The following is a 57,671-nucleotide window of genomic DNA, read 5'->3' as shown; positions in this document are numbered from 1 at the left end:
TTTTCCCCTGCTAAAGATATCCGTAAGTTCTGCAGAACCTCTTTTTAGCTCAATCTGGTAAATAAGATTTTCAGGGTCCACAAAACGGAGATTCTCCTGGAGCCATTGCTGGGCCGTACTGACCGCAAGCTCGGGAACATCAATTTCTATTCCCTGCGCTTCAAAAGTCGCCCTGTCCCCGATTATAAGTCTCATAGGGCTTACAATTTTTCCTCCGCCTAATTTTCCTTCCACTTCTCCTGCAACGAGCATTCCTTTGTCTATATTATAGTGCAGGATAGTCCCGAAAGTTTCAAGGTATTTCTGGCTAAGGTTTACTGAAATTTGTTCCATTATGGCATCACAGATATAGTCCGGATGTCCCAGTCCTTTTCTCTCGACAACCTCAACTCTCTGGCGGTAAACTTCAGGTGCTTTTAATTCTTCTATAACTATATTTCTCAAACTCTTACCCCCAACTATCTTAGGCACAGTTTCTTGAATCTACAATTTCATAAGGCTTGATGATGAAGTCATCTACTTTTCACTGAGATTCACAGCTTTAGTACAAGCCTGAAGATAATTCCCCTAATTAAACCCCAAATTATTATCTGATTTAATAAGCCTCTAATCTCATTAAATCTCAGACTTTTTATATTATCATAGCTTCCAAAAAATAGAAACATTTAGATAAATTCTATTTCTTCTGATGATCCTTCTTTGCCTTTGTCTCTGCTTTCTGACTCTGGCTCTTTTTCACTTTCCGGAAGATGCTTCAGGTACTCCTGTATCATCATGGGAAAAACATTTGCAGGCACAAAGCGGACCCCAAGCTGTTCGGCCCACTTTTCAATCCCATAATCACTTGCAATAACTGCGGCATCAAGCTCCTTGGCAAGGATGAGAACATCAATATCCGGAGCACTATCAAGAATTCCATATCTCAGGGCAGCCCTATATTTATTCCTGAATTTACCAATGATTCCCCCGATTACTTCCCTTTCAACCTCTTCCTTATATTCTTTTTTCTTGTTTTGTGGATTCTCCATAAAGAGACATTCAGTAGCAGCCTCCCATATCGCATCTTCTGCTACTCCCATTCCCCTGTTAATTCTATCCCGCATATAAGCAACATATTCATGAAATATTTGAGAAGTTACGCTAACTCTATACCTATCCGGAGATTTTTTAACAAGCCAGGTATCTATTTTAGCCACAACTTCTCTGTCACAGCCATTACGGCTAGCAAATTCATACATCTCTTTATATACTGACGGATAGGGCACATAACAACTTATCCCGAAATGCAGACGAGCATCGGCTATTAGGTCAAGGATAGCTTTCATTCCTTCGCAAAGAGAAGAATAGCCCATAACCTCACGCGTCTGCAGGTCCGTTAATGCTGTAGTATCCAGCACAAATCTCTGCTTGAGCATTTTTTTCGAACCCTTTTGTATAATCTTCTTTATCGTCTTATGTATTGATCAAGGATAAATAAGATTCTTTGTTTTATTTTCTTTATTCCCTCATATTTTATTTACTCAGTAACTTACATTTTGTTTATACCAGCTTTCATTCAGTTTACTCCTAACTTTTTTCTGGTTATTTGCTAGCTTTTATTCTGAGTATTTACTAGTTTTTCATCTTTTTTATATTTATTTAGTAATCTTTTATCTATTATTCACTTAGTTATTCACTTAGTTTTTGATCAAAATCAATAACTGTATATAGTTTTAAGGCATATATTTCCATAGGGAAGTTAAAACCAGAGACTAGAAAGCGATTTAAAACGTATTTTTGTAATGTATCTTCTAATATTGTTTCGACTTAAATGCGGAAAGTATTTTTAAGAACACTTTAATAAAAACATTATTATGTTCCTTCGCATTGTTTGCTTTTTCAGCTCTGGGCCGATCTTCTCGGATTGAGAAGCTGGCATTAGGCTGTCAGCAGGTAAAACACAGCTCAATGGTGTAAAAAACTGAGCCGGATTGGACACCTCAAAATAGCCCGATTCGGTATGAGTATGGGTAATAAGCTGAAAATGGGGAATATGATTTGAGTGCAAACACGGAGATATTGAGGCCTTGTGTAGGCTCAGCACAGGGATTGGTGAGAAATCCTCTGAACAATGGAGGCGACACAATGAAGGAGTATTGTAATATTTGTGGTCGGGAACTGCTGGAAGACGTACTGGTTGTGGACACCAGCCTGGATATGAAACCAATAAAGTTCAAAGAGGTTCACGGGGATAAGTCCGATCTGATATGTATTGAGTGTGCAATTGACTCGGTTGAAAATCCACCTTTCGTATGTTCGAGATGCGGCCAGCCAATCGAATTTAACGAAAAATTCTATGTATTCAGAGAAGCAACCACAAAACCGGGCGGCCCTAAAGTTAACTTTAAAGAAACGTGCCTTGATGACAAATACGTTTGCAGCACATGCTTTTGTGAAATAATGAGCCCTGAGAGTGAAGAAGAAAGGGTCTAAATGAAAAACCTTTCTGTAAACTTAACCTCCTCTACCTGAATTTTTTAGTCAATTAGCAGGAATTGGATAACAGTTCCTGAGAATATCATCCGCGCAGTACAGAACTGAAAACTCAGTTCTGTCACTTTTTTCTAATTATTCTCAGATTTTTTGTTTTCTTCACTACTTTTTAAACTTCCTGGCTTGAAACAAAGTAATATTTTAAAATACTTTTTCAAGGAACCTATCCGCAGATGCATGAATTTTAATTTCATTAAGCATAAATATTAATCTTATAAAAGTAGAGTATAACTAGTCTGATGAATAGTCTAGTAAATGGCTGACTTCGACAGGCCTGAAATTCTATTAATTCTTTCTGTTGAATTATTCAAAACTTCGGGGGTAGTTAATTGAACGGAAGCAATGTGATCGAAATTGAAGATGTGACATGGGGAGAAGTGGTAGAAAGCTCTAAAAAGCCAGTTATTGTTATGTTCTACAGCCCTACCTGCCCCTATTGCAGAGCTATGGAACCCTATTTTATGAACTATGCAACGGAATTCAAAAATTCGGCAGTCTTTGCCCGCATAAATATTGAAACAAGTCCCTGGACTGCTGAACGGTACGGAGTTCAGGGCACGCCTACGTTTAAGTTTTTCTGTCACGGAAGGCCTGTATGGGAGCAGGTAGGCCAGATATATCCTTCTATTCTGAAAACTGCAGTTGAAGATATGATCAATTATGGAGAGGAATGCATAAGAAAAAGCACTCCAATTGGACAGGATATCACAGGATACGCGTGAATCACCCTATCTGAAGTATGGGCATTTTCAACTTTTTTAGCTCTCAATGGGTATTTTCAAGCTTTTGCACCCTCAAGTGGGTGTTCTCAAATTCTTGCATTTTTCAGTTACCATTTTTCATGAACTTTTCTCGTATAGCTCTTTATTTACGAGTCCGTAATCGTCAAAGGCTGTACCGAAGCTTGTGAGAATGCTGAGAGTTGTACTCAGGAGGGTTGAGACATAGATTGCGACCATAATAGTAATCTGATACTTAATGGCAATCAGAGGACTTGCTCCTCCAAGGATTTGTCCTGTCATCATTCCAGGCAAAGAGACAATCCCAATAGAATAGATGTTTGCAAGAGTAGGCTTGATTGCAGCCCTTAGACTTTTTCGTAGGTATGGGATAACTGCCTCATACCTGCCTGCTCCAATAGATAAGCTGTAAAGGTAACGATTTTCGTTTCGCTTTATATCGTTATAAAAGTCACCTATCCCTACCACGTTTCCTCTAAGAGCATTTCCAAGCAACATTCCCGCTATAGGGATTAGATAGCGTGCGTCAAGGAGATTCTCCAGATTAATCACGAATTTATTGACATATAAGAGAATCACCAAGTTTGAAAATGCAATGGATATAATAATGGGTAAAAAGAGTTTTTTTACATTCAGGTCTGCACTTTTTATTGCCGTATAGGACGCAAAGAAAATCATTAAACCTACCCAGGCCAGGTTCAAAAGCCCATTATTCAGGTTAAAAATAAAGTTCAGAAAAAGTCCTGCAAAAAAGAGCTGGATTGACATCCTGAAGACAGCTTCCAGAGTGCTTTTTTCGAGTTCAAGCCGAATTTTTCGGCTTATGAAAATCGGAATTATTAGTAAGAAAAAACAGAAAATTAATGACGTATAGCTTATATCATAAATCGGCATTTTTCAGTCTTCTTGGGTTTTGTTTTTTGTTTATTGTTTTATTTATTGTTTCGTTTATCACTTTGTCTGTCATTTCTTTCATCATTTGTTTATTGTTTCGTTATCATTTGTTTGCTGTCTCGTTATTATTTTATTTCTTATTTTGTTTGAGTGTTGGTTCTGGAAGTTTACCAGGATTGGGTTTCAAGATCTATTATTCTCATCCAGTCGCGTTCCCACTCCTTATCATGGGAGACGATCAGAAGGGTCCAGTCTTCTCGCGCAAGGAAATAATCTGCAACCTTCTTTTTTAATTTCGCGTCGAGAGCAGAAGTAGCTTCATCAAGCAAGTATATGTTCCTGTTCAGGAGAAGGGCAATGAGGATTCCTACCCGCTGTTTTTCTCCCCCAGACAGCTCTTGGAAATTCTTCTCAAGAATATTGTCTTCCAGCTCCAGCTCCCGCATAAAAGTCCACAATTTTTCAGAGTCAAGTTTCTCTTTATTTGCTCTGTAAGAAAAGATTTCGCCTAACAGGTTTTTAACCTTTCCTTCCCCAAGATCGGTATCCTGTACTACATAAGCGATTTCCTTTCGAGCCTCCCAGCAGGTTTTGGAATCGATTACCCGGTTCCGGAAATAGAGGGTTCCTTCCGAAGGTTTTGTAAAGCCAAGCAGCATTTTTAAAAGGGTGGTTTTTCCTACTCCGGATTTTCCCCTTAAGAGGATTTTTTGATTTTTCTTTACGGTCAGGTTGAAACCTGAAAGTACCTTTCTATTACCAAACGAAATCCCTATACTCTCGTATTTTATCAGTTCGTTATTTATCAGTTCGTTATTTAATGGCTCAACAGACATGTTCTTAAATATTAATCCTGGGAGATATTAATATTACATGGTTATATCTGGCCTGAGGTTTCTACTTATTAATCCGATATCATATGTTTTATTATTTTTTAAATGCTTAAGAATTTTTAGAATACCTAACAATTTTTCCGAATATTTAAAATTCTCAGAACGCTTAATTTCCGGTAGGATTTTATTCCAGACAGGTACTCTTGATTATTGCATTTTCACTTTAGGCCGGGATGTGTAAAGAGAAAGTTTATCATATACTATGTGTTTCAAGTAAACCTACATCGGTTCAAAATAATCTAAAATTGAAAATTATCAAAAATAGGTCCTATCAGGTCCTATCATATCTTTTCATGAGGGAAATCGAATGGATTGCAATACTCCAAACAAAAAACTTTCGACCCCAATCAAAGCTGCAAAGATCAATCCCGGCATGAGTGTTGACGATCTTGTCAGGGAATACAGAGGCTGTGCCTTCGGAGCAGGCAGGCTTGCTGAGGCCGTAGATATTTATTATGAGATGCTGGCTTCCGAAAAAACTACGAAATTTTTCGGGCTTGCAGGTGCCATGACTCCTGCAGGTATGAGGAACATTGTTGCGGATTTGATACGCGACGGCTATATCGACGTGCTTGTCACAACCGGAGCCAACATGGTTCACGACACGGTTGAGGCTCTAGGTCTTCACCACTATAAGGGCACGGATTGTGCAAATGATATCCAGCTACGGAACGAATGCATAGACAGGATTTACGATGTTTATCTTCCTGACCAGCACTTTACAGACCTTGAAGAATTTCTACAGAGTGTCTATGCCGGGCTCCCGAAAGAAAAGCTCTCGATCCGGCAGGTGCTTACCGAGATTGGGAAAAACCTTGATGATGACTCCTCTATCCTGAAAACCGCAGCAGACATGGGTGTACCTGTGTATTGCCCTGCCCTTCCTGATTCGGTAATAGGGCTTCAGGCCTGGTTATATAAGGAAGGAAATCCTATGCATGTGGATGCCTTTGGGGATATGCACGAATTTATGGAAATTTGTTATGCGGCTGAGAGTGCAGGCGCCCTGCTTCTTGGGGGCGGAGTTCCGAAAAATTATATTCTGCAGTCCATGCTTGTGACTCCCAGATCCTTTGACTACGCAATTCAGTTGACAATGGACCGCCCTGAGACCGGCGGTCTGAGTGGTGCAACGCTTGACGAAGCTCAGTCCTGGGGAAAGGTAGGAGAAAACGCAAAATCCGTAACTGTCTACGCAGATGCAACTATTACTCTCCCGCTCATGGTTGCAGCTGTGCGTACACGCCTTTCAAAGAGGTGATTTTATGGAAAGGAAAACTTGTATGATTCTTGCTCTGGATGTTTCCGATAGGGAAGAAGCTCTTAAAATTGCAGAAGATGTCTCGGAATTCGTGGACGCTATAAAGATAGGTTATCCTCTCGTGCTTGCTACCGGGCTTGGAATTATCAGGGAACTTGCCGAATTTGCCCCTATAATAGCCGATTTCAAGGTTGCCGATATTCCCAATACCAATCGCCTCATCTGCGAGCAGGTATTTGAAGCAGGAGCTGACGCCGTCATTGTTCAGGGCTTCACAGGTCGGGACAGCCTTGATGCCTGTATAGAGGTTGCTTCCGAGTATAGAAAAGATGTGTTCGTGGTAAGTGAAATGAGCCACCCGGGCGGAGCCGAATTCCTCCAGCCTGTCGGAGAAGCAATTGCAAGGATGGCAGCCAAAGCAGGAGCTTTCGGCCTTGTTGCCCCGGCGACCAGACCTGAAAGAGTAAGAAAGATCCGAAAAATTATCGGCGACAAACTAACTATCATCTCGCCTGGAGTTGGCGCTCAGGGAGGAAAAGCGTCTGATGTGATTGCTGCAGGAGCAGACTGGGTAATTGTAGGAAGAAGCATCTACAAGGCGGAATTCCCAAAAGAAGCTGCCCAGCAAATTGCTAAGGAAATTCAGGCTGAGCTCCGGGGAGAATACTAAAAGAATATTTTTCTCTGGAAGAGGTAGCTATTTTAAAATACACTTCTAATCTCAACTACGTGCCTGTGATGAAAAATCTGGCTGATTTCATGATGAGCCCTATGAGTTCTGAGGCACAAAAATTGAATATCTCGTTAATTACTATCCTCATTGAGTTGGTACTGAGTCTATTACAAAACCAGCTTTTTCTAAAACAGTAAGAATTCCAGAATTATTTTTCATGATCTACAGCTTGCTTGACTATTCCGAATACAAGATTTTGGAAACAAGATTGAGTTCTGGGATCTGCTCAATAACAAGCATTTGATGTAGAAATGAGTTTGTCACGATAGAAAATTCATCGTCGTTTGTGAAAATAGATAAAAACATTCTATCCTCCAACTAAAAAATGTAGTTGGTCAAGACAGGAGTTACAATAGTTTGAGTAGGTAATACTTTTATATGATAAGCTCAAGTTTATTCAAAAATACTATATTTACTGATAAAACTAAATACTTATCCAATTTTTATTAAAAATTCACTGAGGATAATTAATGAATACTCCAAGTCTATGTTCAGATTTAATATTCTTACTTAAAATGTCCGGTCACTTAAATACCTCTGCTCCGGCTCCAGAGGAGTAAAATAAATGGTAGAATCTTTACTGGCATATCTCGATGTTCTTATTGGCTTTGGCATTTTAATTCTTACTATTTTCTACAGATTTGACTTTCCTCCTGTGCTGGGTTATCTTGTAATTGGTATGCTATTAGGGCCTTATGGAATCGGCATTCTAAGTGGGGGAGAGCTTGCAGACTTAAACTCTGATCTTGGTGTAATCTTTCTTCTTTTTACAATAGGAGTTGACCTTTCCTTAGGGGAACTCTGGAAAATGAAAAAGGATGTAATGGTCGGGGGAACTCTCCATCTGCTCTTTACAACAGCAATGGTTTATGTTGTATGTTCATCTCTAGGATTTAGTTCAGCGACCTCTACCTTTCTCGGTTTATTAATTTCACTTAGCAGTACCGCGATAGTAATTAAAGTATTTCAGGACAGAAATGAAGTCAATACTCCTCATGGGAAAACTTCGCTTGCAATTCTGATATTTCAGGATCTTGCGATTGTACCTCTGATGTTGATCACTCCGATACTTGCAGGAAATTCAGTGAGTTTTGACGGAGCCCTTCCAAGTATGCTGTTCAAAGGCTTGCTCATTATTCTGGTTTTTGTTCTGAGCGACAAATTTCTGTTTCCCTGGATATTTTACCACGTAGGTAAGACTGGAAGCAAACAACTCTTTCTAGCCAGTGTTGTATTTATATGTTTATCAGCAGCAGTTTTTACCTCGAGTATCGGACTGTCGACAGCTTTAGGAGCTCTTTTAGCCGGGATTATTATGTCTGGCTCCGAGTACAGCCGGCAGGCAATGGGTAATATTTTACCCTTGAAAGACACATTTATGTGTTTCTTTTTCGTGTCTGTAGGCATGCTTCTGGACATTAATTATTTACTTGACAACCTCCCGATTCTTGTGCTTGCAACAATCGTCCTGATTGTCCTAAAATCAATAGCTGGAGTTGTTGTAAATTTCATTCTGGGAGCTCCTCTCCGTACAACTATATTGACCGGACTTGCACTTTCACAGGTAGGAGAATTCTCTTTTGTCCTTTCCAGTTTAGGAATGGGATATTCACTCCTGACAGAAGAGATTTACCAGGCATTTCTGGCGGTTTCAATCCTTACCATGGGTGCTACGCCCTTTTTAATTAACGCTTCTTACAAGCCTGCTGATTTCATTGTCAGAAAGGCTTCAGAGACGGCTTTCGGCATGAAACTTGTAAATGGTTTTTGCTCAAGTTCTCTTCAAGAGAAGACAGATGTCGAACCTGAGATTAAAGACCACATTATAGTCGTAGGTTTCGGTTTTTCCGGAAAGACAATTTCAAAGGCTGCAAAAACCGCAGGTATCCCATATATTATCATAGAATCAGACCCTGAAACGGTCAAGCAGGAAAAAATGAAAGGGGAAAATATACAATATGGAGATGCGGTGCTTGGGGCTGTACTGGAGCATGCGGGAATAAAGAATGCAAGGGTTCTTGTAATCGGGATCTCGGACGAGGCTGCTACAAGGAGAATAGTCAAGAAGGCAAAAGAATTGAACCCTAACGTCTGCATTATTACCAGAGTACGGGACTTACAGGAAATGAAATATCTCAATACCCTTGGTGCAGATGAAATTATTCCCGAAGAGTACGAAACCTCAATAGAGATCTTTTTCCGCATACTGAAAAAGTATCTCGTTCCACAGGAAGATATCGAAAAGCTGGTTAACGATTTGCGAGCTAATGGCTACTTGATGATACGAAAACTGACTGTCGATACAGGTGTTAATAGCGGATTCAATCTAACGGATGGACTTCCAGGAGTCGATATTCAGGTTGTTAAAGTAGGAGAAGGATCATGTTTCGACGGAAAAAGCCTGTCAGATCTAGAATTAAGGAAAAAATATGGAGTGACAGTCCTTTCTATTCGTAGTAATTCGAAAATGATCTATGTTCCTGATGGAAACTCCCTCCTCTATGCAAGAGATGCCTGCGTTCTTTTAGGAAAACCCGAGGACCTTTATATTGTCAGAAAGCTCTTTGAAAATATTCACGAATAAATATCATTTTCTTTTCATTTTTTCTTTGGTATGAAAGTTGTTTTTATTGAACCGGGAGCGCAGAGAGGCACAAATCCATTCTTTACAGGCTGTCCGACAATAACTACTGGTAATTATCCAATTCCTTATTTTTTTGATTTAAAGGCTCTATATACCCTATTTTTTACATGTTTTTGACCTGAAATTGAATTGTCGGACAGCCTGTTTAGGGTGGGGTGGCCGCCCACAATTTGATTTTGCATTTTATATGTTTAAATCCTATTAAAGGAAGTATTTTTAATTCAGCAGAGTAAATTACTGGGATAGGTGAACTGGATATGAGAATCGCAGTGTGCGGGAAAGGAGGAAGCGGAAAAAGCACAATTTCGGCTCTCCTGGCAAAAGAATTGGCAAAAACGAAAAATGTGCTTGTGCTTGATATTGACGAATCCAATTATGGGCTGCACAGCCAGCTAGGAATGGCAGCTCCACGTGACCTTATGGAGTATTTTGGAGGGAAGAAAGGCTTTAAAGAAAAGCAGAAGGCCCCGAAAACCACTCAATTCTGGGGGCTTGCAGCTAATGGGGGTAATGAGGGACAGCCAACGCAGCAGAAATCCCGGTTTTTTAAAAATAGGTGGAGTTTCTCCGACCTGCCGCAGGAATTTGTTGAAGAAAAGGACGGCATCAGGCTAATGGCGGTTGGCAAAATCCATGATTTCGGAGAGGGCTGTGCCTGTCCAATGGGAGTTCTGACCAGAGAGTTTCTTGAAAACCTTGACCTGGGAAAGGACGATCTCGTAATTGTGGATACCGAAGCCGGAACTGAGCATTTCGGGCGCGGGGTCGATAAGGACTTTGACATTATCCTTGTGGTTGTTGACCCTTCCTACGAATCTCTCAAGCTTTCAAAAAAATTCGATGAATTTGGCGCTCAATGTGGATGTAGGGTTTATTTTGTGCTTAATAAGGTTGAACCCGATATAAGGGAAGATATGCTGGCGTCGGTGAATTGCGTGAATGTCGTGGCTGAAATTCCGGAAAGAAGAGAGATTTTTAAAGCATCTCTTAAAGGCGAAGAGCTTGATTTCGAGCTGGATGAAATTAAAAAGCTTGCAGAATTTCTCAGGAAAAATTGAGTTCTTTATTTATTAGTCGGACTAGTTAGCCGACTTTTCTATTTTTCCCTTATTTGTTAACTGATCGTGCAAGAAAAACTTCAGGGTACTTATCCGAAAGTATATTATTGATCGTGTTATTTGAATAATACAGAAAGGACAGCATATTTCGTTTGCTAAGCTGTACTTATAGAACTTCGAATCTGCTGTCACTAATCGATAAGAATATTCAAATTTGCTGATATCTCTCAATAAGAATATGTTTAATCTGTTATTATAACGGTATTTTTTTCCTGTATGAATACTGGAGACAATAATTATGACAATGCGTGAGTACATGCTTGGAAACGTAGCAATCGCCCGCGGGCTTCTTGAAGGCGGCGTGCAGGTTATTGCAGGCTATCCCGGAACTCCGTCTTCGGAAATTATAGATACGCTTGCAGCCCGAGAAGACCGGGATTACCATATAGAATGGTCAGTTAACGAAAAGGTTGCAATGGAAGTCGCAGTAGGAGCTGCCTGGACAGGCGTCCGTTCTGTGGTGACAATGAAGCATGTCGGACTGAATGTTGCAGCCGATCCTTTTATGACACTTGCATATGCAGGGACAAAGGGCGGGCTGATTGTAATCGCTGCTGATGACCCGTCATGCCATTCCTCCCAGAATGAGCAGGATACGCGGCGCTACGCCCAGTTTGCCCTTGTGCCATGTTTTGATCCCTCAACCCCACAGGAAGCCAAGGATATGCTGCCCTATGCTTTTGAGTTTTCCGAAAAGTTCGAGGTTCCTGTGATCTTCAGGCCAACAACCAGGATTTCGCATGGAAAATCTGATATTGAGCTCGGAGAAATCCCCGTCGAAAAAGCGGCTCCTAATTTTGAAAAACTTCTGGACCGCTGGGTCATGCTCCCAAAGAACGCTCGTCTGCGCCATACGCATGTCCTTTCTATCCAGCAGCCCATTGAGGATGCCCTTGCTGAATCCCCCTGGAACTCCCTTGAGCTGAAACCCGATGCAAAATTCGGAGTAATAGGTGCAGGTATTGCCTCAGTGTATGCAAAAGAAGCACTTGTGGAGCTTGGACTTGAAGTTTCTTATCTTAAAATCGGAGCTTATCCGGTTCCAAGAAAGCTTATTCTCGAGCTGCTTGAAACCGTAGATGCCGTGCTTGTGTTCGAGGAACTTGAGCCCATCGTGGAAGAACAGGTAAAGATGATTGCACAGGAAGCCGGAATTGAGGTTTCGGTGCTAGGAAAAACTAATGGTTTTGTACCGAGAGAAGGGGAACTAAATGTAAGTGCCTTCCTTGAGACTCTAATGAAAACTTTCGACCTTGAGATCGAAACCGAACCTTCAGATATGGCTCTTGAGCTTGCTTCCCGTCCGCCTGCTCTCTGTGCAGGTTGCTCTCACAGGGCAACTTTCTACTCCATGAAAAAGGTCTTTGGAAACGATGCGATTTACCCAAGTGACATTGGCTGTTATACCCTTGGGATCCAGAATGGGACAGTTGAGACAACACTCTGTATGGGCTCAAGTATCAGTGTTGCCTCAGGGCTTTATCATGCAGGGGAAAAGCGGCCTATCTGCTGCTCTATAGGGGATTCAACCTTTTTCCATTCAGGCATGAACTCGCTCTTGAATGCGATTGTTAATAAGGCGAATATCACGGTTACTATTCTAGACAACCGTATTACAGCCATGACCGGGCACCAGCCAAATCCGGGAGTCGGCTATACGGCAACAGGCGAGCCAACTGTACAGGTCTCACTTGAAGAACTCTGCAAAGCAATGGGTGCAGGATTTGTGTCTGTTGTCGATCCTTACAGGCTTGAGGAAACCCAGGAAGCTTTTAAGGCTGCAAAGGAATTTGAAGGCGTAGCTGTGGTTATTGCCAGGCAGCCCTGCGTGATTTCAGGTAAAAGGGCAGGTATACGTAGAGTCCCGTATGTTGTTGATCCTGAAAAATGCGAAGGCTGTAAGCAGTGTGTGAAGTTCGGCTGCCCTGCAATTGAGTTTAACGAAGAAAACAAATGTGCTGTGATCACAGCCCTTTGCAGTGGGTGCGGGGTCTGTGCCCAGATCTGCAAGTTTGAGGCTATTCAGGAGGTGAAGAAATGAGCCAGGCTGAACGAAAGAGCTTTGACCTTCTTATTACAGGGGTAGGTGGACAGGGTGCAATCCTTGCTTCGGACATCATCGGAAAAGCCGCAGTTACTGCAGGGTTACCCATTCGGGCTGCGGAAACTCACGGCATGGCCCAGCGCGGAGGCTCGGTTGTAAATCATATCCGAGTTGGGAAAGATTATGGATCAATGATCCCGAAAAAAGGTGCAGATCTTCTACTAGCTCTTGAGCCGATGGAAGCAATCCGGTATCTGGATTTTCTGAAGGATGGCGGAATTATTATAGTAAATACGCATCCCATAATTCCTGTAACTGTTACTGCAGGCCTTACAAAATACCCGGAAGTCTCAGATATTCTTGACGTCCTTTCTGAAAAGTACATAGTCAAAGCCTTCAATGCCGATGAGCTGGCTTTTGAAGCCGGGAACAGGCTTGCAATGAATGTTGTGATGGTTGGGGCAGTCTCGGGCTATCTACCTATCTCAAAAGAAACTTTGCTTGACAGTGTTAAAGCCCTTGTGCCACAGAAAACAATTGAAATAAATCTCAGGGCTTTTGAAGCAGGAAGGCAAAAAGTAGAGGAAAGCTAAGCCTTTCCTCTTACTCCTTTGTAGTGATGAATGCACTTCCTACGGAATTTACGTCATTTTGATGGGTGCGTTAATTGCAAAGTCATCTTTTTGTAAATCTCTTTAATTTTCTTCATACATTCAAGCAAATTCCTAATGGATTTGTGAATCCCGTTTCAGAACTAAAGTTTCCCACATATGATATAATATACAAACCTGCGATACAGACTTAATATACAAACCTGTGGTACAGACCTGTATTTTCGAAAACCCTGTTAATTAATCTGGAAGATGGAAAATATAATTTAGTAATCTTAATAAATATGTCCTAGAAGAAAACTTTTTTATACTATTGTGGTATTGTACTTTTCTAATATAACATTATTTTAATTGATTTGCAATACCTACAAGCAGGTATCTTCATCATTTAGAAAAAGTGTTTTATCGGTAGAGGGTGTTACTATGTTACTAAGCAGTATGTCATCTAGCATGATTTCTTCAAGCGCTGCCGCTTCAAGTGCAATTTCAATGATAACAACTCCTGGACTTCCTCATTATGGGGCTGCAGTAGTTGTTGGACTTATAGCTCTCCTTTCTCTCAAAGAGGTTCTTTCAGCATCTGAGAAATGGAACAAGTATCTTAATAACTCTTTTAATCTGGCAATTTTTCCTTTGCTTCTGAGCTTTGCGGCAATTGTCTATTTCAAGGTTAATGCTATCATCTGATTGCAACTTTACAGAGTATGATATTTACTTTTCCTTTTTGTAGAAATCGGCAGTTTTAATGCTTTTATTCTTTTCTGAGAGGTTTCCTCTCAAAAAACTTGTTTGACTTCTAATTCTAATAATTCTTCGATTGGTATTACAATTGTTCTCATTCTCAGACTTATCTTTGATTTACAGGGTCGGCAACTCTTCAGATTTGTTTGCATCTTAGATGTCTAAGTTTAAAAAAATTGACTTTGTAAAAATAATAAACTATCATGCCCTGACTCCAGGAAGTTTTGATAATACCAGAAATCAAGGCTGTAAAAGTACCTCTAATCAACTTAAAATTGATTTTTGAATATCTCAAAACCCTATCCAGCCATTCAGGTAGTAATGGGGCAGAATCCCGAAAAGGAAGACATTGATAAAGCCGTGAAGGATAGCAACAAAGGGCAGACTTCTTGTTTTGTAGAAAGCAAAGCCTATAAAAATTCCTATGAAACCTGTATATAAAACTTCGTAAAAGGTTCCGTATCCTGAGTGCATGAACCCGAAAAGAATACCTGTAATTATCAATCCTTCTCTTATACCGAGCACATCTTCAAGTCTGGTCTGAAGAATTGACCTGAAAATAAGTTCTTCGGTTAAGCCTACAAAAAAGACCATTATAAAGGCGAGTTTTAGCAGGTTTCCGATGGAAAGGTCAGGGATCAGGTAGCCTGAATGGATGGTCATGTATTCTCCAAGCCCAAGCAGAAGGCCCAGCGGAATCGAAAGGATCGTATAAGCTAGGAGATTTTTTGAAGTAATCCCTATATGCTCAAAGGAGTTTCGCTGATGCATTACTATGATTGCCAGGGGTATCAAAAGAGGACCGTAGGCGAAAACGAAGGTATAAAGTGTGGTTTCAAAAAATACAGGCATAGATAGATTTACCAATCTCAGGATTGGGAGAAGCATTAGTGCCTCATAAATCCTGTATACTTTGATGTCCTTTATAACTGTATTTGAAAGAGAGAAAGCAATCAAAATTCCAATATGCATCCCTATAGCAAGTTCTATTCTGCCTTCAAAGATAAGAAGTTCGGCTAGGACTATACACACAACAGGTATTGCAGTTAAGAGCCTGATCCTTGTAATCTCGTATTTTTCCTGGTTTGTTTCTTCAAGCCCTAATTTTTTCCAGATTTTATGCGGATAAAGATCTTTCGGAGGATTTTCTATCAATTCTTTCTCTTTTGAAGCCATATGTCGATACATTAAAATAATCAGAACTGCTGCCCCGATTCCTCCAAATGTGTAAAAAAGATCGACATATTGTTCTATTTTCTGGAGAGCCCCTGAATTTTCATCAGATAAGACAAATTTAGAAAACCCTGGTTCTCCCGTATTGTTGGCAGGTATCAGTTTCAGAACAGGCTTCGCCTGTGAAGATGAGAAATTATTTGAATCATTACAATATGCAGGAGAAACTGTTAGTAAAGCTAAACTAAGCACTGAAATAATTATTAGAAGATTCAGTTTTTTTTGTTTTTTATGAATGATTCTTTTTTTCATAGAAATTTCTCCTTTCAGGGCTAATTTACACCTATTTGTGCAGACCTGCCTGGTATTCCACAAGTTCTTATTGTAAATAATATATAAAGTTTTATTTATAGTTCACTACTTCTTTATTCCTACAAGCCTTTTATGATATTGCTTGATCACAATCTTTTAAAATAAATTTTTTAAAATAAGTTGATCGCCCCCTTTCCAGGGGAAAGCTTGACCACAAACCTTTTGAGAAAAGGTTTGATTGAAAACTTCAATCAGCGGTGTGATTAACAGGCGTAACGCTTTTATCACAACCTTTTAAAAATGCTTGACTTAGAAGGTAACATTGACTTAGAAGGTAACATTACAATATTTCAAAATTAGATAATTAGTTGGTGAATTTTATCTTTCTCATCTCTACACAATTTTCTATGTAAAATTTAAGCATTGAGTATCATTTATCCTTGTGGGGGATGAAAAAAGATACAGAGTTAATTATATTTTACAGAATTTTCGGTACATTATATTTTCCTTCTTTTTATTCTTCATAAGTTGCGGCAAATCTACTCAAACTTTAGGTATGTAGAAAGAATTCTTCCAGATATAATTATATATTAATGAGTATGCGCTAGAACCGTTTTAAGTTCTCCAATTATCTCTTTTGAGATTCTACTTTTATATTCTTATAAAAAGTATTTTTTTAGACTTTTATATTTATATATATATAAATATAAATATTTAAAAATCTTTTATTTAATTATCTCAAATATATAATAATATCATAATAAGTCTACCAATTGTATTAAATCATTATTTATTACTACTCTATTTAATTATTCATCAACTTCTTTATTTTATATAAATACTCGACTACCAAAAGTTAATATAGTATAATCTATACACAGTTATATTGTCTTTCAGCTGATTTCAAAACCTAAATTAGTATTTCTGAATTTTTAAATTCCGAGTGACTAATCAAGTTTCTTATCACGATAATGGTTCATGTAACTTTTATTGATATGAATCTAAATATTGGTTTTGGGATGAGCTAAGTTAAATCAGATGCCTTTTAAGGCCTAATTCAAGTTTCACTCTAAATATTTCACTATGTTTAGGGGTCATCCAAATTGAACAACGAAATCCTTGTGGGTAAGAGTACCCAGCGCACAGCACAGAAGCAAAATCCATGTGTTCAGGGGACCTCTCCGCAAAATGTCACGGTGATCCTTCCTGCCTTTAATGAAGAAGTATCCATCGGAAGTGTAGTCCTACTTACCAGATATTATGCCGATAGCGTAATCGTGGTCGATGATGGGAGTTCAGACCGGACGGCTGAGATTGCCAGGAAAGCAGGAGCCGAGGTAATTGTTCATGAAGTAAATAAAGGAAAAGGAGCTGCCCTCAAAACCGGATTTGCAGCCGCTGACGACCTGGGTGCAGATATAATAGTTACCATGGATTCCGACGGTCAGCACAACCCTGCAGAGATACCTAAACTCATCGAGCCAATTATTAAAGGCGAAGCAGATATGGTCAACGGCAGCCGATACTTAAACGGCCTGGACAAGAATACTCCTGCCTACCGTCGCGTTGGACAAACTATTCTGGACGAAGTTACCAACCTAAATTCAGGGCTTCATATTACCGATTCCCAGAGCGGCTTTCGCGCATTTTCAGCCTCAACAAAAGATATTTTCCGCTTTAAAGCCCAGGGCATGGCTATAGAAAGCGAAATGCTTGCAGATGCTGGTAAATCCGGCCTCCGCATAGCTGAGGTTGAAATTGGTGTTCGATATGATGTTGACTGTTCAACCGAACACCCGATAAAACATGGTTTTGGGGTTCTTCTAATGATTTTAAAAGATATTGAATTCAACAAGCCCCTTTACTACCTGACAGTGCCTGGAGCAGCTCTTGGAATAGGCGGTATTATTATGGGAGCTCTTTTCCTGCGAGAATTCGTTATCGGAAAAAATCTGTACTTCGGCCCTACTATTCTAATGGTTCTATTTATTATTGTAGGTAGTTTCATGGCTTTAACAGGTATCTTGCTGCATTCGATATCTGCAATTTTGAGGGATTCGAGAATTAATTAAATGAAAAATAGAGTAAAGTGGGGACTTTTTCTTGAAAATATTACGAGTTACATTTGATATTTACCTAAATATGATCGGTGAGTTTGATATCTGTATTTGTAAGTGTCTAAAAAGCAAAATAATTAAGATATAATGTATCAGTGTATACATCTTCGAAAAAATATGAATATTCATTAGATCTCTTGCTGACGGTTCTTCTACTCTTACTTCTTATATATACATATATATTTGTAAGGTTCACGAGGATCACGATACGTCTAATAGCAGGACAACTCAAAAGTATGGAAACGTCAAGTAACGCCTCAGTTTTATTACTAATCCATGGCTATGACGGTATAGCTTGAGATATTCATTTGATGAATATAATTAAATAATATATTTATTACTAAATATGGAGTTTCTATGACACATAATAAGTTATGGATTGATATGATAAATCCATCTGACGTTCAATTTTTCAACTCACTCCTCAAGGATTTGTATGAATATGAAATAATTTCAACCACAAGAAATCGTGCAGAAACAGTGGACTTGGCAGATTACTTTAAAATAAATAATACGGTTGTTGGCAGAGATTATACTAATCCCGCAAAAAAAATACTAGGTATGATTTTTAGAACTCTGGATCTATCTCTTATTACACCAAGATTTGATTGTTCTCTTTCCTTCGAGAATGGGATGTCTGTTTTTGTTTCTAAGCTTCGAAGAAAAAAATCTATAATGTATTGTGATAATGATTTGAAATTTATTCAAAAAAAAAGCTCTATCCAAGATTTTGAAACAAAACTAAAATCGCTTGCAGATTTTACAATAGTGCCTAAGGTCTGTTATGATAATTTTAAGAATTATTATGATGAATCTAAATTACTAGCTTTTGATGGAATTAAAGAAGATATTTATATTGCAGATTACATTCCTAACAGTTCTTTCTTAGATACTCTTCCTTTTGAAAATTTCATTGTTGTAAGGCCTGAGGCATTAGCATCAATATATGTTAAAGATAAGGAAAGTATAGTTCCAGAGCTATTGAATGCATTTACAAAAGAAAACATTAATGTAGTTTACATTCCTCGGGATGAAGGTGATGCTCGATATGCAGAGGGTACCAATGTTTTTATTCCCGAAAGAGCATTCAATGGTCTTGACCTTTGTTATTATGCAGACGCTATTTTAACAGGATCTGGCACACTTGCAAGAGAGGCTGCATGCATGGGTACAACATCAATTTCTTTTTTCCCTAGCAGTATATTGCTATCTCCTGATCAGTATTTAGTAGATGAGGGAAGAATATTTCACTCTAGGAATGTGGAGAATATTGTAGATTATGTTATATCTAGAAAGAATAATCAACCTGTTGATCTTTCAAAATCTAAGAAAGCAAAAGATTCCGTTGTATCGATGACCAAGGAAATATTAGAAGGAGATCAGTAAAAATGCATGTCTGTATTGTGTTTTCTACACCTTTTCCTCCTAGAGAGGGTATAGGTAATTATGTTTATAATCTTTCCAAACAATTAATTTTGAAAGGTCACAAAGTTACTCTAATAACTAGAGGTGATTTAACTTTTAAAAAATATAAATATGAAGATATGAATATATTAAAACCGACCTTTATTCCTATCTATCCTTTTCATGTACATTTCCATAAAATTTTCACGGATAAACTATTTAAAAAACTAGAATCTTCATTTGATATTGTTCATATTCATTCTCCTCTTGCACCGGTAATATCAACTAACTTACCAATAATTAGTACCTTCCATACTCCAATGAAAACAGACACTATTAATTTTGAGTCGGTAGGACTCTTTTCTTATGCTGCAAAAGCTCAAAGTATAGTTAGTTATCATATAGAAAAAGAACTACTTGAAAGATCTAGAATTATCACTACTGTCTCCTCTACTGTAACTCAAGAATTGGCTAATGAATATAGAATTAATTATAACAATCTACATATAATTTACAATGGTGTCGATGAAAATACTTTCGTGCCAATTGATAAAAAATGCAATAAGAAATATATTTTATATGTAGGAAGTCTTGCCTATCGAAAAGGTCTATTTGATTTAGTTGAATGTGGAAAATACATTTGTAACAAATATCCAGATATTAATTTTGTTATTGTTGGAGACGGAGTTCTTAAAAATAAAATCGTGAATAAAGTAAAGCAACTAAATTTGGAAGATCGATTTTTGTTTAAGGGACATGTTTCAAAACAAAAATTAATCCATTATTACCAAAATGCATTCATACATGTTGTTCCTTCTCACTATGAGGGCCTACCAACCGTTTTATTAGAAGCAATGTCTTGTGGATTGCCCGTTGTTGCAACCAGTGTAAGTGGAAATCTCGATGTTATTTCTTCTGGGGAAAATGGTATCTTAGTTCCTCCAAAAGCACCAAAAGAGATGGCTGAGAAAATCTCTTTTTTAATTCAAAACGACGATTTGAGAATAACATTAGGAATGAAAGCGAGAGAAACAATTGAAGATCGATTTACATGGAATTCGATCTCAAATAATATAATTTCTCTTTATAACTCTTTAATAGGTGAGAACTAAATGCGAGTTGCAGTCGTATGCTTTGATTTTAAGTTGTCAAACATTAGATTACAACCCTGGAGATATATTTATGAAATCTCAAAAGGCATTACTTCAAAAAACATCGATCTTCTTATTATATCTGATGGTTCCTCTACATCACCTACTGAGGATAATATAGATGGTATAAACATCACTCGCTTAGACACACTTCGTTCCTTACCCTTTAGAAAAAACGATCATTTAATTTCCGTTATCGAAAAGTATTCTCCAGATATCATTTTGTGGTCATTAAATAATACAAGCTTTTATTTTTATGAAACAATTAAGACAATAAATAAACCAATAGTTGTTCTATGGCAAAGTACATTTTATGATTTAAGTTATATTTTAAGTTTAGGTTTAAGTGAACTCATTCGTAATTTTAATTCTCTTCTTCTTTACGTAATTAATTCTTTCATCCCTAATTTATTTATTAAGAAGGTCTTGATGTTGCCTTCAATAAAAAAAGTTATAACATTAAACGAAAACAGTAAAAAATCTTTAATGAAATACGGTCTTTTAGATAATGATATTTTCGTAATTCCACCTGGAATTCATGATTATGATTTAGAATTACCTGATATGGTTAGTGTGGAAAACAAAAAACTTGAGATTATAGACAAAAATAATTTTATTATACTATATTTAGGTTCTCCTCTTTCGCTGAGAGGCATAGATACTTTGATTGAGGCTGTTTCTAATGTCAAGGAGACAGTTCCTTCTTTACAGTTGGTAATACTTTCTAGACGTCGTTCTAATAATTTAATTAAAGAAGATGACTATATTAAAGATTTATGTTGCAAAAAAGGTATTCAAAATAACACTATTATCATATCTAAATTTCTAGAACGCAATGATATTAAAGAATTTATAGTGCTGGCAGATGTAATTGCTTTGCCTTTCAAAATTGTTCAATCCGATACTCCTACTAGTATTTTAGAAGTAATGTCTCTAGGAAAAACTGTAATATCAACAAAAGTTGACGGAATTCCTGAATTATTGGCTGAAAGTAGAGGGTATTTAGTAAATCCTAACGATTCCGTTGCTCTTGCTAAATCAATACTTTATCTTTACTCTAACTCGAGTATAAGAGAAAAAATAGGCGTGACAGCAAGAGAATATATGTTAGAATATCCAAAGTGGGATCAAATAACTCAAAATTTCTTAAAACTTTTTGAGCAGATTATAGTATAACTCAATTATCTGAGTTTTTGTAGTTAAAGAGGGCTGATGATGGAAAAAAAACCTTCACTTCTTTGTATTATAGGAGTAGATGGTGTTGGAAAAACAACACATGCGCATAAATTGCTTAATTTATTAAGAAATAAAAACATAACTTGTAAATACACATGGTTTCGTTTTTTCCATTTTTTTTCTCTCCCATTACTTGCAGTTTGTCGATTAACTGGTTTAACTGTTTATGAAGGAGAGGGAACTAAAAGAGTTGGGAAACATGAATTCTATAAATCTAAGATTGTTTCTTTTATATATCCTTGGATTCTCTTCATTGATATATTACCAATGTATTTCATTAAAATATATATCCCACTCAAATTTTTGGGTTACACAATTATTTCTGACAGATTTATATATGACACTCTCGTAGATTTAATGATTGACACAAATGATTTTAAGTTATACAATAAGTTAATTGGGAAGCTATTCCTTCGATTAATACCTCAAGACACTCAGACTATTTTGATTGATTTAGATGAATCAATTATCCGTAACCGAAGGACTGACTTATTGCATGATAAATCCTTAAGACTTCGTAGAGATGTCTATTTCATGATATCTAAAGAATTTGGAATCCCTACTATAAAGAATAATTTAGACATTGAGATGATTCATATTAATATTGCTAAAAACTTTGGGGTATACTAATGGATATTTGTGCTGTTTATCAAAATATATTACCTAAGTTTCCTGAGAAAATTGCTTTCTTCATACTGAGATTGGTAAATTGGTTTTTTCAAGGTTTGCTTTTTGCTTCAAAAACCGAATTAATTATTAAGATTTTAATAGATCTCGTCTTAACTTTAGCCTTCACTATCTTTTTTATAAATTATTATTCTACACCAATCAGTTTTTTAATTTCATTCATTGTGGCTCATTCACTAAACTGGATTTTTGCCACAAATATTTGGAGCACTAGAATTAAAAAATATCGTAATCCTCATGAAAATAATGAACAATTTTATATAGATTCTTTATATAAATTGCAAAAAAGAGTCAAAAATTATGAATTTATTCTTGGTGTCGCAATTTATGGAAGTTTAACTGCTGGAAAATTCCATCTAGGATCTGATGTTGACGTAAAAATTGTCTCAAAACCTGGATTCAAAAATATAATTTGCTCTTATCTATTATTGTTTTCACTTCGAACAAATGCAAATTTCAAAAAATTTCCCCTCGATATTTATGTTATAAATGATATCAAAGATTATGATCTAAAAAAGAACGAAATTCCAATTATACTCTATGAAGTTGATAAAACTATGAGTTTATATTATAAAAATGTTGAATCTTTTGGAAGCCTAACAAATATGTTCGCATCTCTTTAATGGTTATAAATTAGGGGCACATATTAAAAGAACATCTCTTCAAATTTGATATATAGTCAGTATGCGGATATTCTGTAAATTATACTCTCAAAACTATGGATCAAAGAAAAGTCTTTTGAAGGCGCTAAATTTTTGGAATATTTATTGTATTAAAATGAAGAAGGTGAATTATTCCTGCTTCAGGAAAATAAGAAGACTAGGGCAATATAAACTCTCACTTAATAAAGATTTAAAGTATGCTATAGTTATTAAAAATAAATAATGATTAAGCTCCTAAATGCTGAAGAAAGATTTATCTTTGGTAAACATTGACTAAGGTAAATCTCTATAAGCTAATTAGGAGGTATATCCAACTCTTAGACAGATAATTATAGAACTTTGATCTTAGAATATCTATCTAAATAGTTCCAAGAGACTGAACGGACGAGTAATAATGTATCAGGCTTCTTCATTTTCACTCTGGTTTAGTTTTTAGAGATTTTTGAAAGTTGGTAAAAGAAATGATAATGGAATTTGAAGATGAAAATCCCTGCAAAAGAAGGCGGATTTATTAAAAAGCTCATCTTACTACTATATTATATTTTTAAATCTCAGATTTAAAATAAATAACTGATCCTTTTATTAGGAAAAGAATTTTTAAGCTCTTATTGATGCAGAAATAAAATCAGTTTTGGGATGAGCTCTAAATAAATGGATTGACGGATTTGATAAATTAAATATTTGACCGAATTGCCAAAGTCAGGTATTACCGTGAAATTTGAAGAGGGTATAAAATGAAAATTAATTCGGCTACTTTATTATATTTTACTTTAATTTTGATCGCAACTCTTCTACTTTTGCCTAAATCACTTTTGGGTTTTTATCATGTTCAAGTATTTTCTGCAATCTATTTGCCTAATTTAAAGGGCGATGCACCATTTATCTATTTGCCTAATTTAACGAATACGCCATTCAAATCAATTATAGCATATCCAATATTCATGCAAATTTTGTCCATTTTACTTAGGGGAAATGCTATATTTATTAGCAATATTACTGGTATTGCTTCTATTTTATCTATTATTTTTTCATACATCTTATTCTTTCGTATTATGGACGGCAATCATAAAATAAAGTCTATCGCTTCATTTTTATATCCAATTATACTTATATGCACAAATCCTTCAAGCATATTAGCAGGATATGTTTTAGGGTTTTCAACAATTTTATGTTTCATGATCTCTTTCTCTTTCTTAGATGAAAGAAGAAAATCTAATTATATATCTTTATTTTTTGTTGCATTTATTTCATGGATTACATTAGGATTACTTTGGCATTCAGAATATTCAATGATTTATCTTATATTAATTATTTATATAATAATCTCTAATCTGTATAATGTTTCTTACAATAAAATATTTTCTCTATGGAACATTTTAATCTTATACACTGTATCATTTTTATTTACTTGGTTCTATTTAAGAGAAAATACGATCAATAATATCTTAAACTCGGAACAATTTAGATCTATTAGTATTTCATCAATTTTCAACAAAGGTTCATTTACGGGGGCTTTTACTTATAACCATAGCTTACAGATCTATTTAGAATATGTTGATATAATACGATACTTGGGAGATCTATTGGCATATATAATTATGTTGATATTTGCAATAGAATTTGCAATTAATATTTTTAGAAAAAAAAATGTTTCGAAGAATCACATGTTTTTGACATCTCTTTTTATCTCTGATATTTTATTTATCTCTATATATTTTATTTCTACAGGGACTCTTGGAACTAGAATTCTATCAACATTTTCTTATCTACTTATTTTAATAATGCTCAACAGTGATCAACAATTTAGTATAAAATGTTTAAATAATTCTAATCTAAGAGTGCTTATTACATTATTTCTAATAATGCCGCTTATACTTACATCTATATTTTCATTTTATAATTATCTTATAGAAAGCCCCGAACAAAACGTAGATATCGATACATATAATAGTAGTTTTAGATGGATTTCTGAGTATACTGATTCCGATATGATTAATTCAGATGCTCATACTAGCGGGCACTATCAACTATTTTATACATTAGGAGATGTTTTTGACAAAAAACAAATGAATTTTAATAGCTTAAGTTATGCTAAATATAAAAAAATAGTCGATTCTACATATAATCCTTCAGATAATAGTTTATTAGTTATCAATGAGATTCTATATGAAAAACACCTTCAATTCCAAACTTTAGAAGCTTGGAATACTTTTGAACCATTATCTTCTAAATATCTGAAGCAGAATATAAATTTAAACGAGATATACAATGACGGTTATGTGTCAATTGCCCAGTGAATTTTTGCAACCTATTAATACTATTTATAATAATGTGATATTCTGTGTGCAATGGATATTTTCCCAATATTCATTCAACTCTTCCTTTAACCTACATTCTGCAGTATTTTTGACACCCAATTTTCTCTCGCTAGCGTTTTTAAAATATATTAAAATAATAGAGGGTCAAATAGGAACTTGGTGAAATTGGAAGATATCGTTTTTGGCATCTAAATATGGCCATCTCGCTGTTTTTAACTCCTGCACAGCAATTCAATAAATTAGTGTTTGATTGAAAATCGTAATAGGAATATTGTGAATATACTAAAATTTACTGCGGAAAGTGGCTTTAATAATAATATTTTTTAAAGATGTTGGCGTTAAGTTTTTCCAGCAGTAAATCTACTTTTTGCAAAAGTTTGCCTCTATTCAAACACCTCTCTTCAGAGCAATTTTTAATATCTTCCAGCAATTCTGTAGAACTCATATTGTAGGCATATTTTTTCATTGACAAATGTAATTATACTAAAGTATGGTAATGTTATATTGTATTTAGATGTGACCATATTTACTTGGATATGTCGAAAGTAAGTTGGAGTATTTATACATGAAATATGTATTTACTAAAACGGTAAAAACCAATGATATAGATGTTGCACTGGCTGCTCCAACAAGTCCAAATTTTGGTATTAATATTATATTCATTATTGTATTCATAGTAGCACAAAGAATATTTATTCTAAATGATACTTTTATTTTCCCAATACTATAAAAAATAGCTCCTATAGCACTCCATGGAGCATAAATTGAATAACCAATTAAAAGAATCAATAAAGGAACGTAAGCAGGTAAATACTCAACGGTAAACAAAAAACTAATTAAATGCTTTCCTAAAAGTGCGAGTGATAATGATAAGAAAACTACTAATGTAAATGTCTTAAGAGTAACATCTTTAATTAATTTTTTAATAGAACTATAATCTTTTTGTCCATAATACCTTGATATGATTGGGGTTGTTATTCTTTGTATGGAACTAGGAAGTAGAGTAATTCCTTGAATAAATATTACTGCAACTGTGTAAATACCTACCTGGACGTCAGTCATGAAATGTCCTATTAGCCATGTATCTATTTGTGTATTTATCATTGAAATTGAATTCCCAAGCACAGTGTAATATCCAAACCAAAATAACTTTCCTACCAACTGCTTATTGAAGTGTCCACTGTGTAAGCTTGGGTATATACTTATATATTCTTTAATACTATATACCGATAATAATCCAGTAATTATTGTTGGGGCTACAAAACCAATCACTGCCCCGATAACATTCATGTTAAAATAAAAGACTAAAAATACACTTAAAAAAACAATAGCTATATTTTGAATTACATTAATAAAAGCAAACTGTTTCATCTCACGCAATCCATTTAAAACACCCAAAGTTGCTTTTTGTATTGCTATAAAGGGATAACATAATGCAGTAATTTTTAATAAAATAATCATTTCAGGATTATGAAAAAAAGAGAGTGAAATTCTATTTGATAATAAATATAGAAAAGTTCCCATAAGCAGACCACTGGCAAGTGAACCTATAATCCCAGAGTTTACAGAATCTTTTATTCTATCTAAATTGTCTACATATCGTGATATATACTGTGTCATCGCTGCTTCAATGCCGAAAGATGCAAAAATCGTTCCGAACATATATATTGAGAATATTAACGTATAAAGTCCAAGTCCAGAGGGACCTAATTCTTTACCTAATATTATTCTTAAGAATAATTGAACAAATGATGACGCCAGCAAACTAATAAAAGACCATTGGACATCCGCTATTATCTTGTTTTTTTTTACCCTAAACATAATCCCACTTTTCGCACAAGCTTTAAAATTCCAAACTCCGAATTATCTGTTAGTACTACAATAAAATCATATCCGTCTATACATTACTTCTTCAAATCCCTATCTGGAAATTCATTGGCAAGGTCAATATTGACATTGAGAAAGGGTTTTCCATCAGTTTGATCTTCTCTGTAGTTGTGCTGGCTGTGAGATGGAGATCGCTTTTTAAGAAAATTAGGTCGATTGTAAACTGGATGGATTTTTTTGTCGATAAAGCCAATGAAACTTTGGTTGTAGACAGTTTCGTGGAGGGATTTTTCTGGGATTGATTCTTCCGGATAGTGGAAGAGACAGAATTTTTGTACTTTTATTATACCCAGCTTTTCCCGAATGAGTTTTACCTGCTTGTCATAAGTATTGAATAGAATAATGGATTCTATAAATACAAGATAGCTATTTTTAAATCATCATCGTTTTCTTTGATAAGAGGTTAGCTCTTTATTCTCTGGCAATAGTGCAGTCCAGTAGTTCCTGAAAACCTTTTCCTCAAAGGGCATTTTGACTTCTTTAAAGGTATCTATAGTACGTTTGTTTACGTCAATGCCTACAACTTCATGACCGCTGTTTGCAAAAAGAATCGCAGTTGGGAGGCCAATATATCCCTGACCGAACACGCAAATTTTTGACATTCCTTGTTTCACCTTTTGAAAATATTTTAAAAACAAAACTTTCAATATTAGTCTGACTTCTTCAGTACTGGACTTCTTCAGGATCTTATGTATCATCACTGTATTCAGTACTATAATCAGTTATCATACTTTGGAGGACTAGTTCTGCAGCGTTTCCGTATCCGTATGGATTTTCCCATTCAGGATCGGATTCAAGCATCTTTTTTGTGCATTCTATGATATTTTCTCCGCTTCCAGCAATCAGATTTGCACCTACTTCCACCGTTTCAGGTCTCTCTGTGTTGTCCCGGAGTGTTACACAGGGAACTTTCAGGATACAGCTTTCTTCCTGCACACCTCCGCTGTCGGTCAGGATCATTCTTGCCCCGCTTTCGAGCTGTAAAAATTCCAAGTAGCCAAGAGGTTCAATCAGCCTTGTTCCTTTAGGACTTTTAAAACCAAATTTCTTGATCATTTTCACGGCCCTGGGGTGAGCCGGGAAAATTATGGGAAGGCCGAATTCTTTGTATATCTGCAAAAAGCCAGAAAGGATTCTTCCGAGGCGTTCTTTATTATCCACGTTTTCTGCACGGTGGGCTGTGGCTACAAAATATTCTTTTTCCTTTAAGCTGAGTTCTTCAAGGACGTTGGCTCTATTTTTAGAGATCTCAAGATTCTGATAGGCTGCATCAACCACCGTATTTCCTGTAACAAAGATTTTTTCTTCGGAAATACCTTCGTTTAGCAGGTACTTTTTTGAAGTCTCAGTAGGGGCGAAGAGGTAATCTGAAATATGATCTGTTATAATTCTGTTTGTCTCTTCGGGCATTGTCCGGTCAAAAGATCTCAAGCCTGCCTCAACATGTCCAATTTTAATCTGAAGTTTAGTAGCTGCAAGACTCCCTGCAAGGACAGTGTTTGTATCTCCCTGGACAAGCACGATATCTGGTCTGTCTTTAATCAGAATTTCTTCGATGGCTACAAGCATTTTTCCGGTTTGCTCCCCATGCTTGCCAGAGCCTACATCCAGATTATATTTTGCCTGCGGGAGTTTTAACTGCTCAAAAAAGATTTTATCCATTTCGTAACTATAATGCTGACCTGTGTGGAGAATATAATAGTTAATGCCCTGTTTTTCACATTGCCTTATAATAGGGCTCATTTTTATAATCTCAGGCCTTGTGCCGAGAATGATTGCAATCTTCATAATTTTGCCTCGTCTTCGAATGAGAATCCCGCTGTCTCTCTTAATTTTTAGTGAACTACACTTCGTAATTATTTAAATTAATCGGTTGCTTTTATTATTCATAAATCTACCTTTTATAATCATATATCACTATTCTAATTCTATTCTTTTATGATATTTTCAATTTTTATAGCTATCTATCTAATATGTTCCTTTATATATATTTACGTTTAGAAAACGAAAAAAATTTCTATATCATCTTAAACATTGCTATTTTACGTCAAAAATTTCTCTCTTTTATTTATTGCTTCTCCTTGAGTTATGGTAAGTGATCTCAAGCCTAGGGAATATAAGATGATCCTTTCTCTATATGTAAAAATAGTCTGTGTTATATATAAAAATATAATTTAATTTCCTTTAATAGCTTTTTAAAAATATAACTTTTTACAATTCGGGGTAAACATCTTCTAATATTTATATTTGCAGAGATACTTTATCCAAGATTTTCTATTTAATTATATGAATCCATATTTTAATTACCATTGAGGTGAAAAATAATATAAGATGTAAATTTATAATATTGATAATCAATTACTGATCTAACTTTCTGTTATTTACAGTAAATTTATATAATAGTTTTTCATATTTGACTTTAAAAAATTAATATTATAAGGACTATGAAGTAGTTCTAGTGTCATTACAATAAAAATATTTTTGACATGTGTGCAGTCCATTTTACGTATATAAGGTATTCGGGGACCTTCAAATTGAGCGACAAAATACTTTGTGGGTAAGAATACCTATCAGCATAGCCTAGGAACAATACCGTGCTTTAAAGGGACAGTTCCGTAGAATCTCACATTAATCTTCCTGCCTTTAATGAAGAGGTGCCCATTGAAAAATATAATCCAACGTGCCAGATTTTATGCCGACAACACAAATTTGTGGTGATGATAGTCTAGTTGTTCGAGCTTTCCAGCTATAATCCCATATTAATTCAACTGGCCATCGAAATTGTTGTCGATATAATAAGTGATAGCTCGAAAGAAGCACCCCTCAACCCCATCTCCTGAGTGGTTCGTATGAGAATCCAGGAATAAACCCCCCAAATTCACTTTTTGATCTGGTGATTTTATGAAATTAGTAGTAATGATCCCTGCTTACAATGAAGAAAAAACAATTGCCTCTGTTATACAAGAAATTCCCCGCGACTGTTGTGAAGAGGTTAAAGTTCTTGTTATAAACGATGGTTCTATCGACAAGACAGTACAGGAAGCTGAAAAGGCAGGCGCAGATAAAATTATCAGCTTCAAAAAGAACAAAGGGCTTGCTCCTGCTTTCAGGGCAGGCCTTCAGACAGCTCTTGAAATGGGTGCAGATATAATCGTAAACACCGATGGAGATGGGCAATACAACGGAAATGAAATCCGTAAACTCATAGAGCCTATCCTTGTAGGTAGAGCTGATTTTGTCCTGGGTTCTCGTACAAATGGTCGTATCGAGTATATGCCAATCGAGAAGAAAATTGGCAATAGAATCGCAACCTTCATCACCAGAATTGTTTCAGGGTTTCCTGTCTCTGACGCTCAATCTGGTTTCAGAGCCTTTACCAGGGACTGTGCTTTACGCCTGAATGTCATGGCTGATTACACCTATGTCCAGGAAACCCTTATCCAAGCCTCTCACTACGGGCTTGTGATCGAAGAAGTCCCCATCGAATTCAGAAGAAGGGATGGACATTCCCGTCTCATCTCAAGTATCTGGAAATATGCCAAGAGGGCAGGAGGGACAATTGCGAGGGGTTACCGGGATTTCCATCCTCTTTCAACCTTTTTTGGTCTGGGTCTCTTCTTTGTTTTAGCAGGTCTTATTTTTGGGAGTAAAGTGTTGCTTGCATATTTGAAAACAGGAATAGTGGCAGGAAATTTGCCTTCAGCTGTGCTAACCGTATTGCTAATACTCATTGGAGTCTCCACAATGACTCTTGGAATTATAGCTGATATCCTGAAAACCCAGAGGAAGGTTCAGGACGAGATCTTGTATAGGTTGAAAAAACTGGAGTACGAGATCAGAAGTGACAACAAACTGTAAATCGTGGAAGATGATCTATGAAAATACTGGTTGATATTGTACATCCAGCTGATGTCCATGTTATCAAGAATTTTATCTGGGAAATGGAAAAAAGAGGTCATGAGATTCTTGTAACTGCGAGAAATAAAGATGTTGCAATTAATCTTCTTGATGCTTACAATATAAAGTATACAATTATAAGTGAAGCTAGAAAAGGTTTGTTAAATCTTGGAATGGAATTGATTACTAGAGACTTAAAGTTACTAAATATTGCAAGAAAATTTAGGCCGGATATACTTATTGGGCTAATGAATCCTTCAGTTACACATGTCGCCCTGCTCTTGAACAGAAAGAGTATCATGTTTACTGACACGGAGCATGAAAAGCTTATTAATTATGCCTCTTTTCCCTTTGCATCTCTTATTTGCACTCCTAAATGTTATACTAAAAATCTGGGCAAGAAGCAGGTTCGGTACGACAGTTATCATGAAGTTGCATATTTGCATCCCAATTATTTCACACCCAATCCAGCAGTTCTTGAGAAAATCGGGCTGAGTGAAAATGATATTTTTATCGTTATGCGTTTTGTTTCCTGGGGTGCTAGCCATGATGTCGGACAAAGTGGTCTTACTATGGAAGACAAAAGAAATGCGGTAAAAGCTTTTGAGAAGTATGGTCGAGTTCTCATAACTTCTGAAGGTCCATTGCCTCCTGAATTTGAAAAATATCGAATTACTGTCTCCCCTGAAAATATTCATGATCTGTTATATTATGCAACCCTTCTTTATGGCGAAAGTTCAACAATGGCGTCCGAATGTGCTGTGCTAGGTACGCATGCTATTTTCGTGAATACTCTCAGATTAGGGTATACTGATGAAGAAGAAGAGAAATATGATCTTGTCTATAACTTTAATGATGAAATGACAATGGGTAAGGAATCTTTAAAAAAAGCGCTTGAATTACTGAATAGTTCCAATCTAAGGCAAAAGGGAAAGAAAAAAGGCGAACTTTTGCTGCGAGACAAGATTGACGTAACAGCATTTATGGTGAATTTTGTAGAAAATCAATTAAGAATTTGATCTTTTATAAACTCTATGAATATTTTATTTCCAATTTTGTATTATTTGGTGATTATATGAATATACTAATCATATCTCCTTTTAGAATATACCCTATATATTCTGGTTTTTCAACTAGAGTTTATAATTTGACTAAACAACTCTCTAATTCTAACTCTGTTTTTTTGTTTTATAGCGATTATTATAAAAAATACTCTGCTCAAGATGATTGCGATTTTCTCCCAAATGTAAAAAAGATTTGTTTTAAAGTATCAACTAAGTTTATGCAGCTCTTACACCCTTATTTAATTTTGAGAGGTATTGATGTAATAAAAGAAGAGAAAATTGATTTAATCATTGCTGAAGGTATCTGGGCAGGACTTCACGCAATGATTTTTCGAGCTCTAACAAAAGTTCCATATTGTCTCACTGAGCACAACGTTGAATATGTAAGATGGAAGCGGATGGGAATGAAGTATCCCGGTCTATTACGGATGTTCGAAAAATATTGCTGCAAATTTTCAAAGAAAGTATTTTGTATGTCTGAGGATGATCGAAAACAAATAAATGAGCTTGGAGTGAATATTAATAAAATTATTACTGTCCCAAATGGAGTAGACATTCTACAGTTTAGGCCTGAACCTTCCAAGAAATACGAAATTGCAAATAAACTTAATATTAATGTTGAATCGCCGATTATTATTTTTTCAGGGAGTTTAAATTATACTCCAAATTTACAAGCTGTACAGATAATTTATGAAAAGATAATCGATCCTGTTTTAGAAGCAGTTCCTGATGCAAAGTTTGTAATAGTTGGTTCCAATCCCCCTTTACAGTTTAAACATGAATCAATTATATTCACAGGATATGTTGAAAAAATTGAAGATTATATTAATGCCTCTGATCTTATAATTGCTCCATTAATTAGTGGTGGTGGAACAAAATTAAAAATTGTAGAAGCAATATCATGTGGAAAGACTGTAATAACAACAAGTGTTGGTGCAGAAGGACTTATTGGTGAAAATACTGAGGGTTTTTTAAAAGTTGCTGATAATTGGAATGATTTTATAATAAAAATGATTAATTCTTTGAAAAGTCCTCAATCCAAGGAGTTGCCAAGAGGCTTTATAAAGATGTATTCGTGGGATTCTATAGGCAACAAGCTATGTAAGGAAATTACTATTGATTGAAATACTTCCCAAAAGAGGGCTTTTTATGAAAATCGGCATTATCACAGATTTTGTAGATGGTAACTTGGGTGGTATAGGGACATATACTCATAATTTAATTCAGCAATTAAATGAAATTGATGAGTTTAACCAATATTATTTAATTCATGGAGAATCAAAGGACATTCAAGTCTATAAAACTAATGAAGAAATTTTAATTAAAAAATATTCTTTCTCTAAAGGATCTAGATCTATTTGGAGGTATTTTAGTACACCTTTAAAATTAAAAAGCATGAAACAACTAGATATTGTACATGATACTTATGAGATTGGCCCTCTCTCTTTTAAAATGCCATTTAAAAGAATTATTACTGTTCATGATTTATCTCCCTTTCTTTTTCCAGATACATTCAGCTCGTCAACTGTGCTACTTCATAAAATCCTCTTCTCAAAAACGTTACGGTCTGTTGACAAAATAATCACAGTGTCCGAAAGTTCTAAATATGACTTAGTAACACATTTTAATGTTTCAGAGGATAAAATAAAAGTAATTTTTAATGGAGTAGATACAAAATTTAGGCCGCTTACTAAAGATATTATAAATGAATTCCTCAGAACCTATAATATAAATTTCCATTTTATACTGTATGTTGGAACGCTGGAGCCTAGAAAAAACCTACCTACTCTTCTTAAGGCATATCATCAGCTCAAAAAGAGAAATATCAATCACAAATTAGTCATTGCAGGTAAAAAAGGATGGAAATATCAAGAAATATTTGAAACAATAGATAAATTAAATCTAAAAGATGATATTATTTTTACTGGTTATGTTCCAGAAAACTATCTCCCTGCTCTGTACAACGCTGCTGATGTATTTGTTTACCCGTCTATATATGAAGGGTTTGGTTTACCCCCTCTTGAAGCGATGGCTTGTGGAACTCCAGTAATTACATCTAATACGTCCTCGTTGCCTGAAGTTGTTGGAAACGCAGGAATTATGGTTGATCCAAATAACATAGATATGTTAGCAACTGCAATGTATGAAGTTTTAACTGATGATTCTTTAATGAAAGAAATGACTAAAAAAGGTTTGGATAGAGCGAAATTATTTGGCTGGAAGTCTTGTGCAGTTGAGACTTTAAAAGTTTATGAAGAATTCAGTTCCAATAATTCATGAGAATATCACAATAACACTAAATTTACATATACAGTCCTAAATTCCATGAGAATCCAATAATGAAGTTTTGATTTGTAGGTAAGATTGTTATGAAGATACTTAATCCACTTCAAATGAATGATTGGGATATTAAAGAAACTCTTATACTAGTTATTTCAATTCAGTTAGGATTATTGGGTTCAATAGGACTAGATTTTATTGGATTCAATATTCCAATTTTAAGACAGTTACTCGGGTTTATTTATCTCATATTTATCCCAGGCATGCTTATTTTAAGAATTCTAAAATTACACGATATGGGTAGCATTAAAACTGTTTTATTTTCTATTGGACTTAGCCTTTCAACTCTTATGGCTACAGGTTTTTTTATCAACCTTGCCTTTTCATCTTTATCATTTGATTATTTAATTTTCTCCTTAAATCTAGTTTCGCTAATTTTATGTCTTCTTTGCTATTTAATAGATGGTGATTACTCTAAGCCAACTTATATCGATCTAAATGAACTATTCTCTGCACCTATTTTGTTTTTATGTATAATTCCATTTATGTCAATATTTGGAACCTATTCAGTTAATTTCAAAGACTCAAATCTTATTTTGATGTTAATGATTCTTATAATTGCAATAGTAGTTTTATTAATTTGTTTTGATACATTTCTTTCTCCTAAATACTATCCTTTAGCAATATGGATAGTTGCAATTTCTCTAATATGGCATAATACTTTAATATCTTCCTATATTATTGTGGGCGATTCAGTAGAAGAATATTTCTTCTCAAATTTAGCAATTAAATCTTCATTTTGGAATTGGACGATTAAAGGAACTTATAATTCTGTGTTATGTAATGTTATTCTAGCTCCAATTTTTTATCATATATTAAATCTCGACTTAACATGGATTTTTAAAATTGTATACCCTTTGTTATTTTCGTTCGTATCTATTGGAGTATATTATATAACTCTACAAAGTATTAAAAATACTAAATTCTCGTTCCTTTCATCCTTTTTATTTATATCAGTTAGTCCATTTTATGAAACAATTCCACTTATTACAAAACAGTCTATAGCAGAAATTTTTTTAGTCTCTTTGGTGATGTTACTAACAGAAAACAATAACGCTATTAACAAAACGAGTAAATCTATACTATATATTATTTTTTCAATGTCATTAATTGTTTCTCATTACGGGACTTCTTACCTTTTTATGTTTTCATTAGTATTTGTTTCTTTCTTCTTGCTTTTCGAAAAAAGTCCAAAAATAAATAAGTTAGTGGAAAGATTCTTTCCCATCTCTAATAATATGAGTACTACTCATAATGATACAATTAGTACTCACTCACATAGAAAATATGATATTATTTCCCCAAATTTTATATTACTATTTATCACGTTTACATTAGCATGGTTTATATATATATCAAACTCTTCTGTATTTTCTATAATTATGCATCTTGGGAAAAATATAGTAAACACAATTTTTATTGATTTTTTCAGTCCTGAAAGTTCTAGAGGATTATATCTTATAACTAGAAATGAGACTTCATTATTACGCACACTCAATAAGATTTTGTATTTCACTATCCAATTTTTTATAATTATTGGTTATATCCATACTATTAAACATTATAATAAGTCACGATATTCTACTACTTATATGTGCTTATCATTGTTTTGGCTGATAATTCTTTTCTCTGCGATCGCGATATCTGGTTTTGCTGTAATGGATCCACATAGATTATTCCATTTATCCCTCATATTATTGTCACCATTTAGTGTTATTGGAGGCATAACGGTTTGTAAGTTATTCTTCAATTATTTTACAAATATAAAGTCCTCTGTACGTGTACGTTACTCATTTAATTTATTATCTGTGTTTTTTGTGATTTTTCTATTGTTTAATACTGGATTTGTCTATGAAGTTGCGAAAGATCACCCAAGCTCTATTTCGATAAGCCAGAGAACAACTCAACATGGTGATATTATTGATAAAGCTAGTTTTTATGGACAATACATTGTTACTCAAGACGTTTTCAGTGGAAAATGGCTGGGTGAAAATATAGTAAATGGTTCCTATATTTATAAAGGGGATAGGGTCCAGGGTAGTCCGTCATTAACAATTTATAGTAATGTTGATAAGTCTTCTATTAAATTTTTTGATAACTCTACTGCAGCAATAGGAGATGGATACATCTACTTGTCATATTTAAATTTAGTAGAAGGAACTGGATTCAACTTCAATAATACCCTTCAACAAAAAACTGTATATGAGTTTACAGATGTTCGCGATCTTTTGAAAGATAAAAATGCAATCTATAATAATGGTGGAAGTAAAATTTTATTAAGTTAATTTTATTCATTTTTAATAAACGTTGGGGAACATCCATGAAAAAAATACTCATATTAAACATCGGAAATGGATTAAACAAAGGTAATCTTGCATTATTATATTCTGCAATAGATACGATTAAGATCTATTCACCTACTGTCGAATTTTATTTGATGTACTATGGGAATGATGGGAGTCATAGCAATCTGGATATAAAAGAGCAACATCTTATAGCCAAAGTGAAGATTCCAACTAACATAGAAAAGGTAAAGGATATACTAGTTTCTTTATTTTATTTATCTAAATGTTATTTTATTTACTTCTTTGGCAAATTTGGTGTAAGGATACCAATTTCAAGTAGCTCACGGCTGTTCTATTATCATGAAAGTGATTTAGTACTTGTGATTGGGGGAGATACTATGAGTCCAAGTGGGAGATACGGATTGAATATCTTAACCCCTTTTACAAATATTTTATATGGTATTTTACTTAATAAACCAGTTGTTCTTTATGGAGAAAGTATAGGCTACTATAATAATAGAGTTTTTAGTTCTATTGCGAAATTTATATTTAATAGAGTAAGATTAATTCTTGTTAGAGAGGAAATATCAAAAAAATATCTTGATGAGAATAGTATAGACATTCCCGAAATTCATGTTACTGCGGACTCTGCATTCCTTTTAGAGCCATCGCCCGAAAAGCAGGTTCTTGAGATTTTATCTTCTGAAGGTGCCCGTTATAGTATTGAAAGACCACTCATAGGCGTCAATACAAGTAAATTGATTAGTAATTATAAAGGAGGAGAAGATCGCAGTAAAGATGAAGAAGAGACATTTAATGTGATGGTAAAAATTATAGATAACTTAGTTGAAAATCTTAATGCAAATATCATTATGATACCTCATGTATATTCAGATGGAAATAACACAGATGATAGAGATGCGATGTTTGCTATTTTTGAAAAAGTAAAAAATAAATCAAATATTTCTATGATTAAAAATGAATATTCTCCACAGGAACTAAAGGGAATAATAGGAAAATGTGATCTGTTTATAGGCGGAAGAATGCACTCAACAATCGCATCGACATCTATGCTGGTTCCAACAGTGGGTATTGCATACAGCCATAAAATGTATGGAATAATTGGTAACATGCTTGGGCAAGAAAAGTATATCGTAGATATTAAAGATTTAAGTTATGAAAAATTAATTTCAACGGTATATGATGCTTGGAATAACAGATCTGAAATTAAAGAAGAATTGGAATCGATAATCCCAGTCGTGAAAGAAAGAGCTATGCTAAATGGAAAATACGTTAGTGAACTGCTAAATAAATTAAATTAAAGACTATTTCTTCTTAATCTCTATCTTTTTCTTTTTTCTTAGTATATGACTTTATGCATTTAAAGAACTTTTCTATTATATTTTATCTGAATTTTTTCCAATCTTCCTTATTTTTTCCTTGCTCTCTTTTTCTTTTCAATAATAAATTATTAAAGATTTTCTGAGGATCAGATTTGCTAAATAGAAATATAATCTGTTTATAATTGTTTCCTTTAGTCTATTATTATATTAAATAATATTATATATTATAATGTAAATTCACTAACTTTTTATATTTGTTTATCTATTTATCTATAGAAGTAAATGTTCTTTAACTCCTAAAGAGAACCCGAATGAAGTTGTATCATTTTTGTTTAACGTATTGTTTCAATTTTTACTGTTGCTGTCTGTCTATCTAAACCTTAATTAACATTTTGTATATTTATATTACATACTTTTATTAATTTTATATTTATCTTTCGTGTAAGATTATCAGTAGAAATCTTAAAATCTGAGGTTACACCCTTACAGGAGTAAGGTACTGCTTGCATATTTGAAAACAGGAATTGTGGCAGGAAATTTGCCTTCAGCTGTGCTAACCGTATTGCTAATACTCATTGGAGTCTCCACAATGACTCTTGGAATTATAGCTGATATCCTGTATCCTGAAAACCCAGAGGAAGGTTAAGGATGAGATCTTGTATCGGTGAAGGAATCAGAGTATGAGAGAGATTTAAATGATTAGCATATTTGTTTTGTATTTTCTTTCTTTTCTTGTAGTATGGCAGTTTGGGGGTTACCAGCTGTTTATGTTATTTATATCCATTATCTCAAGACCAAAACGAAAAAATTATGATTTTCAGCCTTTTGTATCACTAATTATTCCTGCTTATAATGAAGAAAAAGATATTGAAAATAGAATAAACAATCTGTTAGGATTAGATTATCCAAATGATAAATATGAAATTTTAGTCGTTGAGTCTGGGTCAACTGATAAAACGTATCAAATAGTGGACAATATTTTAAAAAATAGAGATGACTATAGTCTTCCCATTATAAAATTGCTTCAAGAAGAAAAAAGAAATGGTAAAGCTTCAGCTATTAATTTTGGACAAAAGAACGCAAATGGAGAAATTATAATAGGTACCGATGCAAATACAGTATTTGATAAATTCGTAATTAAAGAAGTGGTGCCACATTTTTATGATCCTATTGTATGTGCGGTTGATGGAAGATATATTGTATCTAATCCAGATAACTCATTAACTTCATCTGAATCTTTTTATTGGTTATTAGAATCTATTATGCGTACTGGAGAATCTTGTTTAGATTCTGTATGTTCACTTCATGGGAAAATAAACGCATGGAGAAAGAACATAGTTTACGCGGATCCTAGTGTTTTAGCAGAAGACCTGGATATGGCGATTCAAGTTAAAAGAAAAGGATATAAAATAGTATATGAGCCAAATGCTATAGCTTACGAGCCTGCTGCAATAACCTATAATGACCAGATAGTTCAAAAAAAGCGTATAATAATAGGAAGAATACAGTGCTTTTTAAAGCATTGGAACTATTTGTTGTTGCCAATTGATTTATACAGATTGCTTATATTTCCATCTCGCAGAACTTTGTCCATATTTTCTCCGTTTGTTTTCATGTTAATCCCAATTTTATATTTATTTATTGGTAATCTTCAAATTGTAATTACTAATATAATCGCTACACTGGTCGTTTTTGCATTTGTTTTTGGATCATTACTTATTTTAAAATTTAAAACAACTAATCATATAACTACTCAATTAAAATGCAGAATTTCCTTGGTTTCCATCCCAAAGGTTACATATTATGTGTTATTTAATGAATACATTATTTTGTTAGCATGGAAGGATTTTCTCTTTGGAAAATATTCTGTATTGTGGGATAAGGCTAACTCTACAAGAACTCAGGAGTAGATTTACTAAAATATTTATTCAGTGAGCCAAAACATGAAGATACTTTTAGTTCAGCTAATTGGCAAGGGAGGGGTTCAGGTTTATACTTCTCAACTTGCAAATGCTTTGTCCCAAACAAACAATGAGGTAGTAGTTTTACTTGGCCAATATCTTATAAACGACAGATATTACTCAAAACTCAATGCGAAAATTATTCCAGTGAAAACCTATCCTTCTTATATTAAAATGGGGCTGAAAATGATTAATCCTTTTACTTATTATAATTTGATGAAAATTATTAATAGGGAAAGGCCTGATGTAATTCATATTCTTTTTGAAGATATTTTGTTAAGTACAACTATTCTATTCCTCAAAAACAAATATCCTGTTGTTTTTACAGATCACGATCCATCTTTTCATGAAGGAGAACGATTTTTTTCAAAATTTAATCATGGATTAGCCAAAGTAATTACAAGGAAGTCTGATGCAATAATCGTTCATGGAGAGAGAATGAAAGAAATTTTAGTAAATGCCAATGTTCCAAAAGACAATATTTTTTGTATTCATCATGGTGAATACTCCTATTATACTCAATGGGAAAAAGGGAGGATAAAAGAAGAAAAATCTGTGCTTTTTTTTGGAAGAGTTGAAGAATATAAAGGGATACGGTATCTTATCGAGGCTGAACCATTAATTACAGCCAGGGTTCCGAAGTCAAAAATAATTGTAGCAGGATCAGGAAATTTCGAGCAGTATAAAAAATTAATAATAAATATAGATAACTTTGAGATTCACAATAGGTTCATTCCAGATGAAGAAGTTGCAGATTTATTCAAAAGAGCATCAGTTGTAGTATTACCCTATATTGATGGAACACAAACCGGTGTAATCCCAATTGCTTATTCATTTAAAAGACCAGTTGTTGTAACTGATGTTGGGAGCATCCCAGAAGTAGTAGATAATGGAAAAACAGGATATGTTGTACCATCCAAAGATCCAGTTTCTTTAGCAAATGCAATAATAAAGATACTAACAGACGACAGACTCAGAGCAGAAATGGGCGAAAACGCTTTCCAAAAAACAAAAAATGAAATGTCATGGGAAAATATTTCCAAAAATACAATCGAAATCTATAAAACGGTGTTAAATAAGTGAGGATTGGAATTGCCATAAACTTTGTGGAAGGTAAATTAGCGGTAATAAGCACATATATAATTTAATATAAAGCTTAACAATAGTTGATGGCCGAGATATTGAGTCTATTCCAAAGCAACTGTAATTAGAAATCTTAGAAAAAGCTGATCCCAAAACTCAAGATTGTTTCTCAAATATGTTATACTACGGATAATGGATTGAGCTTCGGATCTGAAATCATCTAAAAACCTTATTGACACATTAAAATTAGTTTTGGAATGAGTCCTTTAACAATAATGATGCCTGGAATAATAGACCAGAATTTAAAAAGAATTGGAGTCGATAATTCCAATTGTAAAAGAAGAATCTATACTAAGCGGAAAATATGTTAGCGAGTTATTGGAAAATTAAATTAAAAGTCGTATTGACTTTTAATATCTTTCCTTGCCTTTTTTGACGCAAATTTATTGAAAATTGCACAATATACCTTAATAATTTTCAATGGCATATACTGTATTATAATCTTGAAATATGGATTTGAGGATAAGGAGACATTGAAGTAAAACCATAAAGCTATTGAGTTGTCTATAAAATCTGAACGTAATAATTTGCTGTAGGGATATACTTTCAATAAACTCTTTTTAACAGTAAAATTTTTCTTTTTTAAGTAGATCATTAATGTTTGAGACTGAATTACTTCTATTGAACTTACATTGTTTAATTCAATATGACTTTCTTTACTCATTTTTCGTAATACATTTTCACCAATTTTACTTTTGGATACAATAATTGATCTGCCGGTACTATCATCCTTAAATTTTGGTAACCACGCATCTCCAAACGAAATATCTGCGAGTTCGCAGACCCCGTCTCCGCACATCAAACATCTCTTTGGATAAAAAAAATGCGATCCAATGAAGCCCCAATAATCGGAGAGTTTATTTGTATGTGTATGTTTAGATGTAATTATTTTCATTAAACCTGGCCAGCCCTCTCCTCTATAATCTAATCTTATAATTTCATCTTCTTTGATCTTTAATTTTTTTAAGTATAACTCTGTACCAACAAAAGTTGGCATATGATTGCAGAAAATACCTAGATGTAAGACAATTTTATCTTTTAATTTTTTGTTTTTATTTTCTGCTTTTCTTATTCCATTGATATGGCATGGCAAACCCACAACTGCAAATTTCTCATTTTTCTCGGATTTCAAAATCTCTTTTAATGCGATATTTACAGGCACCGGGCAGTATTTTGATTTTGAAGCTTCAATGATTTCTTCTTTTGTTCGTGCAATAAAAGGCTCTGGTTCTAATGGCTTACTTTTGTTCATTCTTGTAACCAGAGCCCCATTAATTATTCCGTTTTCTAATGCATATATAAGTAGTTGAGTGATAAGTCCTCCGGATGACGAATTGTACCGGATTTTAGTATCCTTGGAGTATGCTGTGTAACAGTCCTGATAATTTCCAATAAGTATATTTTCCGGCTCTTTTTCAAATATTTCATGATTTAATTTTTCATAATCAACTTTATTTCCTGGACAAATATCATAACAAAATCCACAGTTATTGCAAATGTCTTTGTTTATTCTTGGAATGTATATACCTTTTGTTTCATCTATTGAAAGTTTTATTGCATTTTTTGGGCATAAAGCATCACACGTTCCACAACCGGTGCATAATTCTCTATTAACAACCAGTTCAATTGTATTACTTCCCGGATTTTCAATCATCTCTCATCTCTCATCTCTAATATTGAAATTCTTTGATCCCTTTTGTGTTATCAGGGGTAGTTTAATTTCTCTCTATTCTACTCGATTTTTGATATGAAAATTCCTAAAAAAGTTTAAGTGCTTTAAAAATCCTCAGATTCGACAAGAATATCAATTTTTATATTCCTTGATCACATTGGTTTTACTATGTAATGCACTCCTTATTTTTAATGGTATAAATGACTCTACTGTTTTCTTTTCTGACTGTTTTAGGCAAAATCCCCACATTACATACATATATGCTGCAGTTAAGATAAGGCCACAAAACAACAGAGATACAAACCCTGAGATGTTCAGATAATACGCAATTATGTAAGATGCTCCCGCAGTTATGATCATAGCAAACACTCCTGGGATCATAGAGTTCACAAATGTAGTTCTGGAGATTCCAAGTACCTTAGTTGCATACCAAGGTGTAAAAAATGCATTTTTAAGCGTTAGCATAATAGCCCCTGCCAATGCAACTCCATAATAATTCCAACCTGTGATATAGGGAATTATTACTGCCAGCAAAAAATTCCCTATTCCCATAAAAAATGTGACAATACCCGGAAGGCGCACTTTGTTATATGCAACATTAATCGCAAAAAGGGGCATTACTGGAAGATTAATTATAAGATGGGATAACATTAAGACCATCAATAGAGAGAGTTTTGCGAACTCCGGGCCTACCCATAGCGTAAGAAGTTGGGAGGCGAAACCACATATGTAACCTATCGGTAGTGCCATAGCAAGCCCTGTAAGCTTTACAGTACTTTTTGATATACTTATGAGTTCCTCGATTTTTCCCTTTGCATAATAAGTGAGAATTACCGGTGTAATAACTCCTATAAGCATTCCTGCGACAGTACGTAGCATCATACTCCATGTCAGTACAACCGAATATTCTCCCCCCACAACAGTACCAAATAATTTGTTCACAACTATTAGATCTATCTGGAGAAACAATAGTGAGCCTATCTGGTTAATTATTATCCAACCGCCCATTTCCGTAATCTCATTTACTTTTGATCTACGAAAATTTTTTATATTCACCTTTAAATTGGGATTGATCTTGCGTGAGAAAACTACAGTTAGAACGAGAGCAGCTACAGCTCCCATTAAATAAGCCAATCCAATATAAATTAAATTTGGAGAATACAACTTAAATAATATTACTATTAAGCCTGTCTGAACAAGAATATTTACAGTATTCACAAGGTACTGGAGATCAAGCCTATTGTAGGCAAAGAGGGAAACTCCAAAATTACTTCCCCACGCCCTCAACAAGAATGAACTTATTACTCCAAGAAAAAGTATTCTTGCAGCATTTTCCTGACTGGTTGGAATTTCAAAAAATAAAGGCGTATAGTAGGAAATTAAAACCACAAAAGGAAGCATTAGTAGTATAATTCCAAGAGTTCCAAAGAGAGCAGTATTAAATGTTATATTGGCTTTTCTGAATTCTTGTTTCTGTAAATCTATGGTCAAATACCTTGACACGGATGTATTGAGTGACTGTACAACTAAATTTACATAACCTGTCATAGAGGTAGCTAAAGGAATAAGTGCATAACTTGCTACACCAAGAGAATCTATAAAAAATGGTACTAAAAACAGGCCAATTAGGACATTAAGCATAAAATACAAAATATTGGCTAGTAAGTTTTTAGGTATCTGCTTACTAAAAGTTTCCTGTTTTTCATTTAAATTAAGCAAACTTTTTCTCCTCAAATTTATTGACCTTTTAATTCAATCCTTTTATTCGGTATCAAAATTCCATTTTATAAATTGCGCTATAATAGGGCTCATTTTGTAATCTATAGTTTGATACCAAGAAATACGAGCTTATTTTCAATTAAATTCTTACTATATTTTTGAATAATAATCTTTAATTTTTATGAAAAGCATTTTACAATTATTTAAAATCTTTGGTTTCCATCTTTAATTTATTTTACTGATTTTCCGACAAAACACTCTAATTTATGAATTTTTATAAATATCCTGGCACTTGCGTTATTATCAATATTTTATAAAATGTAACTAATAATACATCATGTTGAGAGAATATTCTCAGATTAAGTATACTTTCATAATTATTCCGTCTACCAAAAACCAGTTAATTGGCACTTATCTTGATATTCTTGAATAATAAGTAAGTGTAATTCTTAATAACCTACAAAAGAAGAATACAATCAGCAGTCAACAATTAATGAAATTAGTTATAATAAATTTGTCCATTAAAATCCATAGGAAATATATTTAATGAGCTCATCACAAAACCAATTTCACCTTCATATCGATAAAGTCTCAGAACTATTATTCCATTATCATAAACTCGTTAGATTATTCGGAGTCAGAGAAGTAATTTTGAGTTTTGATCAGCTCAATTATTATTTTATCCTGTAGTATGGCTACATACTTTCAGATGTAAAAAAAATTGTCCATGAAAAAGAAGAGTTTCAGTAAGGAATATTTTGAGGATATCATATTTCTTGAAATTGTAGGTTTACATATTTAGGAGAACAACTCGAAAAAGGTTAAAAGGTTATATCTTCTTTCCCTCTTTTCTATATTTTTACATGGATTTAAGATACACACAATTCCCGCAGTCTATTCATAGTCTCATCAGTCATATTGACAAGTATACACGTACTTCTATGTGTATACTTATGCCTTTTTTACATGACACTACTATTTAAGCTCAGTTTCGAGCTTGTCTCTTCTATCCATTTCACCTGCTATACTCAGGTCAATTGGATTTCTTGAACTGCTATGCTCAATTCCCTGCTATCTTCGTTTTTTAACTCTGGAATATCACACGGTCTGTCAAAACCCTCTGGAACATGCAGACTAATGAGATTTTCGCCTTTCTTTAAGTTTATTGAAATAGATATACTGGAAGAATCTATACTGATTATTTGTCTATCTTGAAGAGTTTCGTCATTATAAATCTCCAGTGTTCTTGGACGGTAGAAACTGGATGCCTCAATATTTAATGTAGCATTTCTACCATTATCTGAATGAATTAGTATTGTAGCGTTATTTGATATCCATCTGGTAGGTTCTCCATTCATTTCTTCCAGCGGATTCCATCCATCTTTTAAAACCATAAATGACTTTAAAGGTTCTTTTTTGACATGATATACAATTAGAGAATCTTTTTCGTACGTTTTTCTTTCTGTGCTGAGTGCTTTCTGTATCAGCTTTTCGGCCAAGTTAATTTCACTATCGTTCATATAATCTGTATGCAAAACAATATACGATATGTTATAATAATTTAAAATCGACGTTCCGATTTGATCTACATCCTGGTCTAGGATATCAGCAGTAAATGGTTGCAGGTAGGTTAATTCTCTTACCACAGGTGTATTTAATTCAAAATCTCTTGCAGTAGATGGGTATCTGGCAGCCCAGTTACCTACGACAGGCTTTCCATGTATTGTCTGGTAGTAAATGATAGTTACACCTGCTTCATAATCCTGAGTTCCAGGTATTTCAAGTAGTGCGTAATTGTCTTTATCTTGTGAGATCTCTTTGTAAAACGATGGTTCGTTGACTTCTGACATCGGTATCGGAATTGCCAGATACTCAAAAATTATTAAACTGCTTATTACAACTGCAGTCACCTTTTTCTTACTTTTGTTAGTCTTTAGTAATTCTGAAACTCCATACCCTGTCAAAACTGCGAATGAGAGAGACGCGATTACAAAAAATCTTCCAGTTGTTCTGCAATTGTCCAGAAATGGAATCAAATAATACAAAACCATATGTGGAAGAGGGACACTAGTATTGAATTCCGTAAATGATGTATTACCATTTATATGAAGAAGTGGGCCAAGACTGATTAATGAAAAAAACAATGCAGATATCGACCAGAATTTTACATTTTTGTTTCCCTTCAGTCTGTGAGCTGCAAATAAAGAGAGTAAGATTACCGTGTATCCAATAAAAGTTGTATTTTCACTGGTATTTCCTGAAAAATTGCTGTAAATGTCTGTCGTAAAACTACCAAACACTGGATGTAAAACCGATGGAAGAAAAAAGCTCAGTAAATCAGCTGAGTACATTACAGCTTCAATCGGGTCTAATCTCAAAAAATTTTCACCAGATGTTGCTGTTAAAATGTTTTCAAGTGTGAGTGGTATTAAACCTATGAAAGAGATAACTCCAAATAAAGTGTACTTGTAAAAGATTCGCCTCAGTATCTCTTTATAATCCCTTTTTTCTTTTCTTAAGCAAATATACGTTTCATATACAAATAATAACATCACAAAAATTCCCATGAATACCATGTATTGAAGGTCGCTCATGGCTACGAGAATAAAGAATATCCCTGCAAAAAAACTGTTTCTAGTTCCTCCTTCTTTAAACATTTTCATTAAATATAGGGCACAGAAAGGTATCCACTCAATACTAGTTGCCCCAAAATGACCAAAAGAATGTACAAAATGATACGGTGAAAATGCAAATACAAGTCCGGCTATTAATGAAGAAGTTCTGTCTTTAGTTAAATATTTCACAAGTAAGTATGTACCGTATGCACCAAAAATGAACGAGGATAACCATAGTATATTGTATACTATATGAATGTCTATCAGACTGGATAATACCCATGTAAGTATCTGATTAAACGCTGACTGGAAAGGGGACGCTGGTATCCCATCTGGATAGAATATCAAGTAGTCATGTGTTAATCTTGTAAGATCATGGTTGAATATGGCTACTGGCATGTACCAGAGTATTCTTATCCAGTGAAATGCATCTCCCCCTCCCGGGATATGTGTGGTTATTTTAAAGACCACAGGATAGGTGAGTATAGAGGTTATTAAAGTGTATAGTATTAAGACTCCAGCATGTTCTTTCAAATCTTTTTTCTGAAAATTAAATATTTGGCTATTAATTAAACCTTTTTTTAGCCACTTCTGCGTACCAAATGTCATTGTACCTCGCAAGGGTAAAAATTTATTATTTCTAATTATCTTTCTGATCAGCCTCTAACTAGCTACTTCAGAAATTAATATTATTATATAGTTTATAGATCTTGCTTATAAATCTTTTTTACAACACTTTCTTTTATAATCTTTTTTATAGTACTCATTTTTATATTTCTGAGTTTTGTAAAGATTTTAATTATGCTGTTAAATGAGTTATGTTGTTAGATAAGTTATGTTGTTAGATAAGTTATGCTGTTAAATGAATTAATATTTTGAATCCTGCTGAAAGTCTTAAGTAATTTTATTCTTATCTTTTTAAGTGAATCTATAGTTTTTTCTATCTGTTATTTTTTATTTTCTGCACAATACCATTGTCCATGGAAATGGTTTTTTTAACTCCACCACATCAAACTGTGTTTCTATTAATTTTACAAACTCTCCTGAGCTCCAATTCTGTACATGTTCAATATCATTCCCAAAACGCGTGAGGTTTTTACCTCTTAAGAAGTTCATTATGCGGAAGTAAGGCTCGTTGGGTACACTGAGTATGCAGTAATCTTTAGATATTCTTTTGATTTCCTTAAGAGCTCTATCAGGATTTTCAAGGTGCTCCAGGACTTCTGTTGCAATTACAAGGTCAAAACTGTTTTTTTTGAATGATAGGTCATATATGCTTCCTGTGCAAAAATTGCATCCGGGATTTTTTTGTTTTGCGATACTCAGTGCCTTCTTTGAGATATCCACACCTGTAATATCTGGCCGGTTTAAATTATTAACAATAAATCCTTCTCCACAGCCTATGTCGATGATGCGTTTTAAATCTTCTAATGGAGCTATAGTTTCATTCAAATCTTTCATAAATTTGGATATGACTATCCCCATTAGTGGATTTTTTGAAGTATACTTTTTATAATTCCCACTGTCTGAATTTTGATTCATCTCAATCCCATATATAACTATTTTTGAAATCCTGATATTGATCTTTAGTAAGCGAGTTACTTTTTAACTCGTTTATTTTTCTGTCAACTCGCTGTATTGTTCGAAGAATTTTTAATCTTTAAAACCTGATTTTTTAATATTTTTTCCTCAAAGTAAGTAGAAATCCAAGTAGTGCAGGTGATAGGGATGTTAAAAAGTAAAGAATTATAGGACATGAGAATCCATAGGCTGAGTTCTCATTTAACATCTTAAAGATAATAACACTTGCAAACTCCCTTATCCCAAATCCTGATATGGATATTGGAACGTTCCCTAAAACTACAATTATTGGCAGGGAAAACGTAAGAATATTACTTAAATCTGGACTTAGCGATCTTATTACTATCCAATATACTATTAGGTTTAAGATATAATATCCAAAAGTTAATGAAAAAACAAAAAACAATGCTTTTCTGTTTCCTGTAATTTCTCTAATTGTTTTCATATAATTTTCTGTGTATTCCTTCCTTTTGGATAAGCTCTTAAATACAAAGTTTACTATTCTCTCGTTCATTATGAAAGTTATTCCTGCAGTAAAGAGCAGAGCGACTAGTATCATTAAATAAATCAGATTTCTGTCTTTAAAAAAGAGGGCAATTGATATAATACTCAATATTATCAGGCAGATAATGTCTATTACCCTGTCTATTATTACAGTGGGAATACTCCTTGATTTTTCAGTATCCAGATAGAATGATCTTGAAACCTCTCCTGCCCTTCCCGGAGTAAGCGCCCCATAGAACGTACCTATCAAGATTATCTCAAGTGACCGTTTTAAGGGGATTTGGACATTTATACAATCAAGCAGTTCCTGCCATTTTCTTGCTTTTATCAAGTACATCAGCGCAATAAAGGGCAGTGAAAGGGAAAGTAATGCCAGATCCATTTGAGTAAAGGTTTCATAAATTGCCTTCAGGTCAAGTTTGCTTATCAGGTAAAGCATTAAACCTGAAGTAACTGCAATTTTACCTGCCGTTTTCCAGTTCATAACTATCGTACTTTATAATATAATCATCGTTATTTCTCGAGTTTGTTATCAGTTCTCCTATCAGACCAAGGGAAATAAACTGAGCTCCAATGACTATGAGTAAGATTCCGAGCATGAGAAGAGGCCGATCTCCTATTTTTATTCCTGTTACCCATAAAGTCATCAAGTATATGGATATGATCACTCCAGATAATCCGAGAAGAATTCCTATGCCTCCAAAAACATGCAGAGGCCTTTTTTTGTACATCATCAGAAATGTGACTGTTATGAGGTCCAGAAATCCTTTCAATAGCCTTTCGGCCCCATACTTTGATTCTCCATGTATTCTCGGGTGATGTTCGACTTCAATCTCTCCTACAGTATAACCTTTCCAGTAAGCAAGAGCCGGGATGTAACGATGAAGCTCTCCATATAAATTTATATTTTTTACAACATACTTATTGTACGCTTTATACCCGCAGTTGAAGTCGTTAATTTTGACCCCTGTTATAAGTCGAGTTAACCAGTTAAAGAATCTGGAAGGCACAGTTTTTGAAATAGGGTCATGTCTTTTGCTTTTCCAGCCGGAAACCATATCATATTTTTTCAGTTCTTCTAGAAATCTGGGAATCTCTTTAGGATCGTCCTGCAGATCTCCATCAAGGGTGATGACAATATCTCCTTTTGCTTTTTTAAATCCGCAGGAAAGAGCTGCAGCCTTTCCATAATTTCTCTGAAATCTTACAACTTTAACTTTAGAATCTTTAATATTTTTTATTTTTTCAAAGGTATTATCTGTAGATCCATCGTCAACAAAAATTAGTTCATATGTTTTTTCAATCATTAAAAGAGTATTGTATAATTTCTCGTATAACTCTAGTATATTTTCCTCTTCATTATGGACTGGGACTATAATTGATAGATGGGGTTTATTAGACATACATAATCCTCTGGAATAATGCACTCCTGCAAGAATGTTGGAGTTTCTACTGCATAAATTACTTCAGTTTCATGAATTTCTAGGATTTTTAACTGATTTTTCGAGATGTATATATTTAAGATGTATATACATGTCCATTACTCATAAAAAATATAATTGTGTTGATTACTGCTTATGAGTTACTTAATTGGGAGCGCTGTCCAGTAATCCTTATTATATAATTCCAGAATAGTGCATCAGCAGAGCAATCTAAACTATCTGTTCTCAGGATATCAAAATATAATTACAAAATTTACCTATTCTCCCCTATCCCTACTAAATAACATAGATAGGAATTTAATTATTTTTCTGACTCTCGCTGTTTTTCATAGGTTGAAAATAATTACTCCAGTAAAATATGTTTAATTAAGTAGATAAATATAGTCTTAAACATAATTTTCAAACAAAGACTTTTCAAATCTTAATCTATTTAGAACTTAAACATAATATCAGCTATTCAAATAAAGATATAACCGAAATGTAACAGAAATGTCCTAAAATACAGAAATGTCCTAAAATAGAAAACTTCTAAGTTTATTTGAACAATTTGTTTGTGTTAGAACTCACTTGCGTTAGAGGTGCTTGAATCAGAACCACTGATGTCCCTATTTAAACAAGAAACCTCCTACCTTTTTATGCAGAGAAACTCAGTGTTAATTTCTTCTTACACAGGCTTCAAACACCAATTGAATATTTTTAACTATTTCTTCCCAGTCGTGGTTTTCAGCTTTCCGCAATGCGGCTTCTGAAGTTTTTGTGTTCCCTGAGGGCTTCCCAATCGTTTTTACCACGGCTTTTGCAATCTCCCCTTCATCAAGCTCTACAATAAACCCGTCAACTCCATCTTCAACAAGTCCCTGTGCGGCATTATACTTTGCCTTTACCGTAACCACAGGTACCCCGCAGGCAAAAGCCTCGATAACTACCATCCCGAATCCTTCCCGGCTTGAAGGAAGAACAAGCACTTTTGAAGCCTTGATTTTCCCGATTAATGCTCCATATTCCTGAAAGCCTGCAAACTCGACACTCTCGTAAGCCCCGATTTTCTTTGCGAGTTCCACCAGTGCTGTCTTTTCAGGTCCGTCCCCTACAATGCAGCACCTGATGTCTGGAAAATCGGCTTTAAGAAGAGCTACAGCTTTAATCAGTAGGTCAACATTTTTCTCCTTTATAAGCCTGCCTGCAAAAATTATATCATAAATTTTACTTTCAAGACCTACAGGAGATTTTCCTCCCTCGGTTTCAATCTCGGAAATCTTTTTAAGGTCTATCCCGTTAGGGATAACTGTAATTCTTTTTCCAGGCACCCCGAGTCCCTCAAGCCTATCCTTTGTCCAGCTCGAAACCGCAATATTATTCTCTGATAACTTCGAGACCGCTTTCTCGACCAATTGCCCAAAAATTCCTGCCCCTCCTAAATACTCGTACCAGTAATCATCCCATACCTCGTGCCAGGTAAATACTGAAGGTATTTTTTCCAGAATTGAGATTGCTTTTACTGTAAAACAGGAAAAATAGGGAAAGACACTCACGTCTATGAGGTCAAAGTTTTCTTTCCTTAGCCTCGGAAACAATTTCGCAGCGAAGATTATTGCCTCGGAGATTGAACGCCTGCCGTTTACATACAGGTCTCGAGCTTTGCAGACACCGTGAAGGGTCATGCCTTCATAATCGAAGGTATCTTTCCCCTCCCACCATTTGACTCCGAAAATGTGTACTTCATGTCCTTGGTCTGAGAGTCGTTTTCCCAGCTCATGGATGCGCATTTCTGCGCCGCCTTTGACCCATGGATATACAGCATCGTACACGAAGGCGATTTTCATTCCATCACTTACCAGTCGGTGTCCACTTCAAGGAGCATTACGCTCAGGAGAATTGCCGAAAAAATCAGCTGAAGACCGATAAAGGCAAGAATCATTGAAATAACTGCATTTCTCACTTCCGAGAGAGAGCCGTATCCTGAGCTGATCCAGGTATATACTACTTTTAGCCCGAGCAGAAGGCCTGCAGCGAGTATGATTGAACCTGCAAGTAGTTCTTTTTCAAGAGAATGGTAATCCAGCAATTTTGCAGTGTGTCCCTTATTATTGGGATACATGCCGCGGACAAGGCCATATGTTTTCAGATAGGCGCCAGTAGATAGGGTCTGTCCTCCGAGGATTAGAAGCATACAGCCTAAAATAAAGGAATGCAATCTGTTTTCTGTGGCATCTCCGTTAAGCAGGAGAGAACCTGTTATCAGGGCTCCAAGGACAAAAACCACAGCTCCAGGCAGAAAAAGAAATGGCAGAGGACGGTATAGCATCATAAACCTCATATGCCGCCAGCCGTCCTGAAATGAACGCAGTTTGGAGGGCGCTTTACGTGAGTAATAAGTAATGGGGACTTCTTTAATTCTCAGCCCAGCTTTTGCAGCTTCGATTACCATCTCTGATGCAAGTTCCATGCCGTGAGTTTTAAGGTCCATTTTTCCCAGGGCTTCTTTTGTAAAAGCTCGCATCCCGCAATGAGCATCCGAAATTTTCGTCTTGAAAAGGAAATTCAACACTGCTGTCAGGAAAGGATTGCCTATATACTGATGCAGCCAGGGCATAGCTCCTTTTTTAATGTTGCCTTTAAGCCTGGTGCCCATTATAAAATCCGCTTCTCCTGCCATAAGCGGATCCAGGAATTTATCAAGCTCAAGCAGGTCATAGGTGTTATCGGCATCGGCAATAGCAATATAATCTCCTTTTGCTTCGGCCAGTCCTTTGAGGTAAGCGTTTCCGTAACCTTTTATCGGACCTATTACCCTTGCACCCAGAGACGCTGCAATCTCTGCAGTCCTGTCTGACGAATTGTCAACAACTATTATCTCCCCTTCTATACTATATTTTTTGAATATAGACTGAGATTTCTCTATACAAATTCGGATGGTTTCTTCTTCATTCATGGAAGGCATTACGATAGAAAGAGAGGGCATGTCCAGCCTATACAGCATTTAGCCTAATAACTATTTTGATACATCTCATCTCTCAGAAATATGTAGCTCTGAAATTTATTTATTAAATAATTCTCAGAAGGATAAGAAGGTAAAACAGGGATGCAGGATCAGGAATACAAGATCAAGAAAGGAAACAGAATCGGAAATCAAGAGTAAAAGACCAAGAAACCAAGAACAGAAGACAAGAAAGAGAAAATTAACTTTTGCTAACAAGCTATATAAGGCATCAGATAATTATTTTAAGAAGGGACTGGATTTTTTCGGGAATTACCAATCCACTTTATATGTGGTTGAGAGCGCTTTACTTGCGTTTCAATTGGTTTTAATGGAGGTCTTAAACAAATGGTTAAGGTAAACGTGATATTCCATAGTATTCATGGTCACATTTACAAAATGGCAGAAGCTATAGCTGAGGGAGCAAGAGAAGTCGAAGGAGCTGAAGTAGAGATTTATCAGGTGCCTGAAACTCTGCCTTACGAAGTTTTGGAAAAAATGGGGGCAATCGAAACAAAGAATCTTTTTGCTCATATTCCTGTGGTAACCCGGAGCATGTATGAAGATGTGTTTGCAGGAGCTGATGCCCTTATTTTTGGGACACCTACACGTTATGGAAATATGACTGCCCAGATGCGTACAGTTTTTGACGGCCTTGGAGGGCTATGGAGTAGAGATGCTCTTGTTGGAAAGATAGGGAGTGTCTTTACTTCCAGTGGAACACAGCATGGAGGCCAGGAATCTACAATCCTCACGACGCATGTTACCCTACTTCATCTCGGAATGATCATTGTTGGACTTCCATATTCCGAAACTCGGCAGAGGAGGATGGATGAGATTACAGGCGGCAGTCCTTACGGAGCTTCAACGATTGCAGGAACGGATGAAAGCCGCCAGCCGTCAGAAAATGAGCTTGCAATGGCTCGGTATCAGGGTAGATATGTAACCCAGATTGCAAAAAAACTTTCTGGGCGATAAATAGTTATTAAATATAGTTGACGCAATTAGTCAAACTATATAATATTTCTTTTATATTTTTCCTTGAATAGGATGAATGTACTTGCTAGTTGATCTACAACTCTGTATATGACTAAAAATAAAAAATTGGAAAACATTTCCCTTTGTAAGGGAGTTCTCCGCAATTTTTATCTTACATACGCTCAACAAGGCTCAAGAAGGCCTACACCTCTGGATTCAAGTTTATCCTGAGCTTTTGTCAGACATGCCAGGGTACAGTAAATTGCCTTTTCCTCAGCCTTTTTAAGGACAAAGAATTCTTTCCCACAAACAGGGCATTTTTTTTTCACGTAAGACATTGTAAACACGTGCTCTCTGTATTTAAGAAATTTTTTAATATTTTTTACAAGGCATTACTAAAATAGCACAATAAAATATAAACTTTCTTATCAAGCTTGTATATATTTTTATTAAGAAATTAACATAAATTTCATTTGGTAAGTACCTGTATTGGATAAAAAACGTATACTAAGAAATACATGTTGGCTTAGAGGGATTTTAAAAATTAATAGTCTTTATATCTAAATCGTTTGTACCAAATCGATTCGAATACTTCCTTATTCCTGTGATGATTAGACAAGATCTTAGATATAAGTTACTGAAACACACAATAAGAAAAGTAAATTTCAAATCTGGCAAAATAAGGAGAATGTTCTTTTTGTCAGATTTGATCCAAATATTCACTACTGAGCTACAATTAACTGAGTTTTACCTTCTTATATAGAGAAACACTCCAAGAAGTCCTAGTATCCCGTAAATCATTTCAAACCCAGGCGCTTTTGTGCTTTCGTTGTCAGAAGTATCTGGGCTTTGAGTCTGCTCAGGTATCTGTTCAGCATTTGTTTCTGTACTTCCGTTATTTTGTTCGAGGTCCTGAGTGTCAGGTTCGGACTGTGTTTCATCTACAGCTTCTTCGGCTGCGGGTTTACCTGTTATTGAAAAGGTGGAGTATCCTGGGGTTTCGGCCGTGAAATAAAGATATTCATCATCTTCACTCGTTAGGCTTGTTGGGAGTGGATCCCATTCCATATCATTGTACATATTGAGGGTGATAGAAGGCTGGTCAATATTTTTATCCTGTATCCAGGATTTTTCAACCTTGAAAGAGACAACTGCATTTTCGATATTATCTGGAGTTGCAAATCCGCTGTTTCCTACCCAGATATTTATAGATTTGTAGACCTCGTCAGAAGGCAGCTCTGACACCAGATCGGATTTTTCTTTCAGCATCTCGGCTATAGCTGTTGTCTTTCCAACGGTCTTTTTTGAATCAAAGATAATGCCTACGACAGGAGTAGCGCTGTCTGAGAAATTGAACGTAACAGAATTTCCACTTGAGACAAACGTCTGTGATATCTGTTTAGTCTCAACATTACTTTGAGGTTCAGGAGAACCACCGACACTACCACCGCTACTGTGACTGCTTCCTCCACTACTGCTGTGGCTACTGCCGCTGGAAACACTTTCCTCCATTACATTTATTGTATCAACTGTTGAGTCATTTCCACCTTCGTTGCTCACTGTCAGTGTTACTGTATAGTCTCCTGCTAAGGAATAATTATGTATTGGATTCTGCTCGGTTGAAGTATTTCCGTCTCCAAAGTCCCAGTTCCATCCCTCAGCATCTTGCGATAGGTCAGTAAATTGGACAGAATATGGTGCACCAATCATAGTATCAACGTTGAACTCTGATTCTGGGGCACTTATTTCCGGATTCGGTTCACCCTGCGCAACTATTTCTTGAGTTTTTGTGCTCCAGCCACTTTTGTTTTTAACTATCAGAAGAGTAGTATAGTCTCCTGCTACAGAGTAATTATGCGTCGGGTTTCTCTCTTTTGATGTATTTCCATCCCCAAAGTTCCAGTACCAGGAAGTTGCGCCTGTACTGTTGTCAGTAAATGCTACTTCTAATGGTGCACTTCCGAAGGTGGGAGATGCAGAGAACTCTGCAACTGGCAGGCTTAAATTATTATTATTGGCAGTTACATAAGCTACCTTAGTAAGTATGTCACTTCCTTCAGGTCCCCATACAGACAATGTAACATTATAGACACCAGGCTTTTTAAAATTATGATGAGTTGTTAGAGGTGCAGAGCTGTAAGTAGTAGCGTCTGTTTCTACATTTTTAAATACCCAGTACCAGTTAGTGACATTCCCGGTAACATTACCAGTAAATCTAGTATAGAGTATAACACTTCCATTTGTAACGTTAGAAGAAAAATCATTAATTGTTACGTTGCCTGCCGCTAAAGCTGTAGGCATTAGAAGTATAAATAATACTAATAAAACCATAGGTAAAAGACATTTTTTCATATGTAATTCTCCTTGGACTTTGTTTTTCTTGTCTGTTGGCTATTTGCCATTTGACAGTCCCAAAATTGACTGACTTATATATAAATTTATTTTTTAGAGTCCTCAAAAAAACATCAATTTTTTAGGAGATATCTATCCTTATTTAGTAGATTAAATAGATGGATAGGAGTTTTAAGGTTAAAGCACAAATTGGAATTAGCTTATCTTTCATTTAAAAGATTATTTTTATTTAATTTTGAATCTAGGATTTTTTTATCCCTTTTTTTATGCACAAAACATTTTATATTACGAAAAACAAACCTTGAAGCCTTAATTATAAAGATTTAGTTTATAAATATTAAAGATTCAATTCATCTCAAATATCATTTTAAGACTTAATAGACATTATTTTCTTAGAAATCAAATCTTAAAGGTATAATTTTGGGAGAAGGTCTTTGGATATGTACTTATTAATTAAATAAGAAGTATAAATTCTGAATTCACACTTCTTATTCAGGGGGCACGATAACTCAGTAAAAATTCAAATAAGTTGTTCCTCAAAGATACAATACTTTTTGATTAAGTAAATATTCAACCCGCCCAAGGTAATGATGGTTCTGTCGAGATTTATGTTGTTATTTTGGTCGTGTACTTGAGTTAT

At 34.9% G+C, this 57,671-nt stretch carries 43 protein-coding genes (1 of these 43 running past the window's edge); 25 read left to right on the top strand and 18 right to left on the bottom strand.

Annotated features, from left to right (window positions below; translation table 11 throughout):
- A protein-coding gene (locus BP549_RS14030; protein ID WP_292375962.1) for a methionine adenosyltransferase crosses the window boundary here: on the bottom strand, positions 1-444 show its beginning. Its footprint begins 789 nt before the window's first position; 444 of the gene's 1,233 nt are visible here — the first part of the coding sequence; it begins with the start codon at positions 442-444; its stop codon lies beyond the left edge, outside the window.
- Positions 445-665: 221 nt separating this feature from the next.
- Positions 666-1,415, bottom strand: coding sequence for an RNA ligase partner protein (locus tag BP549_RS14025; protein WP_292381643.1), 750 nt, complete (start codon positions 1,413-1,415; stop codon positions 666-668).
- A 622-nt stretch (positions 1,416-2,037) separates the two neighbouring features.
- Here BP549_RS14025 and BP549_RS14020 point away from each other — a divergent pair.
- Both BP549_RS14020 and BP549_RS14015 read left to right on the top strand, forming a co-directional pair.
- Positions 2,038-2,472 (top strand): hypothetical protein, encoded by a 435-nt coding sequence (locus BP549_RS14020; RefSeq protein WP_394339085.1) that lies wholly within the window; start codon positions 2,038-2,040, stop codon positions 2,470-2,472.
- A 389-nt stretch (positions 2,473-2,861) separates the two neighbouring features.
- Positions 2,862-3,254 carry a thioredoxin family protein gene (locus BP549_RS14015; protein WP_292381641.1) on the top strand — a complete coding sequence of 131 codons (393 nt, stop codon included), beginning with the start codon at positions 2,862-2,864 and terminating at the stop codon, positions 3,252-3,254.
- Between the two features lie 117 nt (positions 3,255-3,371).
- Here the strand turns inward: BP549_RS14015 and BP549_RS14010 are convergent, their stop codons facing one another.
- On the bottom strand, positions 3,372-4,166 hold the full coding sequence (locus tag BP549_RS14010) for an ABC transporter permease (protein WP_292381638.1): 795 nt from the start codon (positions 4,164-4,166) through the stop codon (positions 3,372-3,374).
- Positions 4,167-4,333: 167 nt separating this feature from the next.
- Positions 4,334-5,002 carry an ABC transporter ATP-binding protein gene (locus BP549_RS14005; protein ID WP_292381636.1) on the bottom strand — a complete coding sequence of 223 codons (669 nt, stop codon included), beginning with the start codon at positions 5,000-5,002 and terminating at the stop codon, positions 4,334-4,336.
- 364 nt (positions 5,003-5,366) lie between these two features.
- Here BP549_RS14005 and BP549_RS14000 point away from each other — a divergent pair, with 364 nt between their 5' ends.
- From BP549_RS14000 to BP549_RS13970, 7 genes are all read left to right on the top strand, one after another.
- Entirely contained in the window at positions 5,367-6,320 is a 954-nt protein-coding gene (locus BP549_RS14000) for a deoxyhypusine synthase (protein ID WP_292381633.1), read from the top strand.
- A gap of 4 nt (positions 6,321-6,324) precedes the next feature.
- Positions 6,325-6,990 carry an orotidine-5'-phosphate decarboxylase gene (pyrF, locus tag BP549_RS13995; RefSeq protein WP_292381631.1) on the top strand — a complete coding sequence of 222 codons (666 nt, stop codon included), beginning with the start codon at positions 6,325-6,327 and terminating at the stop codon, positions 6,988-6,990.
- 628 nt (positions 6,991-7,618) lie between these two features.
- Complete coding sequence (locus BP549_RS13990; protein WP_292381629.1) at positions 7,619-9,637, top strand: cation:proton antiporter; 2,019 nt, start codon at positions 7,619-7,621, stop codon at positions 9,635-9,637.
- Between the two features lie 317 nt (positions 9,638-9,954).
- Positions 9,955-10,755 carry a helicase HerA domain-containing protein gene (locus BP549_RS13985; protein ID WP_292381626.1) on the top strand — a complete coding sequence of 267 codons (801 nt, stop codon included), beginning with the start codon at positions 9,955-9,957 and terminating at the stop codon, positions 10,753-10,755.
- Positions 10,756-11,053: 298 nt separating this feature from the next.
- The gene (gene iorA, locus BP549_RS13980) at positions 11,054-12,856 is read left to right on the top strand and encodes an indolepyruvate ferredoxin oxidoreductase subunit alpha (RefSeq protein ID WP_292381623.1); all 1,803 of its coding nucleotides are present in this window, start codon (positions 11,054-11,056) and stop codon (positions 12,854-12,856) included.
- Positions 12,853-13,452, top strand: coding sequence for an indolepyruvate oxidoreductase subunit beta (locus tag BP549_RS13975; protein WP_292381621.1), 600 nt, complete (start codon positions 12,853-12,855; stop codon positions 13,450-13,452). Before iorA ends, BP549_RS13975 begins: the two co-directional genes overlap by 4 nt.
- A 441-nt stretch (positions 13,453-13,893) precedes the next feature.
- Positions 13,894-14,157, top strand: a complete 264-nt coding sequence (locus tag BP549_RS13970; protein WP_292381618.1) for a hypothetical protein — start codon at positions 13,894-13,896, stop codon at positions 14,155-14,157.
- A 345-nt stretch (positions 14,158-14,502) separates the two neighbouring features.
- Here the strand turns inward: BP549_RS13970 and BP549_RS13965 are convergent, their stop codons facing one another.
- Complete coding sequence (locus BP549_RS13965) at positions 14,503-15,696, bottom strand: CPBP family intramembrane glutamic endopeptidase (protein ID WP_292381616.1); 1,194 nt, start codon at positions 15,694-15,696, stop codon at positions 14,503-14,505.
- A 1,103-nt stretch (positions 15,697-16,799) separates the two neighbouring features.
- Here BP549_RS13965 and BP549_RS13960 point away from each other — a divergent pair.
- The 7 genes from BP549_RS13960 to BP549_RS13930 all read left to right on the top strand — a co-directional run bounded on the left by BP549_RS13960 (position 16,800) and on the right by BP549_RS13930 (position 25,250).
- Positions 16,800-17,768: a glycosyltransferase family 2 protein gene (locus tag BP549_RS13960; RefSeq protein ID WP_292381613.1), complete on the top strand. Its 969-nt coding sequence runs from the start codon at positions 16,800-16,802 to the stop codon at positions 17,766-17,768.
- Positions 17,769-18,170: 402 nt separating this feature from the next.
- Entirely contained in the window at positions 18,171-19,199 is a 1,029-nt protein-coding gene (locus tag BP549_RS13955; RefSeq protein WP_292381611.1) for a DUF354 domain-containing protein, read from the top strand.
- 2 nt (positions 19,200-19,201) lie between these two features.
- Complete coding sequence (locus BP549_RS13950) at positions 19,202-20,329, top strand: glycosyltransferase family 4 protein (RefSeq protein ID WP_292381610.1); 1,128 nt, start codon at positions 19,202-19,204, stop codon at positions 20,327-20,329.
- Positions 20,330-21,544: a glycosyltransferase family 4 protein gene (locus BP549_RS13945; RefSeq protein WP_292381607.1), complete on the top strand. Its 1,215-nt coding sequence runs from the start codon at positions 20,330-20,332 to the stop codon at positions 21,542-21,544.
- A 36-nt stretch (positions 21,545-21,580) separates the two neighbouring features.
- Entirely contained in the window at positions 21,581-22,234 is a 654-nt protein-coding gene (locus tag BP549_RS13940) for a thymidylate kinase (protein ID WP_292381605.1), read from the top strand.
- Positions 22,234-22,914: a nucleotidyltransferase domain-containing protein gene (locus BP549_RS13935; protein ID WP_292381602.1), complete on the top strand. Its 681-nt coding sequence runs from the start codon at positions 22,234-22,236 to the stop codon at positions 22,912-22,914. Before BP549_RS13940 ends, BP549_RS13935 begins: the two co-directional genes overlap by 1 nt.
- A gap of 773 nt (positions 22,915-23,687) precedes the next feature.
- Positions 23,688-25,250: a hypothetical protein gene (locus BP549_RS13930; RefSeq protein WP_292381600.1), complete on the top strand. Its 1,563-nt coding sequence runs from the start codon at positions 23,688-23,690 to the stop codon at positions 25,248-25,250.
- A gap of 531 nt (positions 25,251-25,781) precedes the next feature.
- On the opposite strand, the gene BP549_RS13925 is transcribed toward BP549_RS13930, so the two are convergent.
- The 3 genes from BP549_RS13925 to wecB form a co-directional block, all read right to left on the bottom strand.
- The gene (locus BP549_RS13925) at positions 25,782-27,092 is read right to left on the bottom strand and encodes a flippase (protein WP_292381597.1); all 1,311 of its coding nucleotides are present in this window, start codon (positions 27,090-27,092) and stop codon (positions 25,782-25,784) included.
- Between the two features lie 446 nt (positions 27,093-27,538).
- Positions 27,539-27,760, bottom strand: coding sequence for a 3-hydroxyacyl-CoA dehydrogenase NAD-binding domain-containing protein (locus tag BP549_RS13920; protein WP_292381596.1), 222 nt, complete (start codon positions 27,758-27,760; stop codon positions 27,539-27,541).
- 85 nt (positions 27,761-27,845) lie between these two features.
- Positions 27,846-28,946 (bottom strand): non-hydrolyzing UDP-N-acetylglucosamine 2-epimerase, encoded by a 1,101-nt coding sequence (wecB, locus tag BP549_RS13915; protein ID WP_292381593.1) that lies wholly within the window; start codon positions 28,944-28,946, stop codon positions 27,846-27,848.
- 1,113 nt (positions 28,947-30,059) lie between these two features.
- On the opposite strand from wecB, the gene BP549_RS13910 reads away from it, so the two are divergent.
- The 8 genes from BP549_RS13910 (at position 30,060) to BP549_RS13875 (ending at position 41,131) form a co-directional block, all read left to right on the top strand.
- Complete coding sequence (locus tag BP549_RS13910) at positions 30,060-31,016, top strand: glycosyltransferase family 2 protein (protein WP_292381592.1); 957 nt, start codon at positions 30,060-30,062, stop codon at positions 31,014-31,016.
- 17 nt (positions 31,017-31,033) lie between these two features.
- Complete coding sequence (locus BP549_RS13905) at positions 31,034-32,074, top strand: DUF354 domain-containing protein (protein ID WP_292381589.1); 1,041 nt, start codon at positions 31,034-31,036, stop codon at positions 32,072-32,074.
- A 56-nt stretch (positions 32,075-32,130) separates the two neighbouring features.
- Positions 32,131-33,243 (top strand): glycosyltransferase family 4 protein, encoded by a 1,113-nt coding sequence (locus BP549_RS13900; protein WP_292381587.1) that lies wholly within the window; start codon positions 32,131-32,133, stop codon positions 33,241-33,243.
- A gap of 25 nt (positions 33,244-33,268) precedes the next feature.
- A complete protein-coding gene (locus BP549_RS13895; RefSeq protein WP_292381585.1) occupies positions 33,269-34,399 on the top strand; it encodes a glycosyltransferase family 4 protein in 1,131 nt (376 codons plus the stop codon).
- 89 nt (positions 34,400-34,488) lie between these two features.
- Positions 34,489-36,744, top strand: coding sequence for a DUF2206 domain-containing protein (locus BP549_RS13890; protein ID WP_292381582.1), 2,256 nt, complete (start codon positions 34,489-34,491; stop codon positions 36,742-36,744).
- Between the two features lie 35 nt (positions 36,745-36,779).
- Positions 36,780-38,066 (top strand): polysaccharide pyruvyl transferase family protein, encoded by a 1,287-nt coding sequence (locus BP549_RS13885; protein WP_292381579.1) that lies wholly within the window; start codon positions 36,780-36,782, stop codon positions 38,064-38,066.
- 716 nt (positions 38,067-38,782) lie between these two features.
- Entirely contained in the window at positions 38,783-39,997 is a 1,215-nt protein-coding gene (locus BP549_RS13880) for a glycosyltransferase (RefSeq protein ID WP_292381576.1), read from the top strand.
- Between the two features lie 33 nt (positions 39,998-40,030).
- Entirely contained in the window at positions 40,031-41,131 is a 1,101-nt protein-coding gene (locus BP549_RS13875) for a glycosyltransferase family 4 protein (protein WP_292381573.1), read from the top strand.
- A gap of 391 nt (positions 41,132-41,522) precedes the next feature.
- On the opposite strand, the gene BP549_RS13870 is transcribed toward BP549_RS13875, so the two are convergent.
- The 8 genes from BP549_RS13870 to BP549_RS13835 form a co-directional block, all read right to left on the bottom strand.
- A complete protein-coding gene (locus BP549_RS13870; RefSeq protein WP_292381570.1) occupies positions 41,523-42,845 on the bottom strand; it encodes a Coenzyme F420 hydrogenase/dehydrogenase, beta subunit C-terminal domain in 1,323 nt (440 codons plus the stop codon).
- A gap of 150 nt (positions 42,846-42,995) precedes the next feature.
- Positions 42,996-44,582: a lipopolysaccharide biosynthesis protein gene (locus tag BP549_RS13865; RefSeq protein ID WP_292381568.1), complete on the bottom strand. Its 1,587-nt coding sequence runs from the start codon at positions 44,580-44,582 to the stop codon at positions 42,996-42,998.
- A 1,028-nt stretch (positions 44,583-45,610) separates the two neighbouring features.
- Positions 45,611-47,806, bottom strand: a complete 2,196-nt coding sequence (locus BP549_RS13860; protein WP_292381565.1) for a hypothetical protein — start codon at positions 47,804-47,806, stop codon at positions 45,611-45,613.
- 345 nt (positions 47,807-48,151) lie between these two features.
- Entirely contained in the window at positions 48,152-48,739 is a 588-nt protein-coding gene (locus tag BP549_RS13855; protein WP_292381563.1) for a class I SAM-dependent methyltransferase, read from the bottom strand.
- Between the two features lie 133 nt (positions 48,740-48,872).
- Complete coding sequence (locus BP549_RS13850) at positions 48,873-49,766, bottom strand: lysylphosphatidylglycerol synthase transmembrane domain-containing protein (RefSeq protein ID WP_292381562.1); 894 nt, start codon at positions 49,764-49,766, stop codon at positions 48,873-48,875.
- On the bottom strand, positions 49,744-50,685 hold the full coding sequence (locus tag BP549_RS13845; protein WP_292381559.1) for a glycosyltransferase family 2 protein: 942 nt from the start codon (positions 50,683-50,685) through the stop codon (positions 49,744-49,746). Before BP549_RS13845 ends, BP549_RS13850 begins: the two co-directional genes overlap by 23 nt.
- Before the next feature lie 692 nt (positions 50,686-51,377).
- Positions 51,378-52,547: a glycosyltransferase family 4 protein gene (locus tag BP549_RS13840; RefSeq protein WP_292381557.1), complete on the bottom strand. Its 1,170-nt coding sequence runs from the start codon at positions 52,545-52,547 to the stop codon at positions 51,378-51,380.
- Between the two features lie 8 nt (positions 52,548-52,555).
- A complete protein-coding gene (locus BP549_RS13835) occupies positions 52,556-53,686 on the bottom strand; it encodes a glycosyltransferase family 2 protein (RefSeq protein ID WP_292381555.1) in 1,131 nt (376 codons plus the stop codon).
- Positions 53,687-54,049: 363 nt separating this feature from the next.
- Between BP549_RS13835 and wrbA the strand changes: the two genes are divergently transcribed.
- Complete coding sequence (gene wrbA / locus BP549_RS13830) at positions 54,050-54,679, top strand: NAD(P)H:quinone oxidoreductase type IV (protein WP_292375881.1); 630 nt, start codon at positions 54,050-54,052, stop codon at positions 54,677-54,679.
- Between the two features lie 182 nt (positions 54,680-54,861).
- Here the strand turns inward: wrbA and BP549_RS13825 are convergent, their stop codons facing one another.
- Both BP549_RS13825 and BP549_RS13820 read right to left on the bottom strand, forming a co-directional pair.
- Complete coding sequence (locus tag BP549_RS13825; RefSeq protein ID WP_292381552.1) at positions 54,862-55,017, bottom strand: hypothetical protein; 156 nt, start codon at positions 55,015-55,017, stop codon at positions 54,862-54,864.
- Positions 55,018-55,426: 409 nt separating this feature from the next.
- Positions 55,427-57,031, bottom strand: a complete 1,605-nt coding sequence (locus tag BP549_RS13820) for a PGF-pre-PGF domain-containing protein (RefSeq protein ID WP_292381550.1) — start codon at positions 57,029-57,031, stop codon at positions 55,427-55,429.
- Positions 57,032-57,671 lie beyond the last annotated feature (640 nt).

Source organism: Methanosarcina sp. UBA289 (genome assembly GCA_002496565.1).
Taxonomy (GTDB): domain Archaea; phylum Halobacteriota; class Methanosarcinia; order Methanosarcinales; family Methanosarcinaceae; genus Methanosarcina.
The sequence above is the reverse complement of the archived record's forward strand: the minus strand, read 5'-3'. Positions and strand labels throughout refer to the sequence as shown.

Bases quoted from the DNA above. Each gene is read 5' to 3' on its own strand.
- BP549_RS14025 (WP_292381643.1), bottom strand. From the start codon at position 1,415: ATGCTCAAGCAGAGATTTGTGCTGGATACTACAGCATTAACGGACCTG.
- BP549_RS14010 (WP_292381638.1), bottom strand. From the start codon at position 4,166: ATGCCGATTTATGATATAAGCTATACGTCATTAATTTTCTGTTTTTTC.
- BP549_RS14005 (WP_292381636.1), bottom strand. From the start codon at position 5,002: ATGTCTGTTGAGCCATTAAATAACGAACTGATAAATAACGAACTGATA.
- BP549_RS14000 (WP_292381633.1), top strand. From the start codon at position 5,367: ATGGATTGCAATACTCCAAACAAAAAACTTTCGACCCCAATCAAAGCT.
- pyrF (WP_292381631.1), top strand. From the start codon at position 6,325: ATGGAAAGGAAAACTTGTATGATTCTTGCTCTGGATGTTTCCGATAGG.
- BP549_RS13990 (WP_292381629.1), top strand. From the start codon at position 7,619: ATGGTAGAATCTTTACTGGCATATCTCGATGTTCTTATTGGCTTTGGC.
- BP549_RS13985 (WP_292381626.1), top strand. From the start codon at position 9,955: ATGAGAATCGCAGTGTGCGGGAAAGGAGGAAGCGGAAAAAGCACAATT.
- iorA (WP_292381623.1), top strand. From the start codon at position 11,054: ATGACAATGCGTGAGTACATGCTTGGAAACGTAGCAATCGCCCGCGGG.
- BP549_RS13975 (WP_292381621.1), top strand. From the start codon at position 12,853: ATGAGCCAGGCTGAACGAAAGAGCTTTGACCTTCTTATTACAGGGGTA.
- BP549_RS13970 (WP_292381618.1), top strand. From the start codon at position 13,894: ATGTTACTAAGCAGTATGTCATCTAGCATGATTTCTTCAAGCGCTGCC.
- BP549_RS13965 (WP_292381616.1), bottom strand. From the start codon at position 15,696: ATGAAAAAAAGAATCATTCATAAAAAACAAAAAAAACTGAATCTTCTA.
- BP549_RS13955 (WP_292381611.1), top strand. From the start codon at position 18,171: ATGACACATAATAAGTTATGGATTGATATGATAAATCCATCTGACGTT.
- BP549_RS13950 (WP_292381610.1), top strand. From the start codon at position 19,202: ATGCATGTCTGTATTGTGTTTTCTACACCTTTTCCTCCTAGAGAGGGT.
- BP549_RS13945 (WP_292381607.1), top strand. From the start codon at position 20,330: ATGCGAGTTGCAGTCGTATGCTTTGATTTTAAGTTGTCAAACATTAGA.
- BP549_RS13940 (WP_292381605.1), top strand. From the start codon at position 21,581: ATGATGGAAAAAAAACCTTCACTTCTTTGTATTATAGGAGTAGATGGT.
- BP549_RS13935 (WP_292381602.1), top strand. From the start codon at position 22,234: ATGGATATTTGTGCTGTTTATCAAAATATATTACCTAAGTTTCCTGAG.
- BP549_RS13930 (WP_292381600.1), top strand. From the start codon at position 23,688: ATGAAAATTAATTCGGCTACTTTATTATATTTTACTTTAATTTTGATC.
- BP549_RS13925 (WP_292381597.1), bottom strand. From the start codon at position 27,092: ATGTTTAGGGTAAAAAAAAACAAGATAATAGCGGATGTCCAATGGTCT.
- BP549_RS13920 (WP_292381596.1), bottom strand. From the start codon at position 27,760: ATGTCAAAAATTTGCGTGTTCGGTCAGGGATATATTGGCCTCCCAACT.
- wecB (WP_292381593.1), bottom strand. From the start codon at position 28,946: ATGAAGATTGCAATCATTCTCGGCACAAGGCCTGAGATTATAAAAATG.
- BP549_RS13910 (WP_292381592.1), top strand. From the start codon at position 30,060: ATGAAATTAGTAGTAATGATCCCTGCTTACAATGAAGAAAAAACAATT.
- BP549_RS13905 (WP_292381589.1), top strand. From the start codon at position 31,034: ATGAAAATACTGGTTGATATTGTACATCCAGCTGATGTCCATGTTATC.
- BP549_RS13900 (WP_292381587.1), top strand. From the start codon at position 32,131: ATGAATATACTAATCATATCTCCTTTTAGAATATACCCTATATATTCT.
- BP549_RS13895 (WP_292381585.1), top strand. From the start codon at position 33,269: ATGAAAATCGGCATTATCACAGATTTTGTAGATGGTAACTTGGGTGGT.
- BP549_RS13890 (WP_292381582.1), top strand. From the start codon at position 34,489: ATGAAGATACTTAATCCACTTCAAATGAATGATTGGGATATTAAAGAA.
- BP549_RS13885 (WP_292381579.1), top strand. From the start codon at position 36,780: ATGAAAAAAATACTCATATTAAACATCGGAAATGGATTAAACAAAGGT.
- BP549_RS13880 (WP_292381576.1), top strand. From the start codon at position 38,783: ATGATTAGCATATTTGTTTTGTATTTTCTTTCTTTTCTTGTAGTATGG.
- BP549_RS13875 (WP_292381573.1), top strand. From the start codon at position 40,031: ATGAAGATACTTTTAGTTCAGCTAATTGGCAAGGGAGGGGTTCAGGTT.
- BP549_RS13870 (WP_292381570.1), bottom strand. From the start codon at position 42,845: ATGATTGAAAATCCGGGAAGTAATACAATTGAACTGGTTGTTAATAGA.
- BP549_RS13860 (WP_292381565.1), bottom strand. From the start codon at position 47,806: ATGACATTTGGTACGCAGAAGTGGCTAAAAAAAGGTTTAATTAATAGC.
- BP549_RS13855 (WP_292381563.1), bottom strand. From the start codon at position 48,739: ATGAATCAAAATTCAGACAGTGGGAATTATAAAAAGTATACTTCAAAA.
- BP549_RS13850 (WP_292381562.1), bottom strand. From the start codon at position 49,766: ATGAACTGGAAAACGGCAGGTAAAATTGCAGTTACTTCAGGTTTAATG.
- BP549_RS13845 (WP_292381559.1), bottom strand. From the start codon at position 50,685: ATGTCTAATAAACCCCATCTATCAATTATAGTCCCAGTCCATAATGAA.
- BP549_RS13840 (WP_292381557.1), bottom strand. From the start codon at position 52,547: ATGAAAATCGCCTTCGTGTACGATGCTGTATATCCATGGGTCAAAGGC.
- BP549_RS13835 (WP_292381555.1), bottom strand. From the start codon at position 53,686: ATGCCCTCTCTTTCTATCGTAATGCCTTCCATGAATGAAGAAGAAACC.
- wrbA (WP_292375881.1), top strand. From the start codon at position 54,050: ATGGTTAAGGTAAACGTGATATTCCATAGTATTCATGGTCACATTTAC.
- BP549_RS13825 (WP_292381552.1), bottom strand. From the start codon at position 55,017: ATGTCTTACGTGAAAAAAAAATGCCCTGTTTGTGGGAAAGAATTCTTT.
- BP549_RS13820 (WP_292381550.1), bottom strand. From the start codon at position 57,031: ATGAAAAAATGTCTTTTACCTATGGTTTTATTAGTATTATTTATACTT.